Origin of the sequence: Pseudomonas sp. PA-6-3C (assembly GCF_021605825.1) — a bacterium.
Taxonomy (GTDB): Bacteria; Pseudomonadota; Gammaproteobacteria; order Pseudomonadales; family Pseudomonadaceae; genus Aquipseudomonas; species Aquipseudomonas edaphica.
The window spans coordinates 279,627-337,297 of the sequence record NZ_WKDV01000001.1; the positions used below are offsets into that span (position 1 = coordinate 279,627).

A 57,671-nucleotide genomic window follows, 5' to 3' on the forward strand; every position below is an offset into this window, starting at 1 on the left:
GTCGGCACCCTGGGCACGGGTTTTTACGGTGCGCTGCAAAGCGGCCTGCACACCACGCCGAACCCGATCGCCGTGCAAGCGACCCTGGCCGACCTGAAAAAGGCCGGTGCCAAGGCGGTTGCCATGGAAGTGTCATCCCACGGTCTGGACCAGGGCCGTGTGACTGCCTTGGCGTTTGACGTGGCGGTAATGACCAACCTGTCTCGCGACCACCTCGACTACCACGGCACCATGGAGGCGTACGCCGCCGCCAAGGCCAAGCTGTTCGCCTGGAATGACCTGAAGTGCCGGGTGGTAAACCTGGATGACGCATTCGGCCGCCAACTGGCTGCCGAAGACAGCGAAGCACGCCTGATCACCTACAGCCTGGAAGATTCCAGCGCGTATCTGTATTGCCGTGAAGCCCAATTTAATGACGAAGGCGTGCTCGCCACGCTGGTCACGCCCCAGGGCGAACACCACTTGCGCAGCACCTTGCTCGGGCGTTTCAACCTGAGCAACGTGCTCGCGGCTGTTGGCGCATTGCTTGGCCTGGATTACGCCCTGGACGAAATCCTGCGCGTGCTGCCCAAGCTCGAAGGCCCGGCCGGCCGTATGCAGCGTTTGGGTGGCGGCTCTCAGCCACTGGTGGTGGTCGATTACGCCCACACGCCGGACGCGCTGGAAAAAGTCCTCGAAGCCCTGCGCCCACACGCCAAGGGCAAATTGCTCTGCCTGTTCGGCTGCGGCGGTGACCGTGATCGCGGCAAGCGCCCGCTGATGGCTGAAATCGTCGAGCGCCTGGCCGATGGCGTGCTCGTGACCGACGACAACCCACGCAGCGAAGACCCGAACCAGATTTTCGACGACATCCGTGTCGGCTTTAAAGACGCCACCAAGGCCACCTTCGTTGCCGGTCGCGGTGCCGCCATTGCCCAGCTGATCGCCAGCGCCAGTGCTGAGGACGTGGTGGTACTGGCTGGTAAAGGTCACGAGGACTACCAGGAAATCAACGGCGAACGCCATGCCTTCTCCGATCTGGTCGAGGCTGATCACGCCCTGACTGCCTGGGAGGTCGCCCATGCTTAAAGCGATGAAGTTCAGCGAACTGACCCAGGCCTTGTCGGCCCGCGTAGTGTCGAGCGATTGCAGCTTCGACGGCGTCAGTATCGACAGTCGCAACATCAAGCCGGGGCAGCTGTTTATTGCACTGGCCGGCCCGCGTTTCGATGGGCACGACTACCTGAACGAAGTAGCCGCCAAAGGTGCCGTGGGTGCCTTGGTGCAGCGTGAAGTCACGGACTCGACGCTGCCGCAATTGCTGGTCGCCGATACCCGCCTGGCCCTCGGGCTGTTGGGCGCGCTGAACCGCGCCGCATTTGATAAGCCCGTTGCCGCCATCACTGGCTCCAGCGGCAAAACCACGGTCAAGGAACTGCTTGCCGGCGTGCTGCGCACACGCGGGCCGGTGCTCGCCACCCGTGGCAACCTGAACAATGATTTCGGCGCTCCATTGACCCTGCTCGAACTGGCCCCGGAACACACGGCGGCGGTAATCGAGCTGGGCGCTTCGCGCGTCGGCGAAATTGCTTACACCGTGGCGCTGACCAAGCCTCACGTGGCAATTATCAACAATGCCGGCACCGCCCACGTGGGCGAGTTCGGTGGCCCGGAAAAAATCGTCGAAGCCAAGGGCGAAATCCTCGAAGGCCTCGATGCCTCGGGCACCGCAGTATTGAACCTTGACGACAAGGCCTTCGAGACCTGGCGTGTGCGCGCCGCCGGTCGCAAGGTGCTGACGTTTGCCGTGCTCAACGCGGCGGCTGATTTCCACGCAGCCGACATCACCGTCGACGCCCGTGGTTGCCCGTCCTTCACCTTGCACACACCGCAAGGCAGCGAGCACGTGCAACTGAACCTGCTGGGCAACCATAACGTCGCCAATGCCTTGGCCGCCGCCGCTGCCGCCTCCGCCCTGGGCGTATCGCTGTTCGGTATCGCCACCGGCCTGGGCGCGGTGCAGCCGGTCAAAGGCCGCACCGTGGCACAACTGGCGACCAATGGCATGCGTGTGATTGATGACACCTACAACGCCAACCAGTCCTCCGTCTGCGCCGCTATTGACCTGCTTAAAAGCTTCGCCGGGCGCAAGGTGCTGGTGCTGGGCGATATCGCCGAATTGGGCGACTGGGCCGAGCAGTCCCACCGTGAAGTCGGCGCCTACGCGAGCGGTAAAGTCGACGCGCTTTACGCCGTTGGCCCGAACATGGCCCACGCCGTTGACGCCTTCGGCCTCGGTGCGCGGCATTTCGCTACCCAGGCCGAGCTGATCCAGGCGCTGGTGGCGGCTGAACACGACAAACACACAACCATTTTGATCAAGGGATCGCGCAGCGCGGTGATGGAAAACGTCGTCGCGGCCTTGTGTGGCTCAAGTACGGAGAAACATTAATGCTGCTGCTGCTGGCTGAGTATCTGCAACAGTTCCACAAAGGCTTCGCGGTCTTTCAGTACCTGACCCTGCGCGGGATCCTGGGTGTGCTGACTGCGCTGTCTTTGTCGCTGTTCCTGGGGCCGTGGATGATCCGCACCCTGCAGAACCTGCAAATTGGTCAATCGGTTCGTAATGACGGCCCGCAGTCGCACCTGTCCAAATCCGGCACCCCGACCATGGGCGGTGCGCTGATCCTGTCTTCCATCGGTATCAGCACCTTGCTGTGGGCCGACCTGCATAACCGCTACGTGTGGACGGTGTTGCTGGTGACCCTGTTGTTCGGCGCGATCGGCTGGGTCGATGACTACCGCAAAGTGATCGAGAAAAACTCCAAGGGTTTGCCCAGCCGCTGGAAGTACTTCTGGCAGTCGGTGTTTGGCCTTGGCGCTGCGATCTTCCTGTACATGACCGCGCCAAGCGCCGTCGAAACCACCTTGATCATTCCGATGCTCAAGGACGCCAGCATTCCACTGGGCGTTGGCTTTGTGGTGCTGACCTACTTCGTGATCGTCGGCTCCAGCAACGCGGTGAACCTGACTGATGGCCTCGACGGCCTGGCGATCATGCCGACCGTGATGGTCGGTGGCGCGCTCGGCATCTTCTGCTACCTGTCGGGTAACGTAAAATTCGCTGAATACCTGCTGATCCCTTATGTGCCGGGCGCAGGTGAGTTGATCGTGTTCTGCGGCGCCCTGATCGGTGCCGGCCTGGGTTTCCTGTGGTTCAACACCTATCCCGCCCAAGTCTTCATGGGCGACGTCGGCGCGCTGGCGCTGGGCGCAGCCTTGGGCACCATCGCGGTGATCGTCCGCCAGGAAATCGTGTTGTTCATCATGGGCGGTGTGTTCGTGATGGAAACCCTGTCGGTGGTCATCCAGGTGGCCTCCTTCAAATTGACCGGGCGCCGCGTGTTCCGTATGGCGCCGATTCACCACCACTTTGAACTCAAGGGCTGGCCAGAGCCGCGTGTGATTGTCCGTTTCTGGATCATCACCGTGATTCTGGTACTGGTCGGCCTTGCCACCCTGAAACTGAGGTAGAAACGAGTGTCCCTGATCGCTTCAGACCACTTCCGCATCGTTGTCGGCCTCGGCAAGAGCGGCATGTCCCTGGTTCGCTTCCTGGCGAACCGGGGCACGTCGTTTGCCGTGGCCGATACGCGGGAAAATCCACCGGAGCTGGTCACGCTGCGCCGTGACTACCCGCACGTGGAAGTGCGTTGTGGCGAGCTGGATGTCGAGTTTCTGTGCCGTGCCGATGAGCTCTACGTGAGCCCCGGCCTGGCCTTGGCGACACCGGCCCTGCAAGCGGCAGCGGCGCGTGGCGTGAAGCTGTCCGGCGACATCGACCTGTTTGCGCGCTATGCGAAGGCACCGATCGTGGCCATCAGCGGCTCCAACGCGAAAAGCACCGTGACCACCCTGGTCGGCGAGATGGCGGCTGCGGCCGGCAAGCGCGTGGCCGTGGGCGGTAACCTCGGCACGCCAGCGCTGGACCTGCTCAGCGACGACATCGAGTTGTACGTGATGGAACTGTCGAGCTTCCAGCTCGAAACCACCCACGATCTGGGGGCTGAAGTCGCCACCGTGTTGAACGTGAGTGAAGACCACATGGACCGCTACAGCGGCCTGCCGGCGTACCACCTGGCCAAGCACCGGATTTTCCGTGGTGCCAGGCAATTTGTGGTCAACCGCCAGGATGCCCTGAGCCGTCCGCTGATGGGCGAAGGCATGCCCTGCTGGACCTTTGGCCTGGGCAAACCGGATTTCAAAGCCTTCGGCATTCGCGAAGAGAACGGCGAGAAATACCTGGCCTTCGAATTCCAGAACCTGATGCCGGTACGTGAATTGAAAATCCGTGGCGCGCACAACCAATCCAATGCATTGGCGGCCTTGGCGTTGGGTCACGCCGTCGGCCTGCCATTTGATGCGATGCTGTCGAGCCTGCGCACCTTCGGCGGCCTCGAGCATCGCTGCCAGTGGGTACGCGACCTCAATGGCGTGAGCTACTACAACGATTCCAAGGCCACCAACGTGGGTGCCGCACTGGCTGCCATCGAAGGGCTCGGCGCTGATATCGACGGCAAGCTTGTGCTGATCGCCGGTGGCGACGGCAAGGGTGCCGACTTCAAAGACCTTAAAGGCCCGGTGGCTGCACATTGCCGCGCCGTGGTGCTGATCGGCCGTGACTCGGACTTGATCGCCGCCGCGTTGGGCGACGCAGTACCGCAGGTACGCGCCACCTCGCTGGACGATGCGATTGCCCAATGCAAAGCCCTGGCCCAGCCGGGGGATGCGGTGTTGCTGTCGCCGGCGTGCGCCAGTTTCGACATGTTCAAGAACTACGAAGAGCGCGGCCAGCTGTTCGCTCGCGCCGTGGAGGCCTTGGCATGAATTTCAGAAATATTATCAAGCCGTACCCATCGCCGATCATCACCGGTCGCGGTATCGACCTCGACTTCCCAATGCTCGCCGGCTGCCTGGCGCTGCTGGGCCTGGGGTTGGTCATGATCACTTCTGCGTCCTCGGAAGTGGCCGCAGTGCAGTCGGGCAACACCCTGTACATGATGATCCGTCACCTGGTGTACCTGGTGATCGGTCTCGGCGCCTGCATCGTCACCATGATGATCCCTATCGCTACCTGGCAGCGCCTGGGTTGGCTGATGCTGATCGGCGCGTTTGGTTTGTTGATCATGGTGATCCTGCCCGGCATCGGCCGTGAGGTGAACGGTTCGATGCGCTGGATCGGCTTCGGCGCGTTTAACGTGCAGCCGTCGGAAATCGCCAAGGTGTTCGTGGTGATCTACCTCGCCGGTTACCTGGTCCGTCGCCAGAAAGAAGTGCGCGAAAGCTGGATGGGCTTCTTCAAGCCGTTCATCGTGCTGCTGCCCATGGCTGGCCTGTTGCTGATGGAGCCCGACTTCGGTGCCACCGTCGTAATGATGGGCGCGGCGGCGGCGATGCTGTTTCTCGGCGGTGTGGGCTTGTTCCGGTTCGCCATGATGGTGGTGCTGGCGGTGGTCGCGGTTTACCTGCTGGTGGAAGCACAACCGTACCGTATGGCGCGCCTGATTACCTTTACCGACCCCTGGTCCGATCAGTTCGGCTCCGGCTACCAGTTGACCCAGGCGCTGATCGCCTTTGGTCGCGGCGGATGGCTGGGTGTTGGGCTGGGCAATAGCGTGCAGAAGCAGTTTTACCTGCCGGAAGCGCATACCGACTTCGTGTTCTCCGTGCTGGCCGAAGAACTCGGTGCCGTGGGTTCGCTGTGCACCGTTGCACTGTTCATGTTCGTCTGCGTACGGGCGCTTTACATCGGTCTTTGGGCCGAGAAAGCCAAGCAGTTTTTCGCAGCTTATGTCGCCTACGGCTTGGCGTTTTTGTGGATTGGTCAGGTGCTGATCAACATCGGGGTAAACATCGGTCGCTTGCCGACCAAGGGTTTGACCCTGCCGTTTCTCAGCTACGGCGGCAGCTCGTTGGTCATCTGCTGCGTGTGCCTGGGCTTGCTGCTGCGCATCGAGTGGGAGAGTCGCACCCACCTGGGCAGCGAAGAGATGGAATTCAGCGAGAGCGATTTTGCCGAGGAGCCGGACCATGGGCGCTAACGTGCTGATCATGGCAGGCGGCACCGGGGGCCATGTGTTCCCGGCCCTGGCTTGCGCGCGCGAATTCCAGAACCGTGGCTACACCGTGCATTGGCTCGGTACGCCACGTGGCATCGAAAACGATTTGGTCCCGAATGCCGGCTTGCCGCTGCACTTGATCAACGTCACCGGCTTGCGTGGCAAGGGCAAGTTGTCCCTGCTCAAGGCACCGTTCGTGTTGCTCAAGGCGGTGTGGCAGGCGCGCAAAGTGATTCGTGAGTTGAAGCCGGTGTGCGTGCTGGGCTTTGGTGGTTATGTGACTGGCCCTGGTGGCGTGGCCGCCAAGCTCGCCGGCGTACCGGTGATCGTGCACGAACAGAACGCCGTTGCCGGTACTGCCAACCGCCTGTTGGTGCCGTTGGCCAGCCGAGTGTGCGAGGCGTTCCCGAAGACCTTTGGCGCCTCGGACAAGTTGCGTACCACCGGCAACCCGGTGCGCACCGAACTGTTCATGGCCATTGCCCGTCAGGCGCTGGAGGGCCGTAAGCCACACTTGCTGATCCTGGGCGGAAGCCTGGGCGCGGAGCCGTTGAACAAATTGCTGCCCGAAGCCTTGGCGCTGCTGCCCGTGGACCTGCGTCCCGAAGTGTTCCACCAGGCCGGTAAAAACCACGATGAAATCACCGCTGCCCGCTATCGCGAGGCCGGTGTCGAGGCGAACGTACAGCCTTTTATCAAAGACATGGCCCATGCCTATGGCTGGGCCGACCTGGTGGTCTGTCGCGCTGGTGCGCTGACCGTCAGTGAATTGGCCGCCGCCGGTCTGCCGTCCTTGCTGGTGCCTTTGCCCCACGCCATCGACGATCACCAGACCCGCAACGCCGAATATTTGGCCGGGGAGGGCGCTGCCTTCCTGCTGCCGCAAAGAACGACTGGCGCCGCCGATTTGGCCGCACGCCTGACCGAGGTTTTGATGCAACCGGAACGACTCAACAGCATGGCGAGCACCGCAAGCCGCCTGGCTAAACCTGACGCAACCCGCACCGTGGTCGATATCTGCCTGGAGGTGGCCCATGGTTGAGAATCAGAAAGCCATGCCGCAGCCCGAAATGCGCCGCATCCGTCGTATCCACTTCGTCGGCATCGGCGGCGTGGGCATGTGCGGGATTGCCGAAGTACTGCTGAACCTGGGTTATCAGGTATCCGGCTCGGACTTGAAAGAGTCGCCGGTGACCGATCGCCTGAAAACCTTCGGCGCACAGATCTTTATCGGTCACCGCGCCGAGAACGCCGCCGAGGCTGACGTGCTGGTAGTGTCCAGCGCCGTGAACACCTCCAACCCGGAAGTGGCCACCGCTCTTGAGCGCCGTATTCCAGTGGTGCCACGCGCCGAGATGCTGGCCGAGCTGATGCGCTATCGCCACGGTATCGCCGTGGCTGGTACGCACGGCAAAACCACCACCACCAGCCTGATCGCCTCGGTGTTCGCCGCCGGTGGCCTGGACCCGACCTTCGTGATTGGTGGTCGCCTGAATGCAGCCGGCACCAATGCCCAGCTCGGCACCAGCCGTTACCTGATCGCTGAAGCCGATGAAAGTGATGCGAGCTTCCTGCACCTGCAGCCGCTGGTCGCTGTGGTGACCAACATCGACGAAGACCACATGGCCACCTACGACGGTGACTTCAACAAGTTGAAGAAAACCTTCGTCGAGTTCCTGCACAACCTGCCGTTCTACGGTTTGGCCGTGGTGTGCCTGGACGATCCGGTGGTGCGTGAGATTCTGCCATCGGTCAAACGCCCAACCGTGACCTACGGCTTCAGCGAAGATGCCGACGTGCGCGCGATCAATGTGCGCCAGGAAGGCATGCAAACCTTCTTCACCGTGCTGCGCCCTGACCGCGAGCCGTTGGACGTATCGGTGAACATGCCGGGCAACCACAACGTATTGAACTCGCTGGCGACCATTTGCATTGCTTCCGATGAAGGCGTCAGCGATGAAGCCATCGTCGAAGGCCTGTCGCGCTTTGCCGGTGTCGGCCGGCGCTTCCAGGTCTACGGTCAACTGCCGGTAGAAGGCGGCGACGTGATGCTGGTGGACGACTACGGTCACCACCCAACTGAAGTTGCAGCCGTTATTAAAGCCGTGCGCGGTGGCTGGCCGGAGCGCCGTCTGGTGATGGTTTACCAGCCGCATCGCTACAGCCGCACCCGCGACCTGTACGACGACTTTGTGAATGTATTGGCCGATGCCAACGTGCTGCTGCTGATGGAAGTCTACCCGGCCGGTGAAGAGCCGATTCCGGGCGCCGACAGCCGCAAGCTGTGCAACAGCATCCGTCAGCGTGGCCAGTTGGACCCGATCTACATCGAGCGCGGTGTGGACCTGGCGCCGATCGTCAAGCCGCTGCTGCGTGCCGGTGACATCCTGCTGTGCCAGGGCGCCGGTGATATCGGTGGCCTTGCGCCCAAGCTGCTCGCCAGCCCGCTGTTTGCGGCTGCAAAGGGGAAGTCGAAATGATCACGCATTACGACACCCTGTTCTCGACCATCACGCCTGCCGACTTCGGCCGCGTAGCGGTATTGTTCGGCGGCAAGAGCGCTGAGCGCGAAGTCTCGCTCAAGTCCGGCAATGCCGTACTGGAAGCGCTGCAAAGCGCTGGCGTAAACGCATTCGGTATCGATGTGGGCGACGACTTCCTCGCCCGCTTGCAGGCCGAGAAGATCGACCGTGCCTTCATCATCCTGCACGGCCGTGGCGGTGAAGACGGCAGCATGCAAGGCTTGCTCGAGTGCGCTGGCATCCCTTACACCGGCAGCGGAATCCTCGCGTCGGCACTGGCCATGGACAAGTTGCGCACCAAGCAGGTGTGGCACAGCCTGGGTATTCCAACCCCACGTCACAGCGTGCTGTGCAGCGAAGACGATTGTATTTCTGCAGCCAAGGAACTGGGCCTGCCTTTGATCGTCAAACCTGCCCATGAAGGCTCCAGTATCGGCATGGCCAAAGTGAACTCGGCCGCCGAATTGATCGACGCATGGAAAGCGGCAAGTACCTACGATTCGCAAGTGTTGGTGGAACAGTGGATCCAGGGTCCCGAGTACACCATCGCCACCCTGCGTGGCCAGGTATTGCCACCTATCGCATTGGGCACGCCCCACACCTTTTACGACTACGACGCCAAGTACGTGGCTTCCGATACTCAGTACCGGATCCCGTGTGGCCTCGACGCAACCAAGGAACAGGAATTGATGGACCTCACGGCGAAAGCCTGTGAGGCACTGGGTATCGCCGGTTGGGCGCGGGCAGACGTGATGCAGGATGACCAAGGGAATTTCTGGTTCCTTGAAGTCAACACCGCTCCCGGCATGACCGATCACAGCCTGGTACCTATGGCAGCCCGTGCTGCCGGTCTGGACTTCCAGCAGTTAGTGCTGGCGATCCTGGCCGCAAGCATTGAGCCAAGAGGCTAACCCCATGAACGGCGCATCGCTTCGTCATCAGCAACCTCCAGTGCCCAGCCGCAAGCCGGTGCCTCGAGGTGCCAGCCGAATGGTGGCTAAAGAGCCGATGTCGGCGCGCCTGCCGAAAGCCAACTTTGGTTTTCTTAAAGCGCTGTTCTGGCCGGTGTTGCTGGTGGCGTTGGGCTTCGGTACTTACGAGGGCGCACAACGCCTGTTGCCGTATGCCGACCGGCCGATCACCAAGATCAGCGTGCAGGGCGACTTGAGCTACATCAGCCAGCAAGCGGTACAGCAGCGCATCGGCCCGTACCTGGCGGCGAGCTTCTTTACCATCGACCTGGCGGGTATGCGCGCAGAACTGGAACAGATGCCGTGGATCGCTCATGCCGAAGTCCGCCGTGTATGGCCGGACCAGGTGACGATCCGCCTGGAAGAACAACTGCCCGTGGCCCGTTGGGGCGATGGCGCACTGTTGAACAACCAGGGCCAGGCGTTCGCGCCGCGTGAGGTGGCCAACTATGAGCACCTGCCGCAGTTGTTCGGGCCACAGCGGGCGCAGCAGCAAGTGATGCAGCAGTACCAGGCGCTGAGCCAGATGCTGCGGCCACTGGGTTTCTCCATCGCACGCCTGGAATTGCGTGAGCGGGGCAGCTGGTTTTTGACCACCGGGGCAGGCAGTTCCGGCCCGGGCATCGAGTTGTTGCTGGGACGCGACCGCTTGGTGGAAAAGATGCGCCGCTTTATTGCCATCTACGACAAGACCTTGAAAGAACAGATTACGAACATTGCGAGCGTCGACCTGCGTTACGCCAACGGCCTGGCCGTCGGCTGGCGTGAACCAGCTGCGCCGACGACAGCCAAACCCGCTGTCGCGAAGAATTAAGAAGAGGCAGGACCCATGGCAAACGTGCAAAGCGGAAAAATGATCGTCGGTCTCGATATCGGCACCTCCAAGGTGGTGGCGCTGGTCGGCGAGGTCGGGGAAGACGGTGTGATCGAAATCGTCGGTATCGGCACGCATCCGTCCCGGGGCCTGAAGAAGGGCGTGGTGGTGAACATCGAGTCCACCGTGCAGTCGATCCAGCGCGCCATTGAAGAAGCGCAGCTGATGGCCGGTTGCCGGATTCACTCGGCGTTCGTCGGCGTGGCCGGCAACCATATCCGTAGCCTGAACTCCCACGGCATCGTGGCGATCCGTGATCGTGAAGTCAGCTCGGCCGACCTTGAACGCGTACTCGACGCCGCCCAGGCCGTGGCGATCCCGGCTGACCAGCGCGTGCTGCACACCTTGCCGCAGGACTACGTGATCGATAACCAGGAAGGCGTGCGTGAGCCGCTGGGCATGTCGGGCGTGCGCCTGGAAGCCAAGGTTCACGTGGTGACCTGTGCCGTCAACGCCGCACAGAACATTGAAAAATGCGTGCGCCGCTGCGGCCTGGAAATCGACGACATCATTCTTGAGCAGTTGGCCTCGGCCTACTCAGTACTCACCGACGACGAAAAAGAGCTGGGCGTGTGCCTGGTCGACATCGGCGGTGGCACCACCGACATCGCGATCTTCACCGAAGGTGCGATCCGTCACACCGCCGTGATCCCGATTGCGGGCGACCAGGTCACCAACGACATCGCCATGGCGCTGCGTACACCGACCCAGTACGCCGAAGAAATCAAGATCCGCTACGCCTGCGCCCTGGCCAAACTGGCCGGTGCCGGTGAAACCATCAAGGTGCCGAGCGTGGGCGACCGTCCACCGCGCGAACTGTCGCGCCAGGCCCTGGCCGAAGTGGTCGAACCACGCTACGACGAGCTGTTCACCCTGATCCAGGCTGAACTGCGCCGCAGCGGCTACGAAGATTTGATCCCGGCCGGCATCGTGCTGACCGGTGGCACCTCGAAGATGGAAGGCGCGGTCGAACTGGCCGAGGAAATCTTCCATATGCCAGTGCGCCTGGGCGTGCCCCATGGCGTCAAAGGCCTGGGCGACGTGGTGCGCAACCCGATTTATTCCACCGGCGTGGGCTTGCTGTTGTACGGGCTGCAAAAGCAGACCGACGGCATTTCCCTGTCGGGCCCGAGCATCCGTGACAGCTACCGTGGCGGCGACGATGAAGCCAAAGCGCCGTTGTTCGAGCGGTTGCAGGCTTGGGTAAAAGGCAATTTCTAAAGATTTACCGCAACACCGCAGTAAGTAGTAGGCGAAAAAACTAGAGAAAACGAAAGGAGAGGGAACATGTTCGAACTCGTAGACAACATCCCCGCAAGCCCGGTTATCAAAGTAATCGGTGTTGGCGGTGGCGGCGGCAACGCTGTCAATCACATGGTCAAGAGCAACATTGAAGGCGTTGAATTCATCTGCGCCAACACTGATGCCCAAGCGCTGAAAAGCATCGGCGCGCGGACCATCCTGCAATTGGGCACAGCCGTGACCAAGGGCCTCGGCGCTGGCGCCAACCCGGAAGTCGGCCGTCAAGCCGCGCTGGAAGACCGCGAGCGTATTGCTGAAGTGCTGCAAGGCACCAACATGGTGTTCATCACCACCGGCATGGGCGGCGGTACCGGTACCGGTGCTGCTCCGATCATTGCCGAAGTGGCCAAGGAAATGGGGATTTTGACCGTTGCTGTCGTGACGCGTCCGTTCCCGTTCGAAGGTCGCAAGCGTATGCAGATCGCCGACGAAGGTATCCGTCTGCTGTCTGAAAGCGTCGACTCGTTGATCACCATCCCCAACGAGAAGCTGCTGACCATCCTGGGCAAGGACGCAAGCCTGCTGTCCGCATTCGCCAAGGCTGACGATGTACTGGCCGGTGCCGTTCGCGGTATCTCCGACATCATCAAGCGCCCAGGCATGATCAACGTCGACTTTGCCGACGTGCGTACCGTGATGAGCGAAATGGGCATGGCGATGATGGGCACTGGCTGCGCCAGCGGTCCGAACCGTGCACGCGAAGCCACTGAAGCGGCGATCCGCAACCCATTGCTCGAAGACGTGAACCTGCAAGGTGCACGCGGCATCCTGGTGAACATCACCGCCGGCCCTGACCTGTCCCTGGGTGAGTACTCCGACGTGGGTAGCATCATCGAAGCCTTCGCTTCCGAGCACGCGATGGTCAAAGTCGGTACCGTTATCGACCCGGACATGCGCGACGAACTGCACGTGACCGTGGTTGCCACCGGCCTGGGCGCAAAAATCGAGAAGCCTGTAAAGGTCATCGACAATACCGTTCACACCGGCCACAACAGCCACGCCAGCCAGCAAGCTGCCGCTCCAGCGCCTGCGCGCCAGGAACTGCCGTCTGTGAACTATCGTGACCTGGACCGTCCGACCGTGATGCGCAACCAGGCTCAGGCCGGTGCTGCGGCGTCCCGTAGCCCGAATCCGCAAGATGACCTGGACTACCTGGACATCCCGGCATTCTTGCGTCGTCAGGCCGATTAATGGAATGTATCAGGGCTATGAAGGTGATTGGTGTTCAGCAAAGGTCTGGTCTGTTATTATCGCCAGCCTTTGTTGATACCAGTTCGCAATTTGCGCTGAAGCGGTCCAAGCCATGATTAAACAACGCACCCTGAAGAATATTATCCGTGCCACAGGTGTAGGTCTGCACTCCGGGGAGAAGGTATACCTGACCCTCAAGCCCGCACCTGTCGACACCGGCATCGTGTTTGTTCGTGCCGACCTGGACCCTGTGGTGCAGATTCCTGCTCGCGCGGAAAATGTTGGCGAAACCACGATGTCGACCACGTTGGTCAACGGTGACGTCAAAGTGGACACGGTGGAGCACTTGCTCTCGGCCATGGCTGGCCTGGGCATCGATAACGCCTACGTCGAGCTCTCCGCGTCCGAAGTCCCCATCATGGATGGCAGCGCTGGACCCTTCGTATTCTTGATTCAATCTGCCGGCCTGGAAGAACAGGACGCAGCCAAGAAGTTCATTCGCATTCTGCGGGAAGTGACAGTAGAAGACGGCGACAAGCGCGCCACCTTCGTCCCGTTCGAAGGCTTTAAAGTGAGCTTTGAGATCGATTTCGATCACCCGGTATTCCGTGACCGCACCCAAAGTGCAAGCGTGGATTTTTCCAGCACTTCGTTCGTAAAAGAAGTCAGCCGCGCCCGTACCTTTGGTTTCATGAGTGACATCGAGTACCTGCGCAAGCACAACCTCGCACTCGGCGGCAGCGTTGAAAACGCCATTGTGGTCGACGCGGATGGTGTACTGAACGAAGACGGCCTTCGCTATGAAGACGAATTCGTGAAGCACAAGATCCTCGATGCAATCGGTGACCTCTACCTGCTGGGCAATAGCCTGATAGGCGAGTTCAAAGGCTTCAAGTCGGGCCACGCCCTTAACAACCAGCTGCTGCGCAAGTTGATTGAGCAGACAGACGCTTGGGAAGTCGTGACCTTCGAAGATGCCAGCACCGCACCGATCTCTTACATGCGTCCCGTTGCGGCGGTGTAAGTAACAACTCTCTTTCTTTAGTTTTGAAAGGCCACCTTCGGGTGGCCTTTTTTTTATGCCGATCGTTCCCACGCTCCGCGTGGGAATGCAGCCCTGGACGCTCCGCGTCCCGAAGCCTGACGCAGAGCGTCAGAAGAGGCATTCCCACGCGGAGCGTGGGAACGATCACCTAGCGGGCCGCAGCCTCCACAATGCGGTTGCGCCCGGTGTGCTTGGCCTCATACAGCGCCTGATCAGCATTGAGCAGCAAGTCCTCAAGTGCCATGCGGCTGCGCTTTTGCCAGGTGCTCATGCCGATACTCACTGTAATAGGCCCGTCGGCACCGGCCACCCGTGGCAAATGCTCGACGCTGCTGCGGATATGTTCGGCAATCAACCAGGCACCCTTGGCGTCGGTATGTGGCAGCACCACTGCAAACTCTTCGCCACCGTAGCGCGCTGCCAGGTCAGCCGGGCGGCGGATGTTGTCTTCGATCACTTGGGCAACCGCGCGCAATGCTTCATCGCCGCCGTGATGGCCATGCAGGTCGTTGAAGGCCTTGAAGTGATCCACGTCGATCATCAGCAGGCTCAGCGGCTCGGTTGAGCGTTGTGCGCGGTCCCATTCCAGGCGCAGGCGCTGGTCCAGGGTACGGCGGTTGGCAAGGCCGGTGAGGGCGTCGGTGGCTGCCAGTTCTGACAGCACTTGTTCGGCACGATGACGGCGACGCAGCTCCTTGCTCAGCATCCAGGTCAGCCACAGCAGGCCGATGCACAACACGCCCGTTGCCATGCTGACCAGCCACGCGGCACGCCGCCATGGGGCAAAGATTTCATCGCTGGACAACGCCACTGCGACAATTAAAGGCAAGCTGCCCACATTCGAAAAACTATAGAGCCGTGGCTGGTTGTCGACGCTGGAGACGCCCCGAAAGCTGCCGTCGCGTTCACGCAGCATGCGCGCGACATTGGGCCGCTGGCTCAAGTCCTTGTCGATCATGTCCACTTCCAGCAGCGGTTGTTGCGCCAGCAGGATGCCTTGGTGGTTGATCAGGTTGATGGTGCCGTTGCTTCCGATGTTCAGGCCGCTGAACAACTGTTGGAAGTACGACAGGCGCATCGAGGCCACCGCCACGCCCAGGAAGCGCCCGTCCGGCGATGACACGCGGCGGCTGAATGCGATGCGCCACTGGTCATCACACACGCAACGGGCCAGGAATGGGCGGCTGATATACAGCCCCAGGTCGGGGTTTTTGCGGTGTGCCTGAAAATAATCGCGATCAGCGAAGTTGCCGGTCTTGGGGGTGAGCAGCGAGGAGTCGGCGATCACTTCACCACTGGGGTCCAGCAACAGAATGTCGCCCTTGAAGGGTGCAGCGGCAGAGCGATCGAACAGCACCAGATGGCGGATACTGGCGGACACACCCTGCAGGTCGCTGCGTTCGGTGGCGGCGATCAGGCCCTTGAGGGCCATGTCATAGAGTTCGACGTTACGCAGCACATCGGCGTCGATCAGTTGGGTGATGTTATTGGCGGTGCGCTTGGCGGTCTGCAAGGTGTTGGCATGTTCGCGAATCAGCAGCGCGGTGACGATCGCCACGATCACAAAGACCGTGAGGCAACTGCCCAGGATCAGCAAGCGTTCCGGGCGAGGGGTGGGTCGGTAGAGACTTGGGCTCATCGGGCGTACTTCTGCTTCGAGGATGCCAATAGCGTAGTAGGCAATCGCAGGTTTGGTGGGAGCTGGCTTGCCAGCGATGCAGACACCTCGGTACATCTATAACACCGCAGCGATGCTATCGCAGGCAAGCCAGCTCCCATACAAGCCAGCTCCCACATCAGCTATTCATCGTCTGGCAGATTTATGCCTAAAACACGTTGATCGGGTAATCCACAATCACGCGGTATTCATCCACATCCCGGTCCACCGCCGAGTAGCCATTGCCACCGCGGTTGGTTGCCCATTGCAGGCGCACGGCCAGGTCCTTGGCTTTGCCGCCTTGCACCACGTACTTCACGTCGATGTCGCGTTCCCAGTGCTTGGCGTCTTTGCCGTCGGCGCTGTACCAGGCGCTGTAGCCGCGGCTGTTTGGGTCGACCTTGGTCAGGTCGGTCTTGCCGCTGATATACGACACGGCGGACGTCAGCCCGGGCATGCCGAGACCTGCAAAGTCGTAGGCGTACTTGAGCTTCCACGAGCGCTCGTTGGGGCCGTTGAAGTCCGAGTATTGCTGGGAATTGTCCAGGTACACGCTGTCGCCCTGGGTGATGTAGTCGAACGGCGTGTTGCCGTTGACCCGCTGGTACGCGGCAGTGACGCTGTGGTGACCAACACCTACGGTGAAATGCAGGCTGTAAGTGTTGTTGTCGATGCTGCCGAGCAACGACTGGCCGGTGTCCTGGGTGTGGTAGTAGTGCAGGCCTGGGTTGAGGCTGACAAGATCGTTCAGCGCGTAGGTGTAGTCCAGGTCGTAGTAGTACTGGTGCCATACATCCTTGAGTTCGGAGGCGTACAGGTTGCTGGTCAGGCCCGGGACGCCGCTGAAGGACACACCGGCCCAGTTCAGGTGTTGGCTGTCGGCGTTGGCGGGCAGGGTGCCGTAGCTGGTGCCGATGCGTCGGTGGCCGCTCTGGTTGTAGAGTTTGGTAAAGCTGGCCTGGCCGCCTTCGAACATCCAGCCGTCGAAGCTGTGGTTGGCCAGGCTCACACCCCGGAACGTCTGCGGCAACATGCGGGTCATGCCGCCGGCGATCACCGGGTTGTTGAGGAACAGGTCGCCGGCTTTGAGTTCGGTGTCGAAGGCACGCATTTTCAAAGTGCCGCCCGCGGTGGAGAACGAGCCAGGCGCTTTGCCGTTGCCGCTGCCGTAAGGGAGGATGCTGGAACCGTCAGTGCCACCGCCGCCGTCGAGCTTGAGGCCGAGCATGGCATTGAGGTCCAGGCCAAAGCCGACGGTGCCTTGGGTGTAGCCGGATTCGAATGTGCCGATGAAACCCTGGCCCCATTCTTTGCTGTCATCGGTGTGAGTGTCGCGGCGGTCGCGGTTCATGTAGTAGTTGCGGGTGTTGATCTTCAGGCTTGAGCCTTCGACGAAACCGTCAGCGGGGGTCGAGTCTGCCGCGTGGGCAAGGGGGACGATCGTTGCTGCAATCGCGAGGAATAACGGGGTGAACGTCAGCGAGTTCTTCACCGGTTTAGCTCCTTTGGTCAATCGAAAACGGCCAATGTCGTGGGGGTGTGCCTGGCCTTTTTTTACGGCAAAAAAAAGCCGCTGAAGTCAGCGGCTTTAAACAGATTCCCAGTGTAGAGCCCTGGAAATAAGTCGAGGGAAATTCGGGTGAGCGGGAAGCTGCCTTGCCGTCGCGCTCATCGGTGCGTCAAAGTAACGCAGGTGAGCGGTGCGATATAGAGTGTAACAAGATAATGACTGTTGCCCAAACCGCAACAGTCAGACCTTTGAGATCCAGTGGGGAAGCTGGCTATGTGGGATCTGGCTTGTGTGGGAGCTGGCTTGCCTACGGTGCAGACACCTCGGTACATCTGCATCACCGCAGCGATGCTATCGCAGGCAAGCCAGCTCCCACACAAGCCCGCCCACACTGGATCGATGTGTTCTGGTGAGTCAGACCGGCAAGGTAATGCCAAAAGTATTGCCACCGCCCTCACTGCGCACAAACACATCACCGCCGTGCATCAATGCAATCGCCTTGACGATCGCCAGCCCCAGCCCATGATTTGCGCCGCTGTTACTGCGCGACGCGTCCACCCGGTAGAAGCGTTCAAACAAGCGCGGCAAATGCTCACGGGCGATCTCATCGCCGGGGTTGGTCACCCCGATCGCCACCCACTGCTCCTGCACCTCAATGCTCACTTCGATAATCTGCCCCGGCGCAGTGTGCTGCACCGCATTGCTCAGCAGGTTGATCAGCGCGCGGCGCAGGTGGGCTTTTTCGATGTGCACCAAGGCATCTCCGTGTACGCGCACTTTGACTTGGGCGTCTTCGAGGATGAAGTCCAGGTAGTCGAGGGTGGTGGCGACTTCATCGGCCAGGGAGCTTTCGATCAGTTTGGTGGCCTTGCTGCCCTGGTCGGCGCTGGCCAGGAACAGCATGTCATTAATGATCGAACGCAGGCGTTCCAGCTCTTCGAGGTTCGATTGCAGCACCTCGAAGTAATGCTCGGCCGAACGACCACGGGTGAGCGCCACTTGGGTCTGGCCGATCAGGTTGGTCAGCGGCGAGCGCAGTTCGTGGGCCACATCGGCATTGAACGACTCCAGGCGCGAATACGCCTGTTCCACCCGATCCAGCGTGGAGTTGAACGAGTTGACGAACTGGCTCAGCTCCGGCGGCAAGGGCGACAACTGCAGGCGCCCGGAGAGTTTGGGCGGTGCGAGTTTTTGCGCTTCATCCGAAAGTTTGCCCAGCGGCTTGAGGCCGATACGCGAGACCCAAAAACCCAACAGTGCAGCCAGCGCCACACCGACACAGGCCAGGCCGATCAAGGCCATCAACAGATGGTGCTGAGTGGCGCGGAAATTCTCGGTGTCGATGGCGATCATAAAACGCAGCGGTGGGCGTTGATCCTTGGCCGCGAACTGGCTGAGCAACACCTTGAACGGGTATTCATGCCCAGGCAGGCGCAAGTCGCGTTTGCCGGTCGGCCCTTGGGCGAATGCGCGGATCTGCGCGTCGGGGTTGCCGTATTCGTAGCTCGGGTCGCTGCTCACCACCCAGAAGCGAATGCGCGGGTCTTCTTCGCCGAGCAACTTCAACTTGGCGGTGATTTTTGCCCAGTGGTCCGGTGTGCCGAAGCGGTTTACCGAGGATTCCAGCACGCTGTAGCGCGCATCCAGTTCGGCGCCCGGCAACAAGCCCAGGCCGCGATCCACTTGCTGGTACAGCGCGCCGCCGATCAACACAAAAATCAGCAGCGCCACCAAGGTGAACATGCCGCTCAGGCGCAGGGCGATGGAGTTAGCCGACACTTCTGCTCTCCAGCACATAACCCATGCCACGAATGGTGTGCAGCAACTTGTGTTCGAACGGCCCGTCGAGCTTGGCGCGCAGGCGCTTGATCGCCACTTCCACCACATTGGCGTCGCTGTCGAAATTGATGTCCCAGACCATTTCCGCAATCGCGGTCTTGGACAGGATTTCACCCTGGCGCCGTGCCAATACGCTGAGCAGCGAGAACTCTTTGGCGGTCAGGTCCAGGCGCAGGCCGTTGCGGCTGGCCTTGCGGCTGATCAGGTCGATCCACAGGTCGGCCACGGTGACTTGCACCGGCTCATGCCCGCCGCTGCGGCGGGTCAGCGCTTGCAGGCGCGCCACCAGTTCGAGGAACGAAAACGGTTTGCCCAAATAATCATCGGCGCCTTCACGCAAGCCACGGATGCGGTCTTCCACACGCTCGCGAGCGGTGAGCATGATCACCGGCGTCTGCTTGCGTGCCCGCAGTGCGCGCAACACCCCAAAGCCGTCGAGGCCGGGCAGCATCACGTCGAGTACGATCACCGCGTAATCGTTCTCCAGCGCCAGGTGCAAGCCCTCGATGCCTTCGCGCGCCACATCGACGGTGTAGCCTTGCTCCGTCAGGCCGCGGTGCAGGTAGTCCGCGGTTTTCTCTTCATCTTCAATAATCAGGACGCGCATGACCCCGCCTTTAGTGTGTGGTCGCCAGCGCCAGCGCTGGTTTGGGCCTGTGGAAAAACTTCTCAAGGTACAAGTATATGACCGGTGTGGTGAACAGCGTCAGCGCCTGGCTCACCAACAGGCCGCCGACCACCGCGATCCCCAGCGGCTGGCGCAGTTCGGCGCCTGGCCCGGAGCCCAGCATCAACGGCACGGCGCCGAGCAGGGCGGCGAGGGTGGTCATGATGATTGGCCGGAACCGGGTGACGCAGGCTTCATAAATCGCCTCCTCAGGTGGCAGCCCGCGCACGCGCTGGGCCTCCAGGGCAAAGTCGATCATCAGGATGCCGTTTTTCTTGACGATACCGATCAGCAGCACCAGCCCGATCAAGGCCATGATCGAAAAGTCCTGGCCCAGCAACCACAGCATGATCAACGCGCCCAAGCCCGCCGAGGGCAAGGTGGAGATGATCGTCAGCGGGTGCACGAAGCTCTCATACAGCACGCCCAAAATAATATAGACCGCCACCAGCGCCGCCAGGATCAGCCACGGTTGGCTGGCCAAAGAGCTTTGGAACGCCTGGGCCGCACCCTGGAAGGTGCCGATCAGGGTGGTCGGCATGCCGATTTCGTTTTTGGCCTGGTTGAGCATGATCACCGCATCACCCAATGCCACGCCGGGTGCCAGGTTGAACGACAGGTTGGCCGCCGGGAACATGCCGTCATGGCTGATGGACAACGGCCCCACGCTGGGTGGGTCGACCTTGGCCAGTGCCGACAGCGGCACCATCTCGTTGGTCAACGGTGAGCGCAGGTAAAAGTAGTTCAGGCTTTCGGCCTTGCCGCGCTGTTGAGTGTCGAGTTCCAGCACCACCTGGTACTGGTTGATCTCGGTCTGGAACTCGTTGATCTGGCGCTGGCCGAACGCGTCATACAGCGCCTGGTCGACATCGGTAGCGGTGAGGCCAAAGCGCGCCGCCGCCTGGCGGTCGATGCTGATGTGAGTGATGCTGCCGCCCAGTTGCAAGTCGTTGGACAGGTCGCGAAAGGCCGGGTTGGCGCGCAGTTTTTCGGTCAGGCGTTGGGTCCAGGTATTGAGCGTCGCGCCGTCGTTGCTCTTGAGCACATATTGATACTGGGCGCGGCTTGGGCCGGAACTCAAGTTGATGTCCTGGCCGGCGCGCAGGTACAAGACGATGCCCGGCACCTTGGCCAGTTTGGGGCGGATGCGGTCAATGAACTGGCTGGCGGATACATCGCGATCACCGCGGTCTTTCAAGGCGATCCAGAAACGGCCGTTGGCGATGGTCTGGTTGCTGCCGGTCACGCCCACCGAGTGGGAAAACGCGGCCACTGCCGGGTCGTCCTTGACGATCTCGGCCAGCGCCTTGTGCTTGGCGACCATGTCCGGGTACGACACGTCGGCCGCCGCTTCGCTGGTGCCGAGTACAAAGCCGGTGTCCTGCACCGGGAAGAAACCCTTGGGGATAAACACGTAGCCGACCACGGCCAACGCCAGGGTCAGCATAAAGATCGCTGCCATGCTGCGTTGATGCGCCAGCGCACGGCGCAGGTTGCGTGCGTAGCCGGCGAGCAGGCGCTCGCTGAAGCCCGGTTTGTCATGGGCATGATGAGTCGGCGCGCGCATGAACAGCGCGGCCAGGGTCGGCGCCAAAGTCAGCGAAACCACCACCGAAATCAGGATGGTCGAGGTGGCCGTCAGCGCAAACTCCTTGAACAGCCGCCCGACCACACCGCCCATGAACAACAGCGGAATAAACGCTGCCACCAGCGAGAAGCTGATGGACACCACGGTAAAGCCGATCTCGCCCGAGCCCTTGATTGCCGCCTCGCGTTTATCCAGGCCCGCCTCCAGGTGACGGTGAATGTTCTCCACCACCACGATGGCATCGTCGACCACAAAGCCCACGGCGATCACGATCGCCACCAGCGTCAGGTTATTCAAGCTGAAGCCGAGCACATACATCAGCGCGAAACTGGCGATCAGCGACACGCCGAGTACGCTGGACACAATCAGCGTCGCCGACAATTGGCGCAGGAACAGCGCCATCACCGCCACCACCAGCAGGATGGCGATCAGCAGGGTTACTTCCACTTCATGCAAGGACGCGCGGATGGTCTTGGTGCGGTCGGTCAACACGCTGACCTGCACCGAGGCGGGCAGCATGCCTTCCAGGCGCGGCAGTTCGGCTTGAATGCGGTCCACGGTCTCGACAATGTTGGCGCCGGGCTGGCGCGAAATCACCAGGTTGACCCCGGGCGTGTCACCGGACCAGGCCTGCACGTAGGCGTTTTCCGAACCGTTGATGACTTTGGCGACATCACGCAGCTGCACCGGCGCGCCGTTCTTGTAGGAAACGATCAGTTGGCCGTATTCCTCGGGGTGAAACAGCTGGTCGTTGGTCGATATCGTCGACACGCTGTTCTTGCCGTAAATCGCACCTTTGGCCAGGTTCAGGCTGGACTGCTGGATGGCCAGGCGCACATCGGCGAGGGTCAGGCCGATGGCCGCGAGTTTGTCCGGTGAAGCCTGTACGCGAATCGCCGGGCGTTGCTGCCCGGTGATATTGATCTGGCCAACGCCGTCAATCTGGCTGATCTGCCGCGCCAGCAAGGTTTCTACATAGTCGCTCAGCTCGGTGCTGGGCATGCTGTCGGAGCTGACGCTGAGAATCAGCACCGGGCTGTCGGCCGGGTTGACCTTCTTCCAGGTCGGCAGGCTCGGCATGTCGCTGGGCAGCTTGCCGGAGGCGGTGTTGATCGCCGCCTGCACTTCCTGCGCGGCGGTGTCGATGCTTTTGTTCAGGGTGAATTGCAGGGTCAGCAGGCTTGAGCCCAAGGCGCTGCTGGAGGTCATCTGGGTCATGCCGGGGATGGCGCTGAATTGCACCTCCAAGGGCGTGGCCACGGATGAGGCCATGGTGTCCGGGCTGGCGCCGGGCAAGGTGGCGGTGACTTGGATGGTCGGGAACTCCGCTTCCGGCAGCGGCGCCACAGCCAGGCGCGGGAAGGCAATCAGCCCCAGCAACACCAGCGCAAAGGTCAGCAACAGGGTGGCAACCGGATGGTCGACGCACCAGGCGGACGGGGAACGGCTGCCGCTCATGGTTGCACCTTGGTCTGGGCGGTCTGGATCACTTGTGGTGGCTCTTTGAGCACCTCGATTTGCGCACCGGCCTTGAGCCGCGACTGGCCGTCGCTGACCAGCACATCACCGGCTTGCACGCCCTTGATGATGGTCACGTCGCTGTCCTGATACGCCACCTGCACCGGCACAACCTCAACCTTGTCACCGTTGACGCGGTACACAAAATGCGCGTCGAGCCCACGTTGCACCACGGTCGGTGGCACCACCAGCGCGTTCTTGTCGAGGGCGGTCTGGATCTTGATAGTCACCAGTTGCCCCGGCCACAGACGCTGCGAAGCGTTGTTGAATTCAGCCTTGGCGCGCAGGGTGCCGGTGGTGGAGCTGATCTGGTTGTCGATCAGGCTCAAGTGGCCTTCGCCGAGCAGGTCGCCGGTCTGGCCGTCGGTGTCGGCGCCCATGTAGGCATCGACGCTGGCTTGGGTGGGCGCGGCGATCAAGCCTTGCAGGGTCGGCAACATTTGTTGCGGCAACGAGAACTCCACGGCGATCGGGTCGATTTGCGTCACTGAGAACAAGCCTTGGGTATCACTCATGCGCAGGAAGTTGCCTTCATCCACGGTGCGAATGCCGACACGGCCAGTCACCGGCGAGCGAATCTGGGTGTAGGAAAGCTGTACCAGGGCCGAATCAATGGCGGCCTGATTACCTTGCGCCGTGGCCTTGAGCTGGTTGACCAGGGCTTGCTGCTGGTCATAGGTCTGCTTGGATACGCCGTCGTCGACGCTCAGCTCTTTGTAGCGCTTGAGGTTCACCAACGCCACTTGCAACTGCGCCTGGCTTTCGCCCAACTGCGCCTTGGCCTGATCAAGGCTGGCGCGGATCGAGCGGTCATCGATGGTCGCCAGCAGGTCACCGGCCTTGACCAATTGGCCCTCCTTGACCAGCAGCTTGGTGAGGATGCCGTCGATTTGCGGGCGGATCACCACGCTGTGCAGCGACAGCACCGAGCCGATACCGCTGACAAATCGAGGAATGTCCTGCTGTGTGACGCTCACCACTCGCACCGGGATAGCGGTGGACACCGCCAGTTTGGTTTTCGCCGGTCGGTTGAAGGCCCAGGCTGCAACTGCCACGACCACCAGGGCAGCCACGATCAGGGCGGTTTTTCGTTGAATGTGCATGGGGTGGGGCGCCGGGGCAAAGGGTTGGGAGGGTGATCGTTCTTTATAGCCCGCCAACCCGGTCAGCACGGTGACTGCTAACTGACAGCGCTGTCAGTAAAGTCCGACCATTCGTACCGGCGGTGGTTAAAGATCCAAGGCGCGCAGGTATACTGCGCGCCAGCGTGGCCCGCAAGCCGGCCACCGCCTCATTTTCTGCACGCCCCGGAGCTTCCATGACTTCCCCGACACAACCCCCTGTTGACGCGGCCGACCTCGTCGATCCGGCCGACGCTCAAAGCGTTGAAAAAGCCGAGATCCCGGCGTTCAAGTTTCCGTTCAAGCCGGGTGAACTGGCTGGGGCCAAAAACGCCGCCCAGCCTTGGTACAAGAATGGCGCCAAGAACGGCCACACCAAGTCGCCAGGCATGGCGCCGCCGGGCACTCGCCGCTCGATGGGTAAACGCTGAGAATAGAACGACCAGCGTTTTATCAGGTGCGGACTACAACACCTGCTGATATTTCCGATTGAAGACCCGCGACCGTTTCTAGAAAGCTTGCACAGCCTTGATTCCATCCCGACCGTTCAGATCGGGCGGGTGGCCAAGGCTGGTCTTTCTGGAAAAGGATGTTTCCCGTGGCTCTGATACCCCTGTGTGCAGCACTTGCCCTTTTGCTGTCGATCGACGCCGTGGCCGACGATGATCAACCCCGGCGCGAAATCCGCTTCGCTGTTGCCGCGCAGTTTCCGCCCTTTCAGAGTCGTAGCCCGCAAGGTCAATTGGTGGGCTTGAACATCGACTTGGGCAACGCCTTGTGTACACAGTTGAATGTGCGCTGCACCTGGGTCGACCAGGTGTTTGTCGAAGACTTCCCGGCCCTCGAAGCCCGGCAGTTCGATGCGATCATGGGCATTGCCGCCACCTCGGGGCGGCGGCGGTGGGTGGGGTTCACCGATAATCTCTACCCTTTTACCACGCGTTTGGTGGCCCGTAAGGCGTCCGGCCTGTTACCCGACACACGCTCGCTCAAGGGTAAGCGTGTCGGTGTGCTGCTGGGCAGCAATCGCGAAGCCTTTGCGCGGTCGCAGTGGGCACCGGCGGGCGTCATCATCAAAAGTTTCTGGCTCAATGACGAACTGGCCCGCAGTCTGGTAGCCGGCAAGATTGATGCGACGCTGCAAGGCACTGTGGAAATTCGCAGTGCACTGCTCGACACCCCGGTTGGCCAGGATTTCGACTTCATGGGGCCGCCCTTGTCCGGTGAACTCTTAGGCAACGGCATTGCCATTGCTGTGCGCAAGTTTGACTCCACTTTGCGCAACGACCTCAATCACGCGCTTGAGCAACTGATGCACAACGGTGAATACCAGCGGATTCTGGCGCCTTATCACTTGGATGAGCCGCCCTCCACTCAATGATGGCCAATTAATTGCGGCACGTGAGCAGGCCCCGTGTTTTGCAAGCCATGGCCAACAGGCAGCCATACCCGTTCAACTGTGGGAGCTGGCTTGCCTGCGATGGCATCACTTCGGTGTACCTGGTGTGCCGAGTTGCCCGCATCGCAGGCAAGCCAGCTCCCACATCCACACTGGCCGCATCGAGCCTAAGCCGCCCTCAACGAGATAAACGCATAGTTGGCCGGCACCTCAGTGGCAATCTGCGCCCCCGCATCCAGCACCTGCTCGGCGATGTCCATGCCGGAGACGTGAAACACCCACTCATTAGCCACCGATGGTTGCTCAATCGCCAACTCAATCGCCTGCGCAAAGGCAGCCATATCCGGCAAATACGCGGTAAACCCATCGCCCTTGAGCGCCGTGGTACGAATACCCAGCAAGGCGCACACGGCCTCCTTGGTCTGCACATCGTCACGGTCGGCCTGGCGTGAGCGGCGGATCAGCTCAGCCAGTTCTGCATCCATCAACTCACCGCCGACGATCAGCGCCGGCCCCTGTTCCCAGGATTCTGGCGGGCAATCCTTGGCGGCGGGGTTCAATGGGATATGCGGGTTGATTTCCATCGGGTAGATGCGACACACCAGTGGGCGACGCTCATAGATGCCACAACGGTTGTCTTCGTCAAGATTGCGGCAACGCCCGGCGTTGTAGGCGGCAAAGGTGATTGCCACAAACGCCTCGGTATTGCCGCTCGGCACTACCACTGAACGGCGTTCGGCATGCTCGCGTTGTTGCACCGGCAAGCCCAGGCCGGTGCCAAGAAAGCCCTCCACCAGCACGATGACGTTACCGCCGTCAGCCGCCCAACTGCGGGCTTCTTCGAGGGTCAGGGGAACGTGATGGTCGCTGCAGCATTTGCCGCAACCCACGCAGGAAAAGTGAGTATTCATGGAGGATCTGTCACCAGGCAAGGTCAGAGGGCACTCTTGAACGGTGACGGGTTTTTGCCTCTATTCACTGTTCAGGCTCAGTGGAAGCAAGTTATGCGCCAGTGCCGGTCAGTCCTCGGGTACCTGGTCGCGCAGCACAAACACCATGCCGGCACTTTCATACAACTGTCGGGCGCGTTGGTTGGTTTCCAGCACCTTCAGGTCCACACAGGGCTCGCCGCGTTGCTTGAACACGTGGAAGGTATGCAGCAACAAGGCACGCCCCAGCCCCTGGCCTTGGGCGCACGGATGGACCGAGAGGTTCTTGATAAACGCGCTGGTCCAGCACTGGGCCACGCCAAGAATGCCGTCTGCGTTACTGGCCACCAGGCATAGCGTGGGGTCGAACTCGGCGTCGGTGACGAACTGCCGGCGCCATTCTGCCAGGCTGGGGACACGGCCGCCGCCCTGTTCCTGGGTCATGCGCAATACGGCATGGATGGCCGGGGCCAGCTCATCGCGGTAATGATCCAGCCGGGTATTGGCCGGCCACTGCGGTGCTGGCAGGCTGGTAGTAAGGTCGCGGCGCAGCAGTTGGAAATACTCCGCCACCGCTTACAGGCCTTTTTGCGCCACAGTTTGCGCGGCAACCACCAGGCATTTGGTCAGCTCGGGCGACGAGAACTTGGTGAGCACCGCGTCGGCACCGGCCAGGCGGGCCTTCTCGCTGTTCATCGCGCTGTCCAGGGAGGTGTGCAGCAGCACGTAAAGCTCCTGGAAGTCCGGGGTTTCGCGCAGGGTGCGGGTGAGGGCGTAACCGTCCATTTCGGACATCTCGATGTCCGACACCACCACGTTGATCTGCTCGACCGTGCCTTGCAGCTCCAGCAGCACATCAATGGCTTCCTTGGCACTGCGCGCGGTGTGGCACGTCAGGCCGAGGTTGCGCAGGGTGTGTACCGATTGCTGCAGAGCCACCTGGCTGTCGTCCACCACCAGGATTCGCGCGTTGCCGAGCACTTCGGCTTCTTCCATGGTCAAGTCGGTCGGCGCCGCCTCAACGGGGGCCGGGGCAATGCCGTGGATGACCTTTTCGATATCCAGCACCTGCACCAGGCCGCCTTCGACCTGAGTCACGCCGGTGATAAACGAGCGATTACCGCCGGAGCCATAGGGCGGCGGGCGGATGTCGGTGGTCAGGCAATGCACAATCTTGCTCACCGCCTGCACATGCAGGCCCTGCTTGGAACGGCTGACATCGGTGACGATCAGGCAGCCGCCGTTCGGGTCTTGCAGCGGCATCTCACCGAGGGCGCGGCTCAGGTCGATCACCGACAGCGAGGCACCGCGCAGGGTGGCGATGCCTTTGACGTGCGGGTGCGACTCCGGCAGCTTGGTCAGCGGCGGGCAGGGGATGATTTCACTGACTTTGAGCAGGTTGATGGCCATCAGCTTGCCGCTGCGCAAGGTAAAGAGCAGAAGCGAGAGTGAATCTGCGCGGGCTTTGGTGGTGGACATAAAAACCTTCTGTGGATCAGGGATGACGATCTATGGAAGGTTATCGACTCGGGGGAGCCAGGCTTTAACCGGATTTTGTGTCGGGCTGGGCTTGTGTGGGAGCTGGCTTGCCTGCGATGCAGGCACCTCGGTCTTCCAGTTGCACTGAGGTGATGCCATCGCAGGCAAGCCAGCTCCCACACAAAACCCATCCCATATGAGATCGGCGTCAGCCCTTCCAGACTTGCGGGTTGACCAGATCCTGCGGACGTTGCCCCAGCAAGGCGCTGCGCAGGTTGTCCAGGGCGCGATTGGCCATGGCTTCACGGGTTTCATGGGTGGCCGAGCCGATATGCGGCAGGGTCACCGCATTGCTCAGTTGGAACAGCGGCGATTCGGCCAGCGGCTCTTGCTCGTACACATCCAGCCCGGCGCCACGGATTTTCTGGGTTTGCAGCGCCTCAATCAGCGCCGGTTCATCCACCACCGGCCCACGGGAAATATTGATCAGGATCGCACTGGACTTCATCAGCCCCAATTCGCGGGTGCTGATCAAGTGGCGGGTCTTGTCGCTCAACGGCACCACCAGGCAGACAAAATCCGCCTCGGCCAGCAACTGGTCCAGGCTGCGCAACTGCGCGCCCAGCTCTTGCTCCAGCTGGGTCTTGCGGCTGTTGCCGCTGTACAGAATCGGCATATTGAAGCCCAGGCGCCCACGCCGGGCCACGGCTGCGCCGATATTGCCCATGCCCACTATGCCGAGGGTCTTGCCGTGTACATCGCAGCCAAACAGCGGCGCGCCAACGCTGGCTTTCCACTGGCCGGCCTTGGTCCAGGCATCCAGTTCGGCCACGCGGCGCGCACTGCTCATCAGCAGGGCGAAGGCCAGGTCGGCGGTGCTTTCGGTGAGTACGTCCGGGGTGTTGGTGAGCATGATCCCGCGCTCGTTGAAGTACGGCACGTCGTAGTTGTCGTAACCCACCGACACGCTGGACACCACTTCCAGCTTGCTCGCGCCTTCCAGCTGCGCACGCCCCAGCTTGCGGCCTACGCCAATCAGGCCATGGGCGTGGGGCAGGGCTTCATTGAATTGAGCATTGATGTCACCCAGCTTGGGGTTCGGCGCGATCACCTCGAAGTCCTGTTGCAGGCGTTCGATCATTTGCGGGGTGACACGGCTGAAGGCGAGGACAGTCTTTTTCATTGCAGAACTCCGCTCAAAATGTGGGAGCTGGCTTGCCTGCGATGCTGGCGCCTCGGTGTATCAGCAGTACCGAGGCGATGCTATCGCAGGCAAGCCAGCTCCCACAGTAAATGGATGGTGTTTGTGGGGCCGTATTCCAAAATCAGTTCGCCAGGCGTGTGCCGCCCAGGCTGCCACTCAACTCATACGCCACCAACTCCGCCTGATGCGCCGCCAGAATCTCCGGCAACGACCCTCTCAGGTATTCCACCCAGGTCTTGATCTTCGCATCCAGGTACTGGCGCGAGGGGTAGATGGCATACAGGTTCAGCTCCTGCGAGCGGTAGTTGGGCATCACCCGCACCAGCGTGCCGTTACGCAAACCTTCAATAGCCGCATACACCGGCAGCAGGCCGACGCCCATGCCGCTGGTGATCGCGGTTTTCATTGCATCGGCCGAGTTGACCAGGAACGGCGAAGTGTTGATCGCCACGCTTTCCTGGCCTTCGGGGCCGTTGAAGGTCCATTTGTCCAGCTGGATCACCGGGCTGACCAGGCGCAGGCAGGCGTGGTTGAGCAAATCCTGGGGCCGCTGTGCGCAACCTTTGGCCTTGACGTAATCCGGCGAGGCACACGCGATGCTGTAGGTGATGCCCAGGCGCTGGGACACAAAACCCGAATCCGGCAGCTCGCTGGCCAGCACGATGGACACGTCGTAACCCTCGTCGAGCAGGTCCGGCACGCGGTTGGCCAGGGTCAGGTCGAAGGTCACGTCGGGGTGGGTGCGACGGTAACGGGCAATTGCGTCAATCACGAAATGCTGGCCGATGCCGGTCATGGTATGCACTTTCAGCTGCCCGGCGGGGCGTGCGTGGGCGTCGCTGGCTTCGGCCTCGGCTTCCTCGACATAAGCCAGGATCTGCTCACAACGCAGCAAATAGCGCTTGCCGGCCTCGGTCAGCGCGATGCGGCGAGTGGTGCGGTTGAGCAAGCGGGTTTGCAGATGGGCCTCAAGGTTGGAGACCGCGCGCGAAACGTTGGCGGTGGTGGTGTCCAGTTGCACGGCGGCGGCGGTGAAGCTGCCGGCCTCGGCCACGCAACTGAAGGCGCGCATATTTTGCAAAGTGTCCATGGAGTGTTCTCAAGGGAGATAGCAAATTGTGACAGAAAGTTACGCCGTCCAGTGATCCCTACCAACGGATTATCGCCTGAACGGTAACAAAGATTCACAGGAATGCCAGCTTATCGTTCCCCATGGCGCCCCCTAGAATTGCGCCACCTTCCCCGCCTCACCACCTCAGGAATTCGTTCGCCGTGCCGCGTCGCATCAGCAGAGAGCTGAAGGCTCTCAGTGTTTTGGCCTTATCGTTAGCAATCAGCGGCTGCATCGGAACCGGAGGAATCGCCCCCCAAGGCCAAGCCTTCAACGCCAATACCCTGGCCACCGACGCCGCCATCCAGAGCGCCGCGCAGGACGCCCACTGGCCCACCACACAATGGTGGCAAGCCTATGGCGACATGCAACTCAACCGCTGGGTCGACCTCGCCACGCAAAACAGCCCGAACATGGCCATGGCCGCCGCGCGGGTGCGGGAAGCGCGGGCCATGGCCGGGATCGCCGAGTCGGCTGAGTCGTTGCAGATCAACAGTGACACCACGCTCAAACGCCACAATTGGCCGAAAGATCAGTTCTACGGGCCGGGCGAATTGAGCGGTGCCAATACCTGGGACAACACCGCGTCCCTGGGCTTGAGCTACGCCCTCGACCTGTGGGGCCGCGAAAGCAATGCCAGCGAACGCGCCGTCGACCTGGCGCATATGAGCGCTGCCGAAGCGCGTCAGGCCCAGCTCGAATTGCAGAACAATGTGGTGCGCGCCTATATCCAGCTGTCGTTGCATTTCGCCAACCGCGATATCGTCGCCGCCACCCTGGCCCAGCAACAGCAGATCCTCGACCTGGCCAATAAGCGCCTGAATGCCGGCATCGGCACGCATTTCGATGTGAGCCAGGCCGAAACGCCCTTGCCCGAAACCCATCGACAACTCGACGCACTCGACGAAGAAATCGCCCTGAGCCGCAACCAGCTCGCGGCATTGGCCGGGAAAGGGCCGGGCGAGGGCGCGCAACTGCAACGCCCGAGTTTGTCCTTGGCCGCGCCGCTGAAGCTGCCCTCAAGCCTGCCCGCGCAATTGCTCGGCCAACGCCCGGACGTGGTTGCCAGCCGCTGGCAGGTCGCCGCCCAGGCGCGCGGCATCGATGTGGCACACGCCGGTTTCTACCCCAACGTCGATCTGGTCGGCAGCCTCGGCTATATGGCCACCGGCGGCACGATGCTGGGGTTTCTCAGCGGGCAGAAATTCAACTACACCGTCGGCCCGGCGATCAGCCTGCCGATCTTCGACGGCGGCCGTTTGCGTGGGCAGTTGGGCGAAGCCAGCGCCGGGTATGACATCGCCGTGGCCAAGTACAACCAGACGCTGGTCAACGCGCTCAAGGGCATCAGCGACCAGTTGATCCGCCGCGAATCCATGGACAAGCAAGCCACCTTTGCCGCGCAGTCGGTGGCCTCGGCGCAGAAAACCTACGACATCGCCATGATCGCCTACCAGCGCGGCCTCACCGATTACCTCAATGTGCTCAACGCTCAGACCTTGTTGTTTCGCCAGCAACAGATCGAACAACAGGTGCAGGCCGCGCGCCTGAGTGCGCATGCCGAACTGGTCACGGCCCTGGGTGGCGGGCTCGGCGCCGGTAACGACGTACCACCGGACGCCAAGACACTGCCGAGCAAAACCCCGGCGGCGCTCGCCGTGTTTGATCACTGAGTAAATTGTAATGACTCCCTTGCCTGCACCGCTGCGCTGGTTGCACTCCCTTGAGTGGCGCCGTGGTTTTTTCGACTGGGCCCGCAGCGACGGCGTGACCTGGGTGTATATCTTCAAGGTGCTGATCGCTGCGTTCCTGACGTTGTGGCTGGCCATGCGCCTGGAGTTGCCGCAACCGCGCACGGCGATGATCACCGTATTTATCGTGATGCAACCGCAGAGCGGCCAGGTGTTTGCCAAGAGTTTCTATCGCTTCCTCGGCACCTTGGCGGGCTCGGCGGTGATGGTCTTGTTGATTGCCTTGTTTGCGCAGAACACCGAATTGTTCCTGGGCGCGTTGGCGATCTGGGTGGGCATCTGCACCGCTGGCGCCACGCGTAATCGCAACTTTCGCGCCTACGGCTTTGTACTGGCCGGCTATACGGCGGCGATGGTTGGTTTGCCGGCGCTGGCAAACCCGGACGGCGCGTTTATGGCGGCGGTATGGCGCGTGCTGGAAATTTCCCTGGGGATTTTATGCTCCACCGTGGTCAGCGCCGCGATCCTGCCGCAAACCTCCAGCGCGGCGATGCGCAACGCCCTGTACCAGCGCTTTGGTGTGTTCGCGCTGTTCGTCACCGACGGCCTGCGTGGGCGCAGCCAGCGCGAAGGTTTCGAGGCCAGCAACGTGCGTTTTATCGCCGAAGCCGTGGGCCTGGAAGGGCTGCGCAGCGTCACCGTGTTTGAAGACCCGCACATGCGTCGGCGCAATGGTCGACTCAGCCGCCTCAACAGCGAATTCATGAGCATCACCACGCGCTTCAACGCCCTGCACCAGTTGCTCGAACGGTTACGTGCGCACGCGGCTGATCATGTGGTGGCTGCGATCAAGCCCGGCCTGCAAGGCCTTGCCGAAGTGCTCGACGGCTTCTCCGGTCGGGCGCTCACCAGCCCCGACGCCGCACGGCTGGTCAACCAACTCAGCGCCTACAAAGACGAGCTTCCCGCCACGGTGCGTGCCCTGCGTGCAAGCTTTCAGGAAGCCAACCCAAGCGAAGCTGAACAGCTGGATTTTCATACCGCCTACGAGCTGCTTTATCGCTTTGTCGATGACTTGCACAACTACGCGCTGACCCACGCTTCCCTGGCCGACCACAGCCATGAGCGCGAGCAGTGGAACGAGACCTTTATCCCCAAGACCAACTGGCTGGCCTGCGCGGCTTCGGGTATTCGTGCGTCGTTCATCCTCATTGTGCTCGGCAGCTACTGGGTGGCCACCGCCTGGCCCAGCGGCGCAACCATGACGCTGATTGCCGCCGCCACCGTCGGCCTGTCCGCCGCCACGCCCAACCCCAAGCGCATGGCCTTTCAAATGGCCTGCGGCACCTTGATCGGCGCACTGGTTGGCTTTGTCGAAATGTTCTTCGTGTTCCCCTGGATCGACGGTTTCCCGCTGCTGTGCGTGATGCTCGCGCCGGTGATCATCTTCGGCTCGTTCCTGGCCTCACGCCCGCAATACGCCGGGGTCGGCGTGGGCCTGTTGATCTTTTTCAGCACCGGCTCGGTGCCGGACAACCTCACGGTCTACAACCCCTACACCTTTATCAACGACTACATCGCCATGATCATCGGCATGCTGGTGTGCGCGGCGGCGGGGGCGATCATTCTGCCGCCCAACAGCCGTTGGTTGTGGCGCCGTTTGGAGCAGGACCTGCGCGAGCAGGTTGTGTATGCGATCAGCGGCAAGCTCAAGGGCCTGGCCTCGAGTTTTGAAAGCCGCACCCGCGATTTGCTGCACCAAGCCTACGGCCTCGCCGTTGGCCAGCCGCAGGTGCAGCGTGATTTGCTGCGCTGGATGTTCGTGGTGCTGGAAGTCGGCCATGCGATCATCGAACTGCGCAAGGAACAGGCGATTTTGCCGGTGCACCCGGCGTATGCCCAATCCCAGCCGTGGCGCCAGGCGATCCGCGTGATGGGGCGCTCGCTGGTGCGGCTGTTTTTGCAACCGAGCGCGAACAATCTGGAGCGTGGACTGGTGGCTGTCGACCATGCGATCAGCCGTGTGCAGGCCACCGACGAACCCTTCGCCCCGCATTTTGATACCTCGGCGCTGCGCCGGGTGAAAAGCTACCTGCACTTTATCCGCACCTCGCTGCTAGACCCGCAATCGCCATTGGCTGCTCTCAAAGGAGCCCCGCATGCCCCGTGAAATCGCATTCCATGGCCTGTACATGCCGACCATGACCCTGTTGTTTTTTATCGCCGCAGGGTTGGCCTGGGCGTTGGACCGCTTCCTGGCCGGGTTCGACCTCTACCGTTTTTTCTGGCACCCGGCGCTGCTGCGCCTGAGCCTGTTCGTTTGCTTGTTCGGCGCGCTCGCGCTGACCGTCTACCGTTGAGAATGCCCCGATGAAAAAGTTTTTCAGCCTGCTCGCGACCTTGCTGGTATTGGCATTGGCGATCTGGATTGGCCGCACGTTGTGGGTGCACTACATGCAAACGCCGTGGACCCGCGATGGCCGCGTGCGCGCCGACATCATCAATGTGGCGGCCGACGTTACGGGCGAAGTGGTGGATGTACCGGTGCGTGACAACCAGTTGGTGAAGAAGGGCGACCTGCTGATGCAGATCGACCCCGAGCACTACCGAATTGCCGTCAAACAGGCGCAGTCGCTGGTGGCTTCGCGCAAAGCCACCTGGGAGATGCGCAAGGTCAACGCCCACCGCCGTGCCGACCTCGACGCGCTGGTGATCTCCAGGGAAAACCGCGACGACGCCAGCAACATCGCCGACTCGGCGTTGGCCGATTACCAGCATGCGTTGGCGCAACTGGAAGCCGCTGAACTTAACTTGAAACGTACGCAGGTGGTGGCGGCAGTGGACGGTTATGTCACCAACCTCAATGTGCACCGTGGCGACTATGCGCGTATTGGCGAGGCCAAGATGGCCGTGGTCGATATGAACTCGTTCTGGGTCTACGGCTTCTTCGAAGAGACCAAGCTGCCCCATGTGAAGGTGGGCGACAAAGCCGATATGCAACTGATGAGCGGCGAGACGCTCAAGGGCCACGTGGAAAGCATCTCGCGGGGTATCTATGACCGCGACAACCCCGAGAGCCGTGAGCTGATCGCCGATGTGAACCCGACCTTCAACTGGGTGCGCCTGGCCCAGCGGGTGCCGGTGCGGATTCACATCGATGAAGTGCCCGACGGCGTGCTGCTGGCGGCGGGGATCACCTGCACCGTCATCGTCAACCCAACGCAACATTAAACTGTGGGAGCTGGCTTGCCTGCGATAGCGCACTGTCAGTTGACCTGTTTTCAGCTGACCCACCGCCATCGCAGGCAAGCCAGCTCCCACAGTTTTGGCTGTGTCATGCCTTGATGAAGGTTTCATGCAGATGGCGCCACAACAGCGCGCCACTTGCCTGCTTCTCAAACACCACGGTGGCGCGGCGGTCAGTCTGGGTGCCGCTGTCATCAATCTGGTGTTCGCGGTAAGTCACCGTGGCGCCGCGCGCGTGCCGGTCGATCCCGGCCATTTCGCTCAAGGTGATCTTCAACCCCGGGCGCATACCGCCCAGGCGCGTGAACAACGCTTTAACCCCGGCTGTATTCACTCTCGTGCCGGTGGCGGGTGCGACCATGCTGAAATCGGGTGAAAAGCGCGCAAGCAAGGTTTCCAGGGTGCCTTCAGGCGCAACCCCGGCAAACCATTGCTCGATCTCGACGTGGGTCTGGATCACTTCTTCAAAAAAATCGTTGTAATCAATCATGGCTGGGCTCGCTGGCAGGGTGAAGCAGCGTGCGGACTCTGGATGTATCCAGGCGCAACACGGCAAAAAGGGGCAGCAGTGTCAGGGCTGCGGCTATCGTGAAGGTTATGACGAAGGAATCCAAGGCCGACAACAACGCACTGAGGGCGGCAGCGCCGAGGCAGAAGCTGACTTGTCGATTGATGTTCCACAGCGCACTGGCGTGGCCCATGCGCTCGGCGGGTATGTCGAGAAACGCCAAGGTCTGCGCCGTGCTGCTGCACAGGCTGCCGCCCAGGCCCATCAACGCGTAGGCCAGAATAATTACGGCCGGTTCGGGTTTTGTCAGCAGCAGGATGCCGATGCATTGCAGGGCCATGCCCGCCAGCAGCAAGGGTTTTGGGCCGTAGCGGTTGAAGCGTTTTTTGCTCAGGAAAATCGCCAGTGCCGACGCCAGCGCCCACGGCAACATCAGCGCGCCGGTGTGTGTCGCGTCGTAGCCCAGGCCGCGCAGGTAGAGAATAGCGATCAGGCTGGTGCCGATAAATATGCCGGGGATGAACAGATAGACCAACATCGCCACGCGCAGCATCGGGCTGCGGATCTGTTTGAAAATACTGCGCACATCCAGGGCCGGGCGCACTGTTACAGGTGCATCAGGTTTTATCCACAGCAGTGCCAGCAGCAACGTGAGCAACGCCAGCGGCAGGTTGGCGTAGAAGATCCAGCGCCATGACACACTGTCGACGATTAGCCCGCCCAAAGCCGGCGACAATGCCGGTACCAGCAGCGCCACCGACATCACGCTGGCTGTCAATTGGCTGCGTTCTGCCGCTGGATAGTGCCGGTAAGCCATGGCCTGGCCCACGGGGATCAGCAAGCCACCGCCCAAACCTTGCAACGCCCGCCAGCCAATCAGCGTTTCGATGGAACCCGCCTGGCCAACCATCACCGAGGCGCCCGCGAACAACAGCAGGCTCGCCGCGATCAGCGTTCGTTCGCCCATGATCGCCGCCAGCCACACACTCAACGGAATGATCACGGTCAGCCCGAGTACGTAGGCGTTGCTGATCCACGCCAATTGCGTGACCGAGGCGTGCAGTTCGCGGGCGATGTCCGGGTAGGCAACGGTGGCGACAAACATGTTCACCAGGTCCAGGGCAAAGCCGAGTAAAAAGATCCAGGCGACTTTCGAGCGGTAGGTCATAAACGCGATCCTGCGAGTGAAGCGGGCAGGGTAGGTCGCAAGCAGCGTTTGGGATACGGTGATTTGACTGTTAGTTTGTCAAAAATATTTTGACAAAGGAGCGCGAGGCTTATGGTCAGCCTGGACCGATTCGACACCTTCAAGGCCGTGGTCGAGGCCGGCTCGCTCACCGCCGCCGCCGATCGGCTGGGCCAGACCCGCGCCGTGGTCAGCTTCAACCTCAAGCGCCTTGAGGCAGAACTGGGCGTTACCTTGCTGACTCGCAGCACCCGCCAGTTGGCACTGACGGATGCCGGTGAGCGCTTTTACCTGCGTTGCACGCGCATGCTGGAAGAAGCCCGGTTGGCGGTGGAAGAAGCCCGCTCCGAACATGCCCAGCTCAAAGGCACCTTACGCATCACCACCACGGTGGAATACGCGTTGGCAGTCGTTGCTCCTGTGGTGGAGGCTTTTCGGCGCCTGCACCCGGACTTGAACATTCACTTATCCACATCCTCCACCCATGCCGATTTGATCTCCGAACGCTTTGACGTGGCGATTCGGTTGGGGCGACTGCTCGACTCCAATCACCGGGCGGTGCAGCTGTCGACCTTTGAGGTGTTTGCTGTCGCCGCGCCTGAGTTTGCCCTGGTGCAAACCCTGGATGCGTTGGAGCGCGTGCCCAAGTTAGGCCATGGCCGTTTGACGGAGCTGAGCCTGACCGACCCGGCCGGCGGCGAGCATCAATACCGTTCCGGCCCTGCGGCACTGGTGGCCGACAGTGCGTCTGTGCTCCAGGCTTTTGCCGTGCGTGGGCATGGTGTGGCGGTGCTGCCGCAATGGCTGGTGCAGGGTGATCTGGACGCGGGGCGGTTGGTTCGGTTACTGGCGGATCATCGGTTTGCCCCGCAAGGGATTTACGCCATGTACCCGGATACACGGCATTTGCCGCTGAAGGTGCGGGCGTTTATTGATTTTATGAAGGGCTAGAGTGAGCCAGAGAGTCCGAACCGCTTCTTCAGGACTTTCTCCAGCAACCCTTTTGGCAACAACGCCGCCATCAACGGCAACGCTCGGCTGCCATTGCCCGCACGCAACATCCGTGGCGGTGTTGGGTGTTGCACAGCCTTAAGCACTTGAGCTGCAAATTGCTCGGCCGAAGTCGGGTTGCCCTGCGAGGCCTGGGAGCGCGCACGAATGCCTTCGCGCAACGGCCACCAGGGCGAATGTTCGTTGATCAGCAGCTCGGCCTGGGCGCGGGCGTTTTTCGCGAAGCTTGTATTGATTGCTCCCGGCTGTACTTCCAGCACGCGCACGCCAAACGGCGCCAGTTCCATACGCAATGCATCGCTTAAGGCATGCACCGCCGCTTTCGAGGCGCAGTACGCACCGGCAAACGGCGTGACCAGTACACCCGAAACGCTGCCGATGTTCACCACCAAACCTTTACTGCGCCGCAGCGCGGGAAACAGCGCCTGGGTGACGCCGACGATGGAAAACACATTGGTCTCGAACTGGCGCTGAATGGCTTCGGTGCCTCCATCGAGCAGCGGGCCCATGGCGCCGTAGCCGGCGTTGTTGATCAACACGTCCAGTTCGCCGAGCTGTTCGGCCAGGCGCTGCAAGGCCGCGCTGTCGTTGACGTCCAGTAGCACGGCATTGAAGCCGGCAGCAGCGAGGGCGGCGACGTCCGCTTCGCGGCGGGCGCTGGCCCACACGTCGAAGCCGGCGGATTTGAAGGCGTCAGCCAGGGCGCGGCCAATGCCACTGGAACAACCGGTGATGAGTACGTTGGGCATGGATCAATCCTTTGTCAGTCCGAGAAACTGCCTTGCAGGTGCTCGGCGCGAAATTCCAGGGTTTGCGGGCGGTAGCCGGGGCGCAGCGGCGGCGTCGGTAAACAGTCGTCCCAGGTGGCGCCGGCCTGTAATTCGCCGGGGCCGCGGTAGCGCGGCGCAGCATAAACGTTATCGGCCAGGTTCACCGTGTCCCCCGGCGCATACGCTGCGAGGCGCCAGCGCAATTCAGTGAGCGGCACGTCGTTGCCGTTGATCAGCACCAGTTTCAACGGTCGGTCGGCTGGACATTCCTGTGGCGCGTAGCTGATGTGCAGTTCCAGGCGTGCCAGTTGCGACGCTTCGCGGCTGTCCAGCCACACCACCCAGATGGCGACAAAACCCAGGCCGACGGCGGCGGCCAGCGATACCGGCAAGGCTTTGGCGGGGTAGCGCAGCAGCAGGATCAGCCAGGTGATGATCAGTAGAACGCCGAAGAACATGATGATGACCTCGCGAAGGGATAGACCATCGTACCTGTGGCTGGGCCGGGTTGACTATCTACGGGCAGAGACAGGGTCTGTGCGCTGCATTGAACACATGATCAAACAAGTTTTTTTAGCGGTTTTTATACGAATCGACACTCAGGAAGTACCGAAGCCTGTCGGAACAGAGCGCCTCGACAGGTCCTACTTCAAGTCCATTTATGTGAGAAAGAGTCGATGATTTACCGCCCCCTCAGTCCAGGCAATCAGCAACCGTTTTTGGCTATAACGCCATCCTCTTCATTACCGGTTGAACCACCTCCTGCGGCGGTGGGCAATGAACCGTTGCAAGCGCCTTCGGCTCCCCAAACGCCCAGGGTGCCTAGGTTGCGCAGAGCCACACTGGAAAACGCTCCGGCCCGCGACACCTCTAAGCCTTCGGCGCTGACGCTCAGTCAGCGCCAAGAATTGGCAGGGAATATTCATACCAATTATTGCCTGACGGTGGCGTTGGAAGAGATCCAGGCGGCCATCGCCGAGGATCCGAGTCTGGATGTTGCAGCGTTGCTCGAAGTGAAGAAATTTTCCGCTCATCACGTTTCTACTTTTGGGCGCGCCTATAAAATCGCGCCGGGCGAGGATGTGCCGCTGGCGTGGTTCCTGCGGGAAAATCAATGGCTGGTCCCCAAGGATCTCGGGCAACTGGCCAACCTCATCGCCGTGTGCAAGGAGCCGTTGCCTGAGCCGGTTGAGCACGGCAATTACTGGGGGCTGTTATCCCAGCCCGCCACATTGGACAGTAGTCAGCGCACCCGGCTAAGCGAAATGGCGGCCGCCGAAATGGCCACGCTGTCGCCTGGCAAAGGCATCTTCGCTGCTTTTTTTGAGACGCATGGGGTTTCGCTTCAAGGCATGAGCGCCGCGCAGCTGCTTGAAAGCATACTGGGCAGTGCTCAGATCAGAAACTTGGGCCAAACGCTGGAAATGGCCCTCAACAGTGACGCGTCACTGACCAGCAAAGATGCAAGTTGGGCGTTGGCTGCAATGGTGCTGGAGCTGGATCCGCAGGCCGGCAGCAAGCGTGGCGTCGTGGCCGGGTATGACCTTTACCAGCCAGCCAATCGAGATGTCCATCCTTCGGTGGTCGTCTCGCGCCTGGAGAAACATCTGGTGGACCAGGGCAAGGTGCCTGTCGAGCTGGCACCGGCCGCCGCGCGCTTATTGCTTGCAGGCGCTGACCCTGCCTTCATTGCCGAAGATATGCCCAGCAACCTGGTGGTTAAGTCTGCGGCCTTTGCCAAGCTGTCGGCGGTTGTGCAGGCGCAAGAGTTTTGGACGCCGGGCATTGCGACATACACCGATTTTCAAACGTTCATGAGGCTGGCCAATCACAGTCCTGTCTCGGAGGCCGAGGGGGTTGTCGAGGCCAAGGCTCAGTCCAATGCGTTGATTCAGTGGGGCGTTGCCCAGGATGAAATGGCAGGAAAGGACGATGAAGACTATACGTCGCAAGACGTGGTCGGGTTACGCGACGCCTTCAATGAGGAACTCTCCTCATTGAAAAAAGCCCATGAGCAGATAAGCGCCGCCATGCCCACCCGCGAGAACATCGCAGTTGAAAACCTGAAAGAGGCCTATGGGGCCGATCACTCATTTGATGTGCGTAATATCAGCATTGCCAACATCGATGCCAGTGAAAGCCAGTACCACTCGTTACTGGATATCTACATGTCAGGAAAGATGGACCGTATCCCAAGAGGGCAGCGGTACGATTTTCAGTTAGGTAACCGTTTCACCCGGGTCAAGCCGCTTCCTGATGTCAACCAGGCATTCGACAGCCAGTTCGATAGCTACTTCAACAACTTGAAGGAGGGCGTGACAACCACCTCCAGACACCAACTATTGCAGCTGTCTGCGCAAGACAGACACACCATCGCGTCGGGTAAGGTCGAGTTTTTTTCTCTACGCAAAGCCGGTGTTGCGCAGGCTGAGGAGACGGAGAGCCCGGAACAGGCACAAGCGGCCAAGGCGCGTTACGGACTGTTGATGCGGGTGCTGACCAAAGTCGACAAAAACGGCAGTGACCGGGACGTTAAAAACCTGCGCCATGTGTACTACGAAGTGTTCCCCCTGCAAGGCGTCATCCGCCGTCGCGACGACCTGCCCCGGTATCTGCCTAACCCCCCTCCACGAGTGGCCAACGCTCAAACCTACGCCACGACTCAGGCTAAAGGGGTCAGTGTTCCGGTCGATTATGAGGCCTATGAAAACGGCACCCCGCCACAGGCTGGCAAGGTTTCGACGGGGCTGTTGACTCAGCAGCTCAACGCGCCTTATTTGCCTGAGCCCAGGCAAGGGCAGGACGCCAGTTCCGCGGTTTCCGTGAATGCTCGGTTCGACGCGATCGCCAAGGTGATCGCCGACCACCTGTTACATGATCGCGATGCCATAAAGGCAGGCGCCAAAGGCGTGACCGAGGTGGAAAAGGAAGAGGCCGGCATCAAGGCCGCGCATGATTTTGTGACCGGACTGATTCCGTTTAAAAATGCCATCGAAAACGCAGTCAAGGGCAATACCGGCGCGGCCATCAAGGACTTTGCGCTGGATATCTTTGGTTTCATCCTGCCATTCGGCAAAGGGCTGGGGCAGGCGAGCAAGGCGTTGGGCAAGTTGGGTGAAAAGCTCGGAACACGGGCGTTCAAGGTGTCCGATACGGTTTTGCGCTCAGTTGCCAGTGGCTTGAACCCCACCGATGGTCTGGGAGACCTGGCAGTGGGGCTGGCAAGGGGCGGGAAGACAGTGTTGAAAAGTAGTTTCAGGGAGCTGAAGCAAATATTGCAGGAGCAGTCTGTCAATGTTGGCGTCTCTGGGAAGGTAGCGAACACGGTATCCGACATCGCCGGCACCGGTCGCCAACTGCCCGACTACAGTGCTCACTCACTGCCTGATAGCCTGCTTGAGGGCGTTAAGAAAAGGGGCGACGGCACGTTTCAAGTCGGGAAAAAGTTTTATGTCCGCTACACCGATGGCACCGGCGTCAACCGAGTATTTGAAATCAGCGACGTCTACAAAGTCGCGGGCGGGCATGTTCGGGTCGTTGATGTCAACCAGAAAACGGTGATGTTCCTCCAGCCAACAGGCACCGGCGAATGGCGACTGAACAGCATGCTGGGAGGCGTCAAGCCCGAAACATTGCATGGCCCAGGTGGAATCAGGCCTCAGCCGCAAAAACGTCCTGCCGGGCAAGCCGGCTCTGGTTCATCCGCAGGCGTGGGGGTAACCGGCAGTCAGCCGGCCTTTAAACGACCCAAGGTGCCTGAAGCTTTCCCGGGTGAAAAAGCGCTGATGGACCCTCCCGTCACAGGCGAGAACCGTTTCTACCATTACACCGGGGCAAAGTCTCATGCCGCAATCAACAGCGATTGGCATCTGCAGTCCTCGGTGCTTAACGTGGATGGCAAGCCGTTACCGGGCGGGCGAGCCAGGCATTACTTTACGGATCTGGCGCCTGATGATGCGGCAACCAAAGAGATTTCCACGACTATTTTTGGGCGCCGGCGACATGGCAACCAATTGGACAAGATGACGCATTACTACGAGGTCAATACCTCGGGGCTGACGATCATGAAAACCGATAACCCACATATTTTTTATGTGGAGACGACATACGCCCTGCCCTTGAAGTACAGAGTCGATGGTGAGCCGGTGAGTCGAATCATTACCCACGGGCAAACGCCATTCACTGCGTAGCCTCTACGGCCCCTCCCGCATTTAACCGCGTCCCTGCTTTGAAATACGGCCAACGGCGGGAGGGGGCTTGCTCCCGATGAATTGCTTACTGAGCAGAAGAATCCGCCTGCAAGCCTTCGATGGAAGCCTCAACCAATGCCAAACCGGTTTCGGCTAATTGCAGGCTGGCCCAGTTCAGGTAGCTCTGGTGTTCGGTGCACAAGTCTTGAGCTGCCAAGGTGAGCACGCGCGCGGTGCCTAAAACATAGCTGGCATGTTCCAGTGCATGTTCGATGGGAATGCCGGGTTGTACGCAAAAAAGAGGTTCTTCACTGCGGTCGCTGGGGCCGAAGGGGGTGGGGCGGGGGGTTTGTTTGGACATGGTGGGTCTCCTGATGAAAATGGGATCCTATGAGTTCGCGAGGCCGTCAAACCTCATCACGAATGAGTCGTGACAGGCGCGAGGATAGGCAGGATGGGGGCAAGGGTCAATGCTGGCGGGATGCTTTCGGACGCCATCGCAGGCAAGCCAGCTCCCACATTCGACTGCATTCCAAGAGCATACCCGGTCCAACTGTGGGAGCTGGCTTGCCTGCGATGAGGCCCTTACGGTCACTGCAAAACCCAAGAAAAAGCCCCCACCCAGCCCACTGCGGATAGGGGACGCAACGGGCTGGATGAGGGCTTCTTGTACGACCGTGTTACTGCGCGATAGTTTTCACCGAAACGCCACGTTCAACCGGCGTCGAGCGACCGTAGATATCTTCAAAGCGCTCGATATCGTCTTCGCCCAGGTAGCTGCCCGATTGCACTTCGATGATCTCCAACGGGATCTTGCCCGGGTTACGCAGGCGGTGCACCGAGGCGATCGGGATGTAGGTGGACTGGTTCTCGCAGAGCAGGAACACGTTGTCGTCACAGGTGACTTCGGCCGTGCCGCTGACCACGATCCAGTGTTCGGCGCGGTGGTGGTGCATCTGCAGCGACAGGCACGCGCCCGGCTTGACCGAGATGTGCTTGACCTGGAAACGCCCGCCCATGTCCACCGAGTCGTAGGAGCCCCACGGGCGGTAGACTTCGCAGTGGTTCTGGGTTTCGCTGCGGCCCTGGTCGTTGAGGGTGGAGACCATCTGCTTGACGCCCTGGACCTTGTCCTTGTGGGCAATCATCATCGCGTCCTTGGTTTCCACCACCACGATATTGTCCAGGCCGATCACCGACACCAGCTTGCCGTTGCCGTGGATCATGCAGTTGCGGCTGTCCTGGATGACCACGTCGCCTTTGCTGACGTTGCCATTGACGTCTTTGTCATTGACCGCCCACAACGAGGCCCAGCAACCCACGTCGCTCCAGCCGGCACTCAACGGCACCACGCAGGCGCGTTGGGTTTTTTCCATCACGGCGTAGTCGATGGAGTTGTCCGGGCAGCAGGCGAAGGTAGATTCGTCGAAGGTCACGGTGTCGGCATCCTGCTCGCTGCGCTCCAGGGTCAGCACGCAGGTGTCGTAGATGTCCGGGTCGTGTTTTTTCAGCTCTTCAAGAAAACGGCTGGCGCGGAACAGGAACATGCCGCTGTTCCAGAAGTAGCCACCGCTTTTGACGAACTCGACGGCGCGTTTTTCATCGGGTTTTTCCACGAACTGTTGCACGCGGCTGACGCCTTCGGGCAGCAGCGAATCGTTGCTGGACTTGATGTAGCCGTAACCGGTTTCCGGGCGGGTTGCCGGCACGCCGAACAGCACCATCTCGCCACGCTCGGCCGCCACGGTGGCCAGGGCCAGGGCGCGTTGCAGGGCTTTCTGGTCGTCGATCACGTGGTCGGCGGGCAGCACCAGCATCAGTTCGTCGCGGCCTTCGTTGACCAGCATCATCGCAGTCAGGGCCACGGCCGGCGCGGTGTTGCGGCCGAACGGCTCCATCAGGATGCGTTGGCATTCGAGCTTACGCGTGCTCAGTTGCTCGTTGACGATGAAGCGGTGGTCCTTGTTGCAGACCACGATCGGGGCGTCCATGCCTTCGAACACCAGGCGCTCCAGGGTTTGCTGGAACAGTGTGTGTTCGCCGGTCAAGGCCAGGAATTGCTTGGGGAACTGTTTGCGGGAAAGCGGCCAAAGACGTGAGCCGCTACCACCGGAAAGGATTACTGGGATCATGGGTGTTTCTCCTTGAATCGATTTGGGTCAGAGCTACGAAGGTTTGTCGTTTCACTCTTGTTTTTGTCTCGGTCCTGAGTCGAAACGCGCACAGTGTGGGAGCTGGCTTGCCTGCGATGGCGCCTTCAAGACCGCCATCGCAGGCAAGCCAGCTCCCACAAGGGGCCGTGTCAACTCAGGGAAATCATCAGCGGGTCGACACGGGGCGCTTGACCCACACTGGCGAAATGCTCGAACCCGAGCCGGTCACATACAGCACCGCCGCTTCACCCCGTTCCAAAGCCACCGGCTTCACATCGCCGACTTTCTTGTCACCGTCATACAACGCCAGGCTGACTTTCACCGGGTTGATTTCGCGCTCGCCACGGCCCTTGGCAGCCACCGACTTGACTACGTCGGTCTTGCCGTCGGCGGTTTTCAGGGTCAGGGCCTTGTCGCTGAGGTTCTGCACACGCACCAGGGATTTCTGCTTGTTCTTGAACGGCGGCTCTTCGATCAGCTGTGGCTGGCCGCTGCCGCTGTTAACCAGGGTGTAGTAGTGGTCAGCGGCAAGTTTGACCGGCACGGTCTGGCTGCCGACCTTGGCGCTGTAGTCGCCGCCGGGCATGAAGCTGAAATCACTGCTGGCCAGCGGCGCAACGTCGCTCAGGTTGGTGGCGCCGACGGTGGCGCTGACTTCCTGGTTGCTGGCGTTGTACACACGTACAAAGCTTGAGCCTTTTGGCGCGGTTGGGCCGTAGAGGGCGGCGTCGCCCCCGGCGAAGGCGGACATCGATACGAAGCTCAAGCCGGCAGCGATGGCCAGGGTCTTGGCGAGACGACGCGGAGTAGTAGTGAAAGTCATGTGAGTTACCTCTCTTTCAGTTTTGCGCCCGGTCGGGCGTCTCGGATTTTTGAGTGTTCAAAGCCATGTTCTGTTGGCGCGAACCGGCTTGTTTAAGCTGCGCAACCCACTGCGGGTCGGCATCACCGATTTCGTTGTTGACGGGCAGATAACGTTCCGGAAACTCCCAGATCAGCACTTGGGGCGGGCTGTTCTTGAAGTCATCGCTTTTCAGGTAGCTGAGCATCGGCAGGATCGGGCCGTGGCCGTCTTCGGAGTAGTTGATGACGTCGCTGTGCAAGGCTTGCTTGAGGGCGCCGACGAAGTTCCAGTTGGGGTTGGCGCTGTAGCTGGTGCCCACCAGTGCTACCGGGGTTTCGCTGTCGCTGAACAACGCGTCGTCGCCTTTGTTTTCCGCCAGGTGCGTGACGCGTTTTTGCAGCGGCTCTTTAGGCGGCATCAGGTTTTCAAACAGTGGGTCCAGCGGCAGGAACAGGCGCAGGTCGCCTTTGTGCGGTTCGGTTTTTTCGGCTTCGGTGACAAAACGCTGTGGCTCACCGCTCAGCGGCGTCTTGTCGGCAATGGTCTTGGCCAATTGTTTGGCAGCGATTTCCGCACCGTCCGGGGTCCAGTGGGTATCGGTGCGCAGGAACACTTGCGTGCCGCCCAGCTTGGCCTGTTGCAGCGGGCCAAGCAGGTCAGGGGCGATGATCTTGTCGGCCGCCACACGGGCGTGGAAGTCCTCGTACAGGTTGGCGTGGATGCTCGCCGGTTTCACTTTACCCAGGTGTTCCGGGTACAAGCGCACCTTGGCCGGCACGATCGCCATCACCAGTTGGATGCCCTGGGCCTTGAGTTTTTGGCGCACTCCTTCGACCAGCGCGTAGTTGCCTTGCAGGTTCTGGTCTTCGTTGACGATGGGGTTGAATTCCTCGTCGCTGTACAACCAGTGGTCGCGGCCCAGCACCACGCCGGGGCGGCCTTCATTGAACAGCTTGTAGTCCAGCGCCGCCCAGAGGTTGGTGCCCAGGCGCTTGATCGGGAACTCATCGTCGTAGTGGGTCTCGACGGCCTTGGTCCAGCGGCCGTTGAGCACGGTGGCGTCGGCGTTGGTGCTGAAGCCGAAGAAGCTGCGCAGCGACCAGGCGCCCAAGGCCAGCAGCACCAGCAGGAACAGCGTGATATAGAGGACGCGAAATGAACGGGTCATGGTCGGCTCCCTCAAAATTGGAAGTAAAGGAACGGCGAGAAACTCTGCGCCGACAATTTCAGAATCGAGGCCACGAACAGCAGCAGTACGGTGGCGCGCATGGCGTAGCGTGGCCAGTCAGCGGTCCAGTAGGCCGGTTGCACGGCGGCGTCCTGGCCCACGCTGAAACCGGGCTGGTGGATGCTGCCTGGGTTGTCGCCCGGTACTGCCTTGATCAGGCTCGGGTCGGCGGGTTTGGCTTTTTCGGCAGGGCGATTGTTGTAGAAATCGCGCAGGCCAAAGAACGCCAGTGTTGCGTAGGCCACCACCAGGGTTGCCACTTGCAGGCCAGTGAGGCTGGCGCGGTTGAGTTCTGACAACGACCACTCACCAAAGCTGAACATCGCGCCGTACATACGCCCGGCGACGTGCAGGTTTTCGGCGCGGAAGATCACCCAGCCCATCACCACCAGCAGGAAGGTGAAGGCCCAGCGCAGCAGATTGAAACTGCGTGGCGCGGTATTCAGGCCGATGGCTTTTTCAATCGCCAACCACATACCGTGCCACGCGCCCCACACGATGTAGGTGATGTTTGCGCCATGCCACAGGCCACCGAGCAGCATGGTCAGGAACAGGTTGCGATAGGTGATCAGCGTGCCTTTACGGTTGCCGCCCAGGGTGATGTACAGGTAGTCACGCAGCCAAGTGGACAGGCTGATGTGCCAGCGCCGCCAGAACTCGGTGATCGACTGGCTGATGTACGGCTGCTTGAAGTTTTCCATGAAGCGGAAACCCATCATCAAGCCCAGGCCGATGGCCATGTCGCTGTAGCCGGAGAAGTCGAAGTACAGCTGCGCGGTGTAAGCCAGCGCGCCGAGCCAGGCATCGCCCGTGGTCGGGTTTTGCAGGGCGAAGCAATGGTCGGCGACCACCGCCAGGGTGTCGGCGATGAAGACTTTCTTGATGAAACCTTGCATGAACCGCGTGCAGCCCTCGGAGAACTTGTCGAGGGTGTGGGTGCGGTTGTTGAACTGGTCGGCCAGGTCACGGAAGCGCAACACGGGACCTGCAATCAGGTGCGGGAAGATCGCCACGAACGCCGCGAAGTCGATCAGGTTGCGGGTTGCCGGGGTATCGCCACGGTACACGTCGATGATGTAGCTGATGGACTCGAAGATGTAGAACGAGATGCCAATCGGCAACAGCACGTGGGTGAGGATAAACGGCTCCAGGCCCGCCGACTTCATCATCACATTGATGCTGTCGACGCCGAAGTTGGCGTACTTGAAGTAGCCGAGGATGCACAGGTCGACAGCCACGCCGAGCAACAGCCAGCGCTGCGCCGGTTTGGTGCGCACGCCGGCGGCACCGACCTTGAGGCCGATCCAGTAATTCCACAGCGTCACGGCGGCGAACAGCGCCAGGAAGTCCACTCGCCACCAGGCGTAGAACACGTAGCTGGCAATCAGCAGCAGCAGATTGCGATAGCGTTGCCCGCTCAAGTAGTACAAGCCGAGAAAGATCGGCAAGAACAGAAACAGGAACACATTGGACGAGAAAACCATCCCGATCTCTCCATGTTTAACCAACAGTCAAGGGCCAACGGCCCCCCCAAACCCCCCACGAATCTGGGAGGGTGTACGCGTTCAGTGTGGGAGCTGTGTATCAGCTGCCTTTGTTGCCTTTTTCGTGCGTCGGGTCGTAGACCTTGGTCAGGTCACCGCCGAGGCGGAAAGTCTTGAACGGCTGCATGCCGTGCTTGCGCTCGATCACCTCCGGCGCGCAGGTGTAGAGGGTGCAGAAGGGTTCAAGCCAGGCAAATTTCATGTCCTCCTTGAGGTCCTTCATGTCCTGCTCTTTGCCGTTCTTCTGCTCGAAGATGTCCGGGTCTTTAACCCCGGCCAGCACCTTGTCGCCCAGGCGTTTGAGCGCGCCGTTATTTTCCTGGCGCAGGTCCACACCGTTGACCAGGGCAAAGCTGGCGATCATCGACAGCGGCGGCAGCGCGTAGTTGTGGTACGCCAGGGCGCGTTGCTGGCGCTTCAGTTCGTTGGGCAAGAACCCTTGGGCGTCCACCTGATTGGCGCCGACCTTGTATTCTTTCACCGCCCAATCAAACAGGTCGCGACGGTTGGTGGCGATGGACGTGGCCATCACCGACCACGCGGCCCAGTAGGAGTGGTTGTTGGTTTTATCCAACGGCAGGTTGTCCCAGTCGCTGACGACTTGATCGGCGAGTTTGTTGAACCAGGCCTCGATCAATTGCGATTCCTGCTGATGGTTAGCCAGCGGGTGCGAGTCGGAGAACTTCAGGCGCACATAGGCCGACGCCATGCTGCCCAGCGCCCATTTGCGCATGGACTTGCCGGTGTGGTTGAAGTCCTTGGACATCAAGGCATCGGCCTTGGCCCAGCTCGTAAGCCAGTTGAGTGTGCATTCCAGCTGCTCCGGGCGGCCGTCGCGCATAAACTGCATCACGCGTTTGCTGGTGTCTTTTTCCAGCTTGGTGATGTCGGCAGTGCTGTCACGAAAGGCTTTTTCCGATTGCACATTCAGGGTGGCGCGGGCTTTGTCCGAGCCTTCGTACTTGCTGCGAAATTGCAGCGAGCCGGTGTACGGCGCCGGCATGGCGTCGCAGTCATTCTTGAAGTCGCCGGTCTTGAACGCTTCCACCGGGGCGAAATAGCCTTGAGGTGGACGCAGTGGCGCGGCGGCGTTGACTACACCTGCGAACATCGCCAGGCCCAGCAGCGTTGGAATCAATAATTTCTGCATAAGTAACCTCACTTCCCAAGCTGGGCGGTCTGTTGACCACCCGCCGAGAACACGTTGCGTGTGCAAATTTTCGCTTCGACTTTCTGCGCGGCAGTGCCCGCTTCGGGGCCTTGCACTTCCACGGCCAGCAAGTTCTGCGAGGCCCAGTCTTCATCGGTGCGCAGTTCAAAGGCGAAACGCCCGTCTGTATCGGATGTTTCGGGTTTCTCGATCTTGATGTCCTCGTGGCGCCCGTTCATGTACCAGAGGGTGGCTTGCAGGGTTTTCACCGACGGGTCGGCGAAGCGGATATCGACCTGATGGTTGGCGTTGCGCAGGTCTTTGTTCGAGCTGTTGACCATCAACTCGTTCTTGCCGGGTTTGAGCGTGGTGCTGGCGCTCATTTGCGCAGGCTTGCCTTCGCAGCCGTTGTCGAGCAGCGCCATCATCTGGCGGTAGATGGTTTCCTGGTCGAGGCGGTACAACGGCGAGAATTCCCAGATAAGGATTTTCGGCGGGGTTTTCTGGAACTCGTCGCTGCCCAGGTACTGGATCATCGAGCCTTCCAGACCGCCGCCGGGGAAGGCGACGTTAAGGATGTCGGCACCGATTTCCTGCTCCAGGAAGCCGGCGAAGTTGTAGTTCTTGCCACTGTGGCTGGTGCCCACCAGGGTGATCTGCGGGTTGCCCGAATCGCCGAACAGGTCGCCGTCACCGGCTTCGCCTTTAGGCTCGGTGGTGAATTGGTCCATGTACTGGATTGCGTAGCTGGTGCCGCACAGTTGCCCGGCCATGTTGTGCAGGGTGCCGGTCTTGCCCATGCGCCCTGAGCGTTTGGTTTCGAATTCGCGCTTGGGAATATCGGCAAACTCGGGCATGGCCCGCACTTTGGCGCCGACGATTTTTGCCGTGCGTTGGGCGCCGTATGGCGTCCAGTGCTGGTCACCACGGAAGTAGAAGTCGTGGGCCGGCAGTTCATCGGGCAACTGTTCGTTGGTCAGCGGCGACAGGTCCGGCACCACATAACCCATCTTGGCGAAACGGCCGAGCATGCTTTTGTAGTTGCCCAGCGCCTTGTCAAAATTGAACGCGGCTTTTTCCTCAGGGTTGAGCTTGTTGCGATTCACCAGGCCACGGGTCGGCTGGTACACCACCACCAGTTCCACGCCCTTGGCCTTGAACGCATCGTGCAGCTGCTGCATGCGTTTGTAGCCGGCGGGGCTGGTGTCGAATTCGGTGCGCAAATCTTCCTGGGTACGGAACAGCCAGTCGCCCTGGGCTTGCACCAGAGTGGTGAAGTTCTGCTGGTAGCGCGTGGTGTAGTTCTTCGCGTCATGGGCGGCCGGGCACAGGCTGCAGCACGGTTCGGCGGTAAAGGTCGGCGCCTTGATTTCATCGGCGCGCACGCCCTGGCTGGCCGCCAGCAGGCCGAGGGTCAGACCCGAGAGGCTCAGCAGTTTGATCATGTGTGGGTGCATAAGGGTCATCCTCAGTCCTGCATTTGGGTCTGGCGTTCGACAGGGTCGATCAGCACGGCTTTCTGCTGGCGCACCAGCAGGTCGAGAATCTCTTCCTGGCGATCGCCCAGCACACCGGCAAAGCTGATGCCGCTGGATTTGGTCGGCGCCAGCATCGACACGCGGTACAGCTCGATGCTCAACGGCGAATCAATCGACAGCGGCCCGCTGCCGTTGCCGGCCAGCTCGCCGCCGACCACGATCAGCGAGACTTTCGCGTCAAACGGGTCGAGGGCGATGTCGCGGTCGGTGTCGGTCAAATCCTTGATGTGCCCGTACACGCCGGTCAGCCCGTTGGCCATGGCGGAGTTCTCGTACAGGCGAATGTTCACGCTGTTGCGCACGCGGATGCCGTGGCGACGGTTGGCGATGACCTTGTTGCCCCACAACAGGTTGTCGCCGCTCTCATAGAGGGTGATGCCGTCGGTGTGGTTGCGGTAGATCTCGTTGTCGGCGATCAGGTTGTTGACGCTGTTACGGTCGATCACCAGGCCCGAGAGCTTGTTGTCGTAGCTGCGGTTGTTGAAGATGAAGCTGTCGTTGACCTCACGGGAAATGATGATCCCGTGCTTCTTCTTGGTGCCGTAGACGGTGTTGTCAGCAATGATCAGGCCGTGGGAACGGTCGTGCGGGTCGATGCCGTAGACGATGTTGTCTTTGTAGGTGTTGCCCTTGATCACAAAGCCGGTGGTCTCGTAGCAATAGAAGCCGTACCACATGTCGGAGAACTCGGAATCGATGATCCAGCCGGTCGGTTCCGCACGCTTGAGCACCTTGGCCATGTTCGGCGTGTACTGGGAAATACTCACGCCGTAAGACTTACTGTTGGCGTAGCCAAAGCTGGCCATCTTGGTCTTGGAGATGTAGGTTTCGGTGCCGCCCCAGGCCAGCAGGAACGGGCGGAACTCCTTGGGCGACTTGAACAGCGCCGGGCCGTTGGTCTTTTCGTCCCAGCCGGTGATTTTGGTGTCACGCACAAACAGCTGGCCGTCGTTGATCAGGAACGAACCGGCTTGCTGGGACAGGCGCAGCTCCTGGGTCTTCTTGTCGATGTCGAGGATGCCTTTGCGCCCGACCACAATCGGCAGCTTGGCCAGAAACACGCCCGGCGAGGTTTCACTGAGGTACTGCTTGGGCACTTTACCGAGCAGGTCCTTGAGGTTCAGGTAGCCGTCGTCGACAAAGATTGCCTGGGGAATGCCGTGCTGGCGTACCACCCATTCGGCCATCTTGTTATCGCCGCCGATAAAGTCCTTGAGCGCGTCTTCCTGCATCATGCGGCGGATGCTGACTTTGCCCGGTTTGCTGCGCACGATCTTCTTTTCCATCGCCGCTGCGGTGTAGCCAGTCAGGTCGGGCAGCGCAGGCTTGGGCAGTTCCAGCGGCGCGGTGGGCGGGCTGGAAATGGTGTAGGTCTTGGCCTGTTGCAGTTCCTTGGCGATGGTCGGCGCCTTGGCCGCCGTATCGGCAAACGCTGTGGCGCTGGCCATCAGCATTGCCGCGACGAGTAGGCTTTGAGCATTCATTGCGCAGGCTCCCATCAGAATTTCCAGATCACGTCGACAAACGCGCGGTGCATGTACGAGTCGACCTGGCTGCCATAGGCATCGCCCGGCTTGAACACGCCTGCACGAAAGCGCACCAGTGCCGACGGCTCGTCGATCGACTGGCTGAGGGCGGCCGGCAACAGGCCCTTTTTGAAGTACTTGGTGACCACCAGGTCCATCTCCTGACCCAGGTCTTTTTTGCCGTCTTCCAGCGGTAACGAGGTGCTGGACAGGATCGCGCCGGTCACGTCGTCGGTGTTGTTCTGCACCGCATCGATGCCGTTGCTGCCCACCGGCTTGTTGCCGTCGACGCGCCAGAACTTGTGATAGACCAGGCTGGCGTCGTAGTCCTCGCGCAGCTGCCAGGAACCGAACAGGCTCATGGACTGCATGTTGTTCATCTCGCCGCGAAACGCTTCGCCAAAGCGATGCACGCGGGACTGGGTGCCGGTCCAGTTCGAACGGTTGCTTTGCAGGCCGTTCTGCTCGTACTCGGCGCTGGCACGGGAATAAGCCGCACCGACTTGCCACTGCGGGTCGAGGCGCAGGCGCACGCCGATGTCAGTGGCCCAGCCATTCACGTCGTCGCTGCGTTTGGCCTGGGTTGGGCGGGTGCCGTCGGCGTTGAGGGCATTGACCGTGTCGCGGTTGCCTTTCATGCCGGTGACGCTGGCCCAGTAGTTGACGGTGTTGGTGTTGCGCCAGTTGTAGGCGTCGCTGTTGGCTTCGATGCCGAGCCAGGTCAGGTCGCCGTTTTCGCGCTTGTCCAACGAGTCGGTCGCCACGCCCGGTTCCGGGTAGTCGAGCTTACCGTTGTCATGGGTGTGGTGGGCGCGCAAGCCGATCCACTGGCCTGGGGTCCACTGGTAGGCGGCGTCGGCGTAGAGGTGCTGGCGGTCCTTGTCCTTGGGCGACAGCTCCTTGAGGTCGGTGCGGTATTCGCTGAAGCGTTCGGCAACGCCGACATTGGCCTTGAGCAGGGTGGTATCGAAGGTCCAGTTCAGCGCTTCGATATTGGTGTCGCGCCATTGGCCGTCGTCATTGCGCAGGCGTTGGCGACCCAGCTTGAGCAGCTCGCCCGGGTAAGGCGTGAAACCGCTGTAGCCGACCCAGAACTCGCGCATGGCCAGGTAGTTTTTCTTGGACTTGCGGTCGTTGTTGGTGGTTTGCTGATTTTCGTCATCGGCCGATTGTTGCAGGGGGTCGGTCTCGATGATGTCACTCGACACGACCGCCTGACCCATGGCGTAGGCGCTCCACGCGCCGCTTTCGCCGTAGACCCACGGGCGCAGGTCGAGGCCGATGCCGTTCACATCGCCGCCTTTTTGCGTGCCGAGGTCGCGGTCATCTTCGGATTGTGCGGTGGCTTTGACTTCCAGGCCGAAGTTCTTGGCTTCGGTCAGCGCGGCCAGGGTCGGGCACGACCACAGCAGGGCGAAGGTCAGGCCGATACCGGCCTTGACGAATGGGTTGAGCTTCATAGGGATTCCTCGCCGTCTTCTTCTTGCAGGGCGTGCAGTTGCAGCGTGCTCTGGGCCAGGGTGCCGCGCGTGGCCAGTTCCTGTTGCACCAGGCGTTGGCCTTCGGCGCGTTGTTCTGGCGTGAGCGGGGCTTCGAGCTGCGTGGCCAGGTCATTGGCCTCTGGCGTGTCCTGGGCTTTGGCCAATTGGCTGAAGACATAGGCGTTCAATGGGTCGGGCTTGGTGCCCTTGCCCTGGGAGAACAATTGCGCGATGGCGAAGTCGGCGCTGTTCTGGCCGTTGCGTGCAGCGGTCAGCAGGTGGTCGAGGGCTTTTTGCGAGTAGACCTTGCCCAGGTAGCCACGGCGGTAGATCTGGCCGAGGTAGTAATCGGCGGCGACTTCACGGCCCACGGCTTTCTCGAAATGCGCTTCGGCAGCCTTGGCGTCTGCCGGCACCCATTTGCCTTCGTAGTAGAGCTTGCCCAGCAACAGCTCGGCGCGCGGCTGGTCGGCGGCGCGGCCGTTGTCCAGGTACTTCATCATCTGGTCGACGTCGCCCAGTTCGGGGAAGTCGTAGAGCAGTTGCGCCAGGCTGACCCAGGAGGCCGGGTAGCCGGGGGCGATTTTTTCCAGCAGGGCCTGGGCGGTTTTTTCGTCCGGCTGGCCGAGTGTCGCATCACCCAAGACGCGGGCTACGCTGTCGACACGCTGGGCGGTGACGGTGCCACGGGCGTAGCCGGCTTCGAGCTGCTTGAGCAGTTCGGCCTGTTTTTCCGGCTCGGCTTTTTTCTGGTAGACCGTGGCCAGTTCGACGTAGCAGATATCGGTGGTGTTCAGCGCCGCCTTGCAGATGCGCTCCACATCATCCAGGTGCTGGTCGTAGGTGCCCTGGGTGCGGTACAGCAGCACTTGGGCCAGGCCGGCTTCCGGATAACCCGCCGCTTGCCATTTGCTGATCTGCTGCTGGGCGTTCACGTTGGGGAAGCTGTGCGGGTATTGCAGGTACAGCATCGCCAGTGGGATCAGGGTGTTGCCTTCGCCATTGGCAAAGGCCTTTTTCAACAGGCCTTCGGCTTCGTGCTGTTCGGCTTCGGTAGCGCCGGGTTTGGCCACCAGCAGGCGGCCCAGACGTGCCTGGGCACGCGGCGACGTATCGGCGGCCGCGCGGTAAGTGGCCTCGGCCTGGCGGATTTGCTCGGGATCGCGGGTGGTGACCTGGATGTCAGCGAGGCCGACTTGGGCTTCGCTGTAGCCCAGGTCTGCCAACTGCTGGTAGTTCTGTTGGGCGGTGACCGTGTCGCCACGCTTCAACGCTTCGTTGGCCAGGCGCTGGTCGGGCAGGCCGGCGCAACCGGCGAGGCTGACCGCCAGTGCCAATGTGCAGAATGCAGAGGCGAAGTGCGACCCGCTCTGTGTGGGAGCTGGCTTGCCTGCGATGCGGGCAACTCGGTCTTTCAGGTGCACCGAGTCGATCCCATCGCGGGCAAGCCCGACTCCCACAGTGCTCTGTGTTGTGCTTGAAATAGGGTTCACAGGCATGTCCTCCGCTTACAGACCGTGAGCCATGGCTTTATCGATCAGCCAGTTCAGCGAAGGGCCGCGGTCGCTGGTGACTTCCACTGGGCGCCCGGCATAGGTGCTGTCCAGCGGCGCGTCCGGCTTGATCTGCACGCGAATGTCGGAAGACAAGTCGGCGCTGTTCAGGCTGGTGCTGCTGACGATGGTGCCGGTACGGATCTGTTCTTCGTCGGCGACCTGGAAGTTCACCTGGGTACCTGGGCGCACGTCAGCGAACTGGCGATAGGTAAAGCGCGCTTCCACATTGGCCTGGCTGCCGCGTGGCACCAATTGGAAGATCACATCGCCCTTGCTGGCGTACTGGCCGTCGGCGACCAATTGCTGGGCGACCACGCAATCGCACGGCGAGGTCAGGGTGCCGGTCATTTGCTTGCCGAACAGCTCTTCAACCTTGGCCGGTTGCAGCTGGTCTTCGTCCAGATGGCCCTTGAGCACATCGAGCATGCTGGTGCTGAACGTCGCCAGTGGCGCACCTTTGGCTGCAACCGCGTCGCCTTTGAGCAGGCTCTGCACGGTGCCGTCGCGCGGCATGGTCACGTTCATGCCGGGCACGCTGACGAGGCCGGCCTGGGCGTGGCTGACGAAGTACATGCCGTACACCGACTTGAAGACAAAACCGAACGCGGCGAGGCCGACAATGAAGATCCCGGCGCTGAACACCACCGCGCGCAGGCGGCCGAACGCGGTCATGCCGCTGCCGCCGTCCTTGACCTTGCGCGCCTTGGTGAAGTTGTCGCGTTGCAGGGTGGCCAGCACGTCGCCCATGGTCACGATGTCGCCGGACAGGTGCGAAGTGATCAGGTGGCGCAGGGTGGAAATATCCTGGGCGTCGAGGTTCTGGAACTGGCAACCGGTGCGGCCGCTCTGGCGGTCGTAGGAGCGAATCTGCAGCTCTACATCCATCGCCAAACCGAGGTTATCGATCACGAACTGCAGGCGGCCCTTGTGCACTTCACCGACGGTCAGCGGCTGGGTGGCGGTGAACGCCAGGCCACCGGCGGACAGGTCGATCACCCGTGCTTCGGTCTGGGTACGGTCGGTGTTGAAGAAGCGCAGCTTGGCCGGGATTTTGACCCGGGCATGTTGGCGCTGGGCTTCGGATTCGTGGACAACGTTGGCGTTTACTGGGCTGTTCATATGTTCGATTTCCTAGTTAATTCAGGCTTGGCTGGGTCAGACCATCATCAGCAACACGGCGACGAAAATGCTGCCGGCGGAGAAGGTCATGGTCCGAGACGACCAGGTGTTGAACCAACGTTGAAAGCTGGCCAAATCGCGGGTCAGTTTGGTGTCCTGGCGGGTCCAGGACTGTTGATCAAGGCGGAAGAACACGTAGATCTTCACCAGCGCGCCCATGATCTGGTTGTAATAGAGAATCACCGGGTAGGCCGGGCCGATCTTGTGGCCGGAGCACGACAGCAGCAGGGTCAGGATCAGGCGGGTGATACCGATCCACAGCAGGTACGCGAGGATGAACGCGCCGCCGTATTTGAAGGTGGCGATGATCGCCACGGTCAGGCCGAGCAGGGAGGTCCACATCGATACGCGCTGGTCGAACAACACGATGCTGGTGAACAGGCCCAACCGACGCATACCCAGGCCCAGGGCGCGGGAGTTCTGGCGCAGGTTGTTGCCGTACCAGCGGAACATCAGCTTGCGGCTGGCCTTGATAAAGCTCTTTTCCGGCGGGTGTTCCACGGTGTGGATTGCGGCGTCCGGCACGTAGAAGGTGTCGTAGCCCAGGCGCATCAGGCTGAACCAGCTCGACTTGTCATCGCCGGTCAAAAACTTGAAGCGGCCCAGGCGCCAGTGTTGCAGCGAGTCGCTTTCCACGTCGGCGATAAAGCCGGGGTCGGTCACCACGTTGGCGCGGAACACCGACATACGCCCGGTCATGGTCAGTACGCGCTTGGACAGGGCCATGGAGCACATGTTGATGTGGCGCTGGGCGAAGCGCAGCTTGTGCCATTCGCTCATGATGTAGCCGCCGCGTACTTCGCAGAATTCGTTGGTGGTCAGGCCACCGACATTGCCGAACAGCT

General features: G+C 61.0%; 47 protein-coding genes (2 of these 47 cut by a window edge). 20 read left to right on the forward strand and 27 right to left on the reverse strand.

The window, feature by feature from the left end; all coding sequences use genetic code 11:
* The 12 genes from GIW48_RS01390 to lpxC form a co-directional block, all read left to right on the forward strand.
* On the forward strand, nt 1–1,068 hold the 3' portion of the coding sequence (locus GIW48_RS01390; RefSeq protein WP_017138190.1) for a UDP-N-acetylmuramoyl-L-alanyl-D-glutamate--2,6-diaminopimelate ligase. 396 nt of this gene lie to the left of the window's left edge; 1,068 of the gene's 1,464 nt are visible here — the last part of the coding sequence; its start codon lies beyond the left edge, outside the window; its stop codon occupies nt 1,066–1,068.
* On the forward strand, nt 1,061–2,431 hold the full coding sequence (locus GIW48_RS01395; protein ID WP_017138189.1) for a UDP-N-acetylmuramoyl-tripeptide--D-alanyl-D-alanine ligase: 1,371 nt from the start codon (nt 1,061–1,063) through the stop codon (nt 2,429–2,431). The genes GIW48_RS01390 and GIW48_RS01395 overlap by 8 nt, the downstream gene beginning before the upstream one ends.
* Nucleotides 2,431–3,513, forward strand: a complete 1,083-nt coding sequence (gene mraY / locus GIW48_RS01400) for a phospho-N-acetylmuramoyl-pentapeptide-transferase (protein ID WP_017138188.1) — start codon at nt 2,431–2,433, stop codon at nt 3,511–3,513. Before GIW48_RS01395 ends, mraY begins: the two co-directional genes overlap by 1 nt.
* Before the next feature lie 6 nt (nt 3,514–3,519).
* Nucleotides 3,520–4,866, forward strand: a complete 1,347-nt coding sequence (gene murD, locus GIW48_RS01405; RefSeq protein WP_170036289.1) for a UDP-N-acetylmuramoyl-L-alanine--D-glutamate ligase — start codon at nt 3,520–3,522, stop codon at nt 4,864–4,866.
* Entirely contained in the window at nt 4,863–6,080 is a 1,218-nt protein-coding gene (gene ftsW / locus GIW48_RS01410) for a putative lipid II flippase FtsW (protein WP_020372698.1), read from the forward strand. Before murD ends, ftsW begins: the two co-directional genes overlap by 4 nt.
* Nucleotides 6,070–7,140 (forward strand): undecaprenyldiphospho-muramoylpentapeptide beta-N-acetylglucosaminyltransferase, encoded by a 1,071-nt coding sequence (gene murG / locus GIW48_RS01415; protein WP_236460319.1) that lies wholly within the window; start codon nt 6,070–6,072, stop codon nt 7,138–7,140. The genes ftsW and murG overlap by 11 nt, the downstream gene beginning before the upstream one ends.
* A complete protein-coding gene (murC, locus tag GIW48_RS01420) occupies nt 7,133–8,578 on the forward strand; it encodes a UDP-N-acetylmuramate--L-alanine ligase (protein WP_017138184.1) in 1,446 nt (481 codons plus the stop codon). The genes murG and murC overlap by 8 nt, the downstream gene beginning before the upstream one ends.
* Entirely contained in the window at nt 8,575–9,531 is a 957-nt protein-coding gene (locus GIW48_RS01425) for a D-alanine--D-alanine ligase (protein WP_017138183.1), read from the forward strand. Before murC ends, GIW48_RS01425 begins: the two co-directional genes overlap by 4 nt.
* Before the next feature lie 4 nt (nt 9,532–9,535).
* Entirely contained in the window at nt 9,536–10,405 is an 870-nt protein-coding gene (locus tag GIW48_RS01430) for a cell division protein FtsQ/DivIB (RefSeq protein WP_017138182.1), read from the forward strand.
* 15 nt (nt 10,406–10,420) lie between these two features.
* Nucleotides 10,421–11,686 (forward strand): cell division protein FtsA, encoded by a 1,266-nt coding sequence (gene ftsA, locus GIW48_RS01435; protein WP_017138181.1) that lies wholly within the window; start codon nt 10,421–10,423, stop codon nt 11,684–11,686.
* A gap of 66 nt (nt 11,687–11,752) precedes the next feature.
* Nucleotides 11,753–12,958, forward strand: a complete 1,206-nt coding sequence (ftsZ, locus tag GIW48_RS01440) for a cell division protein FtsZ (protein ID WP_017138180.1) — start codon at nt 11,753–11,755, stop codon at nt 12,956–12,958.
* Nucleotides 12,959–13,070: 112 nt separating this feature from the next.
* Nucleotides 13,071–13,982, forward strand: coding sequence for a UDP-3-O-acyl-N-acetylglucosamine deacetylase (gene lpxC / locus GIW48_RS01445; RefSeq protein ID WP_003171886.1), 912 nt, complete (start codon nt 13,071–13,073; stop codon nt 13,980–13,982).
* Nucleotides 13,983–14,151: 169 nt separating this feature from the next.
* On the opposite strand, the gene GIW48_RS01450 is transcribed toward lpxC, so the two are convergent.
* The 6 genes from GIW48_RS01450 to GIW48_RS01475 all read right to left on the reverse strand — a co-directional run bounded on the left by GIW48_RS01450 (nt 14,152) and on the right by GIW48_RS01475 (nt 23,885).
* The gene (locus GIW48_RS01450) at nt 14,152–15,642 is read right to left on the reverse strand and encodes a diguanylate cyclase (RefSeq protein WP_138454130.1); all 1,491 of its coding nucleotides are present in this window, start codon (nt 15,640–15,642) and stop codon (nt 14,152–14,154) included.
* A 187-nt stretch (nt 15,643–15,829) separates the two neighbouring features.
* A complete protein-coding gene (locus tag GIW48_RS01455; RefSeq protein WP_186616761.1) occupies nt 15,830–17,152 on the reverse strand; it encodes an OprD family porin in 1,323 nt (440 codons plus the stop codon).
* A gap of 432 nt (nt 17,153–17,584) precedes the next feature.
* Nucleotides 17,585–18,949: a heavy metal sensor histidine kinase gene (locus GIW48_RS01460; protein ID WP_099548413.1), complete on the reverse strand. Its 1,365-nt coding sequence runs from the start codon at nt 18,947–18,949 to the stop codon at nt 17,585–17,587.
* A complete protein-coding gene (locus GIW48_RS01465) occupies nt 18,939–19,616 on the reverse strand; it encodes a heavy metal response regulator transcription factor (protein ID WP_236460321.1) in 678 nt (225 codons plus the stop codon). Before GIW48_RS01465 ends, GIW48_RS01460 begins: the two co-directional genes overlap by 11 nt.
* Nucleotides 19,617–19,626: 10 nt before the next feature.
* Nucleotides 19,627–22,722 carry a multidrug efflux RND transporter permease subunit gene (locus GIW48_RS01470; protein WP_017138175.1) on the reverse strand — a complete coding sequence of 1,032 codons (3,096 nt, stop codon included), beginning with the start codon at nt 22,720–22,722 and terminating at the stop codon, nt 19,627–19,629.
* Complete coding sequence (locus GIW48_RS01475) at nt 22,719–23,885, reverse strand: efflux RND transporter periplasmic adaptor subunit (protein WP_017138174.1); 1,167 nt, start codon at nt 23,883–23,885, stop codon at nt 22,719–22,721. Before GIW48_RS01475 ends, GIW48_RS01470 begins: the two co-directional genes overlap by 4 nt.
* A 215-nt stretch (nt 23,886–24,100) precedes the next feature.
* Between GIW48_RS01475 and GIW48_RS01480 the strand changes: the two genes are divergently transcribed.
* Nucleotides 24,101–24,334, forward strand: a complete 234-nt coding sequence (locus tag GIW48_RS01480) for a hypothetical protein (protein WP_017138173.1) — start codon at nt 24,101–24,103, stop codon at nt 24,332–24,334.
* A gap of 167 nt (nt 24,335–24,501) precedes the next feature.
* Nucleotides 24,502–25,284, forward strand: a complete 783-nt coding sequence (locus GIW48_RS01485) for a transporter substrate-binding domain-containing protein (RefSeq protein ID WP_026013782.1) — start codon at nt 24,502–24,504, stop codon at nt 25,282–25,284.
* 185 nt (nt 25,285–25,469) lie between these two features.
* Here the strand turns inward: GIW48_RS01485 and GIW48_RS01490 are convergent, their stop codons facing one another.
* The 5 genes from GIW48_RS01490 to GIW48_RS01510 all read right to left on the reverse strand — a co-directional run bounded on the left by GIW48_RS01490 (nt 25,470) and on the right by GIW48_RS01510 (nt 30,004).
* On the reverse strand, nt 25,470–26,213 hold the full coding sequence (locus GIW48_RS01490; protein ID WP_017138171.1) for a YkgJ family cysteine cluster protein: 744 nt from the start codon (nt 26,211–26,213) through the stop codon (nt 25,470–25,472).
* A 108-nt stretch (nt 26,214–26,321) separates the two neighbouring features.
* Nucleotides 26,322–26,804, reverse strand: a complete 483-nt coding sequence (locus tag GIW48_RS01495) for a GNAT family N-acetyltransferase (protein ID WP_017138170.1) — start codon at nt 26,802–26,804, stop codon at nt 26,322–26,324.
* Nucleotides 26,805–26,807: 3 nt separating this feature from the next.
* Complete coding sequence (locus GIW48_RS01500) at nt 26,808–27,710, reverse strand: chemotaxis protein CheV (RefSeq protein WP_017138169.1); 903 nt, start codon at nt 27,708–27,710, stop codon at nt 26,808–26,810.
* 208 nt (nt 27,711–27,918) lie between these two features.
* Nucleotides 27,919–28,893: a 2-hydroxyacid dehydrogenase gene (locus tag GIW48_RS01505; protein WP_017138168.1), complete on the reverse strand. Its 975-nt coding sequence runs from the start codon at nt 28,891–28,893 to the stop codon at nt 27,919–27,921.
* Nucleotides 28,894–29,035: 142 nt separating this feature from the next.
* Entirely contained in the window at nt 29,036–30,004 is a 969-nt protein-coding gene (locus GIW48_RS01510; RefSeq protein ID WP_017138167.1) for a LysR family transcriptional regulator, read from the reverse strand.
* Between the two features lie 182 nt (nt 30,005–30,186).
* Between GIW48_RS01510 and GIW48_RS01515 the strand changes: the two genes are divergently transcribed.
* Genes GIW48_RS01515 through GIW48_RS01530 form a run of 4 tightly spaced genes read left to right on the forward strand, consistent with a single transcriptional unit; the run spans nt 30,187 to nt 34,947 of the window.
* The gene (locus GIW48_RS01515; protein ID WP_099548416.1) at nt 30,187–31,698 is read left to right on the forward strand and encodes an efflux transporter outer membrane subunit; all 1,512 of its coding nucleotides are present in this window, start codon (nt 30,187–30,189) and stop codon (nt 31,696–31,698) included.
* Between the two features lie 10 nt (nt 31,699–31,708).
* Nucleotides 31,709–33,886 (forward strand): FUSC family protein, encoded by a 2,178-nt coding sequence (locus GIW48_RS01520; RefSeq protein WP_169986930.1) that lies wholly within the window; start codon nt 31,709–31,711, stop codon nt 33,884–33,886.
* Nucleotides 33,876–34,076: a DUF1656 domain-containing protein gene (locus tag GIW48_RS01525; RefSeq protein WP_017138164.1), complete on the forward strand. Its 201-nt coding sequence runs from the start codon at nt 33,876–33,878 to the stop codon at nt 34,074–34,076. Before GIW48_RS01520 ends, GIW48_RS01525 begins: the two co-directional genes overlap by 11 nt.
* A 10-nt stretch (nt 34,077–34,086) precedes the next feature.
* Nucleotides 34,087–34,947, forward strand: coding sequence for an efflux RND transporter periplasmic adaptor subunit (locus tag GIW48_RS01530; protein ID WP_017138163.1), 861 nt, complete (start codon nt 34,087–34,089; stop codon nt 34,945–34,947).
* Between the two features lie 103 nt (nt 34,948–35,050).
* Here GIW48_RS01530 and GIW48_RS01535 read toward each other — a convergent pair whose 3' ends face one another.
* Both GIW48_RS01535 and GIW48_RS01540 read right to left on the reverse strand, forming a co-directional pair.
* Entirely contained in the window at nt 35,051–35,452 is a 402-nt protein-coding gene (locus tag GIW48_RS01535) for a nuclear transport factor 2 family protein (protein ID WP_017138162.1), read from the reverse strand.
* Nucleotides 35,445–36,638, reverse strand: a complete 1,194-nt coding sequence (locus GIW48_RS01540) for an MFS transporter (RefSeq protein ID WP_138452324.1) — start codon at nt 36,636–36,638, stop codon at nt 35,445–35,447. The genes GIW48_RS01535 and GIW48_RS01540 overlap by 8 nt, the downstream gene beginning before the upstream one ends.
* Before the next feature lie 111 nt (nt 36,639–36,749).
* Between GIW48_RS01540 and GIW48_RS01545 the strand changes: the two genes are divergently transcribed.
* Nucleotides 36,750–37,607, forward strand: a complete 858-nt coding sequence (locus tag GIW48_RS01545) for a LysR family transcriptional regulator (RefSeq protein WP_236460831.1) — start codon at nt 36,750–36,752, stop codon at nt 37,605–37,607.
* Here GIW48_RS01545 and GIW48_RS01550 read toward each other — a convergent pair.
* Together GIW48_RS01550 and GIW48_RS01555 are read right to left on the reverse strand one after the other, a co-directional pair.
* Nucleotides 37,604–38,416 carry an SDR family oxidoreductase gene (locus GIW48_RS01550; RefSeq protein ID WP_236460833.1) on the reverse strand — a complete coding sequence of 271 codons (813 nt, stop codon included), beginning with the start codon at nt 38,414–38,416 and terminating at the stop codon, nt 37,604–37,606. The genes GIW48_RS01545 and GIW48_RS01550 overlap by 4 nt on opposite strands.
* 14 nt (nt 38,417–38,430) lie before the next feature.
* Nucleotides 38,431–38,895 carry a multidrug transporter gene (locus tag GIW48_RS01555; protein ID WP_236460835.1) on the reverse strand — a complete coding sequence of 155 codons (465 nt, stop codon included), beginning with the start codon at nt 38,893–38,895 and terminating at the stop codon, nt 38,431–38,433.
* Nucleotides 38,896–39,255: 360 nt separating this feature from the next.
* Here GIW48_RS01555 and GIW48_RS01560 point away from each other — a divergent pair, with 360 nt between their 5' ends.
* Nucleotides 39,256–42,627, forward strand: coding sequence for a hypothetical protein (locus GIW48_RS01560; protein ID WP_236460846.1), 3,372 nt, complete (start codon nt 39,256–39,258; stop codon nt 42,625–42,627).
* 85 nt (nt 42,628–42,712) lie between these two features.
* On the opposite strand, the gene GIW48_RS01565 is transcribed toward GIW48_RS01560, so the two are convergent.
* The 12 genes from GIW48_RS01565 to alg8 form a co-directional block, all read right to left on the reverse strand.
* Nucleotides 42,713–42,988 (reverse strand): DUF3077 domain-containing protein, encoded by a 276-nt coding sequence (locus tag GIW48_RS01565; protein WP_236490666.1) that lies wholly within the window; start codon nt 42,986–42,988, stop codon nt 42,713–42,715.
* A gap of 319 nt (nt 42,989–43,307) precedes the next feature.
* Entirely contained in the window at nt 43,308–44,759 is a 1,452-nt protein-coding gene (locus GIW48_RS01570; RefSeq protein WP_017138155.1) for a mannose-1-phosphate guanylyltransferase/mannose-6-phosphate isomerase, read from the reverse strand.
* Nucleotides 44,760–44,946: 187 nt separating this feature from the next.
* Complete coding sequence (locus GIW48_RS01575) at nt 44,947–45,603, reverse strand: alginate O-acetyltransferase AlgF (RefSeq protein WP_053254501.1); 657 nt, start codon at nt 45,601–45,603, stop codon at nt 44,947–44,949.
* Between the two features lie 16 nt (nt 45,604–45,619).
* On the reverse strand, nt 45,620–46,792 hold the full coding sequence (locus GIW48_RS01580) for an alginate O-acetyltransferase (protein WP_236460837.1): 1,173 nt from the start codon (nt 46,790–46,792) through the stop codon (nt 45,620–45,622).
* An 11-nt stretch (nt 46,793–46,803) separates the two neighbouring features.
* Entirely contained in the window at nt 46,804–48,336 is a 1,533-nt protein-coding gene (locus GIW48_RS01585; protein WP_017135220.1) for an MBOAT family O-acyltransferase, read from the reverse strand.
* Nucleotides 48,337–48,436: 100 nt separating this feature from the next.
* Nucleotides 48,437–49,546, reverse strand: coding sequence for a mannuronate-specific alginate lyase (locus GIW48_RS01590; protein ID WP_017135219.1), 1,110 nt, complete (start codon nt 49,544–49,546; stop codon nt 48,437–48,439).
* An 8-nt stretch (nt 49,547–49,554) separates the two neighbouring features.
* On the reverse strand, nt 49,555–51,003 hold the full coding sequence (locus tag GIW48_RS01595; protein WP_169986989.1) for an alginate O-acetyltransferase: 1,449 nt from the start codon (nt 51,001–51,003) through the stop codon (nt 49,555–49,557).
* 11 nt (nt 51,004–51,014) lie between these two features.
* Nucleotides 51,015–52,583: a mannuronan 5-epimerase AlgG gene (gene algG, locus GIW48_RS01600; RefSeq protein ID WP_017135217.1), complete on the reverse strand. Its 1,569-nt coding sequence runs from the start codon at nt 52,581–52,583 to the stop codon at nt 51,015–51,017.
* Nucleotides 52,583–54,070, reverse strand: a complete 1,488-nt coding sequence (locus tag GIW48_RS01605) for an alginate export family protein (protein ID WP_017135216.1) — start codon at nt 54,068–54,070, stop codon at nt 52,583–52,585. Before GIW48_RS01605 ends, algG begins: the two co-directional genes overlap by 1 nt.
* On the reverse strand, nt 54,067–55,590 hold the full coding sequence (gene algK / locus GIW48_RS01610; RefSeq protein ID WP_225933030.1) for an alginate biosynthesis TPR repeat lipoprotein AlgK: 1,524 nt from the start codon (nt 55,588–55,590) through the stop codon (nt 54,067–54,069). Before algK ends, GIW48_RS01605 begins: the two co-directional genes overlap by 4 nt.
* A 9-nt stretch (nt 55,591–55,599) precedes the next feature.
* Nucleotides 55,600–56,766 carry an alginate biosynthesis protein Alg44 gene (locus GIW48_RS01615; protein WP_017135214.1) on the reverse strand — a complete coding sequence of 389 codons (1,167 nt, stop codon included), beginning with the start codon at nt 56,764–56,766 and terminating at the stop codon, nt 55,600–55,602.
* Nucleotides 56,767–56,802: 36 nt separating this feature from the next.
* On the reverse strand, nt 56,803–57,671 hold the 3' portion of the coding sequence (alg8, locus tag GIW48_RS01620) for a mannuronan synthase (RefSeq protein WP_032865428.1). The gene runs 613 nt beyond the window's last position; 869 of the gene's 1,482 nt are visible here — the last part of the coding sequence; its start codon lies off the right edge, out of view — the gene reads right to left on this strand; its stop codon occupies nt 56,803–56,805.

Bases quoted from the DNA above. Each gene is read 5' to 3' on its own strand.
- GIW48_RS01395 (WP_017138189.1), top strand. From the start codon at position 1,061: ATGCTTAAAGCGATGAAGTTCAGCGAACTGACCCAGGCCTTGTCGGCC.
- mraY (WP_017138188.1), top strand. From the start codon at position 2,431: ATGCTGCTGCTGCTGGCTGAGTATCTGCAACAGTTCCACAAAGGCTTC.
- ftsW (WP_020372698.1), top strand. From the start codon at position 4,863: ATGAATTTCAGAAATATTATCAAGCCGTACCCATCGCCGATCATCACC.
- murG (WP_236460319.1), top strand. From the start codon at position 6,070: ATGGGCGCTAACGTGCTGATCATGGCAGGCGGCACCGGGGGCCATGTG.
- murC (WP_017138184.1), top strand. From the start codon at position 7,133: ATGGTTGAGAATCAGAAAGCCATGCCGCAGCCCGAAATGCGCCGCATC.
- GIW48_RS01425 (WP_017138183.1), top strand. From the start codon at position 8,575: ATGATCACGCATTACGACACCCTGTTCTCGACCATCACGCCTGCCGAC.
- GIW48_RS01430 (WP_017138182.1), top strand. From the start codon at position 9,536: ATGAACGGCGCATCGCTTCGTCATCAGCAACCTCCAGTGCCCAGCCGC.
- ftsA (WP_017138181.1), top strand. From the start codon at position 10,421: ATGGCAAACGTGCAAAGCGGAAAAATGATCGTCGGTCTCGATATCGGC.
- ftsZ (WP_017138180.1), top strand. From the start codon at position 11,753: ATGTTCGAACTCGTAGACAACATCCCCGCAAGCCCGGTTATCAAAGTA.
- lpxC (WP_003171886.1), top strand. From the start codon at position 13,071: ATGATTAAACAACGCACCCTGAAGAATATTATCCGTGCCACAGGTGTA.
- GIW48_RS01450 (WP_138454130.1), bottom strand. From the start codon at position 15,642: ATGAGCCCAAGTCTCTACCGACCCACCCCTCGCCCGGAACGCTTGCTG.
- GIW48_RS01465 (WP_236460321.1), bottom strand. From the start codon at position 19,616: ATGCGCGTCCTGATTATTGAAGATGAAGAGAAAACCGCGGACTACCTG.
- GIW48_RS01470 (WP_017138175.1), bottom strand. From the start codon at position 22,722: ATGAGCGGCAGCCGTTCCCCGTCCGCCTGGTGCGTCGACCATCCGGTT.
- GIW48_RS01475 (WP_017138174.1), bottom strand. From the start codon at position 23,885: ATGCACATTCAACGAAAAACCGCCCTGATCGTGGCTGCCCTGGTGGTC.
- GIW48_RS01480 (WP_017138173.1), top strand. From the start codon at position 24,101: ATGACTTCCCCGACACAACCCCCTGTTGACGCGGCCGACCTCGTCGAT.
- GIW48_RS01490 (WP_017138171.1), bottom strand. From the start codon at position 26,213: ATGAATACTCACTTTTCCTGCGTGGGTTGCGGCAAATGCTGCAGCGAC.
- GIW48_RS01500 (WP_017138169.1), bottom strand. From the start codon at position 27,710: ATGTCCACCACCAAAGCCCGCGCAGATTCACTCTCGCTTCTGCTCTTT.
- GIW48_RS01505 (WP_017138168.1), bottom strand. From the start codon at position 28,893: ATGAAAAAGACTGTCCTCGCCTTCAGCCGTGTCACCCCGCAAATGATC.
- GIW48_RS01510 (WP_017138167.1), bottom strand. From the start codon at position 30,004: ATGGACACTTTGCAAAATATGCGCGCCTTCAGTTGCGTGGCCGAGGCC.
- GIW48_RS01520 (WP_169986930.1), top strand. From the start codon at position 31,709: ATGACTCCCTTGCCTGCACCGCTGCGCTGGTTGCACTCCCTTGAGTGG.
- GIW48_RS01525 (WP_017138164.1), top strand. From the start codon at position 33,876: ATGCCCCGTGAAATCGCATTCCATGGCCTGTACATGCCGACCATGACC.
- GIW48_RS01530 (WP_017138163.1), top strand. From the start codon at position 34,087: ATGAAAAAGTTTTTCAGCCTGCTCGCGACCTTGCTGGTATTGGCATTG.
- GIW48_RS01535 (WP_017138162.1), bottom strand. From the start codon at position 35,452: ATGATTGATTACAACGATTTTTTTGAAGAAGTGATCCAGACCCACGTC.
- GIW48_RS01540 (WP_138452324.1), bottom strand. From the start codon at position 36,638: ATGACCTACCGCTCGAAAGTCGCCTGGATCTTTTTACTCGGCTTTGCC.
- GIW48_RS01545 (WP_236460831.1), top strand. From the start codon at position 36,750: ATGGTCAGCCTGGACCGATTCGACACCTTCAAGGCCGTGGTCGAGGCC.
- GIW48_RS01550 (WP_236460833.1), bottom strand. From the start codon at position 38,416: ATGCCCAACGTACTCATCACCGGTTGTTCCAGTGGCATTGGCCGCGCC.
- GIW48_RS01555 (WP_236460835.1), bottom strand. From the start codon at position 38,895: ATGTTCTTCGGCGTTCTACTGATCATCACCTGGCTGATCCTGCTGCTG.
- GIW48_RS01565 (WP_236490666.1), bottom strand. From the start codon at position 42,988: ATGTCCAAACAAACCCCCCGCCCCACCCCCTTCGGCCCCAGCGACCGC.
- GIW48_RS01570 (WP_017138155.1), bottom strand. From the start codon at position 44,759: ATGATCCCAGTAATCCTTTCCGGTGGTAGCGGCTCACGTCTTTGGCCG.
- GIW48_RS01575 (WP_053254501.1), bottom strand. From the start codon at position 45,603: ATGACTTTCACTACTACTCCGCGTCGTCTCGCCAAGACCCTGGCCATC.
- GIW48_RS01580 (WP_236460837.1), bottom strand. From the start codon at position 46,792: ATGACCCGTTCATTTCGCGTCCTCTATATCACGCTGTTCCTGCTGGTG.
- GIW48_RS01585 (WP_017135220.1), bottom strand. From the start codon at position 48,336: ATGGTTTTCTCGTCCAATGTGTTCCTGTTTCTGTTCTTGCCGATCTTT.
- GIW48_RS01590 (WP_017135219.1), bottom strand. From the start codon at position 49,546: ATGCAGAAATTATTGATTCCAACGCTGCTGGGCCTGGCGATGTTCGCA.
- GIW48_RS01595 (WP_169986989.1), bottom strand. From the start codon at position 51,003: ATGCACCCACACATGATCAAACTGCTGAGCCTCTCGGGTCTGACCCTC.
- algG (WP_017135217.1), bottom strand. From the start codon at position 52,583: ATGGGAGCCTGCGCAATGAATGCTCAAAGCCTACTCGTCGCGGCAATG.
- GIW48_RS01605 (WP_017135216.1), bottom strand. From the start codon at position 54,070: ATGAAGCTCAACCCATTCGTCAAGGCCGGTATCGGCCTGACCTTCGCC.
- algK (WP_225933030.1), bottom strand. From the start codon at position 55,590: ATGCCTGTGAACCCTATTTCAAGCACAACACAGAGCACTGTGGGAGTC.
- GIW48_RS01615 (WP_017135214.1), bottom strand. From the start codon at position 56,766: ATGAACAGCCCAGTAAACGCCAACGTTGTCCACGAATCCGAAGCCCAG.